Annotated in this window: 51 protein-coding genes, 1 tRNA gene, 1 rRNA gene and 1 pseudogene (1 of these 54 running past the window's edge); 36 read left to right on the forward strand and 18 right to left on the reverse strand. The window is 64.6% G+C overall.

The features are described from left to right. The first annotated feature begins 155 nt into the window (after window positions 1–155). A 5S ribosomal RNA gene (gene rrf / locus ABEA06_RS01275) occupies window positions 156–285 on the forward strand. Window positions 286–407: 122 nt separating this feature from the next. Here the strand turns inward: rrf and ABEA06_RS01280 are convergent. From ABEA06_RS01280 to ABEA06_RS01290, 3 genes are all read right to left on the reverse strand, one after another. Then, window positions 408–776, reverse strand: a complete 369-nt coding sequence (locus ABEA06_RS01280) for a response regulator transcription factor (protein ID WP_345310301.1) — start codon at window positions 774–776, stop codon at window positions 408–410. Between the two features lie 126 nt (window positions 777–902). Next, complete coding sequence (locus ABEA06_RS01285; protein ID WP_345310302.1) at window positions 903–1598, reverse strand: SRPBCC domain-containing protein; 696 nt, start codon at window positions 1596–1598, stop codon at window positions 903–905. 7 nt (window positions 1599–1605) lie between these two features. Further along, entirely contained in the window at window positions 1606–2820 is a 1215-nt protein-coding gene (locus tag ABEA06_RS01290; protein WP_303382885.1) for a dicarboxylate/amino acid:cation symporter, read from the reverse strand. 228 nt (window positions 2821–3048) lie between these two features. On the opposite strand from ABEA06_RS01290, the gene ABEA06_RS01295 reads away from it, so the two are divergent. From ABEA06_RS01295 to ABEA06_RS01355, 13 genes are all read left to right on the forward strand, one after another. Then, the gene (locus ABEA06_RS01295) at window positions 3049–4788 is read left to right on the forward strand and encodes a hypothetical protein (protein ID WP_345310303.1); all 1740 of its coding nucleotides are present in this window, start codon (window positions 3049–3051) and stop codon (window positions 4786–4788) included. After that, the gene (locus tag ABEA06_RS01300) at window positions 4778–5785 is read left to right on the forward strand and encodes an HAD-IIA family hydrolase (RefSeq protein ID WP_303382888.1); all 1008 of its coding nucleotides are present in this window, start codon (window positions 4778–4780) and stop codon (window positions 5783–5785) included. Before ABEA06_RS01295 ends, ABEA06_RS01300 begins: the two co-directional genes overlap by 11 nt. Beyond that, window positions 5782–6003 (forward strand): hypothetical protein, encoded by a 222-nt coding sequence (locus ABEA06_RS01305; protein ID WP_345310304.1) that lies wholly within the window; start codon window positions 5782–5784, stop codon window positions 6001–6003. The genes ABEA06_RS01300 and ABEA06_RS01305 overlap by 4 nt, the downstream gene beginning before the upstream one ends. After that, complete coding sequence (locus ABEA06_RS01310) at window positions 6000–6755, forward strand: TlyA family RNA methyltransferase (RefSeq protein ID WP_345310305.1); 756 nt, start codon at window positions 6000–6002, stop codon at window positions 6753–6755. Before ABEA06_RS01305 ends, ABEA06_RS01310 begins: the two co-directional genes overlap by 4 nt. An 87-nt stretch (window positions 6756–6842) precedes the next feature. Continuing rightward, the gene (locus ABEA06_RS01315) at window positions 6843–7928 is read left to right on the forward strand and encodes an NAD kinase (RefSeq protein WP_425559482.1); all 1086 of its coding nucleotides are present in this window, start codon (window positions 6843–6845) and stop codon (window positions 7926–7928) included. Beyond that, window positions 7925–9637 (forward strand): DNA repair protein RecN, encoded by a 1713-nt coding sequence (gene recN, locus ABEA06_RS01320; protein WP_303382892.1) that lies wholly within the window; start codon window positions 7925–7927, stop codon window positions 9635–9637. Before ABEA06_RS01315 ends, recN begins: the two co-directional genes overlap by 4 nt. 49 nt (window positions 9638–9686) lie before the next feature. Continuing rightward, the gene (locus ABEA06_RS01325) at window positions 9687–11381 is read left to right on the forward strand and encodes a CTP synthase (RefSeq protein WP_345310307.1); all 1695 of its coding nucleotides are present in this window, start codon (window positions 9687–9689) and stop codon (window positions 11379–11381) included. 40 nt (window positions 11382–11421) lie between these two features. After that, window positions 11422–12075, forward strand: coding sequence for an NUDIX domain-containing protein (locus ABEA06_RS01330; protein ID WP_303383458.1), 654 nt, complete (start codon window positions 11422–11424; stop codon window positions 12073–12075). Then, window positions 12048–13040 carry a site-specific tyrosine recombinase XerD gene (locus tag ABEA06_RS01335; protein WP_312397760.1) on the forward strand — a complete coding sequence of 331 codons (993 nt, stop codon included), beginning with the start codon at window positions 12048–12050 and terminating at the stop codon, window positions 13038–13040. The genes ABEA06_RS01330 and ABEA06_RS01335 overlap by 28 nt, the downstream gene beginning before the upstream one ends. Before the next feature lie 99 nt (window positions 13041–13139). Continuing rightward, window positions 13140–14123: a D-alanyl-D-alanine carboxypeptidase family protein gene (locus ABEA06_RS01340; protein ID WP_345310308.1), complete on the forward strand. Its 984-nt coding sequence runs from the start codon at window positions 13140–13142 to the stop codon at window positions 14121–14123. Window positions 14124–14218: 95 nt separating this feature from the next. Continuing rightward, a complete protein-coding gene (locus ABEA06_RS01345; protein WP_345310309.1) occupies window positions 14219–14737 on the forward strand; it encodes a DUF421 domain-containing protein in 519 nt (172 codons plus the stop codon). A 44-nt stretch (window positions 14738–14781) separates the two neighbouring features. Continuing rightward, window positions 14782–15462 (forward strand): hypothetical protein, encoded by a 681-nt coding sequence (locus tag ABEA06_RS01350; protein ID WP_345310310.1) that lies wholly within the window; start codon window positions 14782–14784, stop codon window positions 15460–15462. A gap of 94 nt (window positions 15463–15556) precedes the next feature. After that, window positions 15557–15970 (forward strand): hypothetical protein, encoded by a 414-nt coding sequence (locus tag ABEA06_RS01355; RefSeq protein WP_345310311.1) that lies wholly within the window; start codon window positions 15557–15559, stop codon window positions 15968–15970. A gap of 126 nt (window positions 15971–16096) precedes the next feature. Here the strand turns inward: ABEA06_RS01355 and ABEA06_RS01360 are convergent, their stop codons facing one another. The 4 genes from ABEA06_RS01360 to ABEA06_RS01375 form a co-directional block, all read right to left on the reverse strand. After that, window positions 16097–17236: a bifunctional 2-methylcitrate synthase/citrate synthase gene (locus tag ABEA06_RS01360; protein ID WP_345310312.1), complete on the reverse strand. Its 1140-nt coding sequence runs from the start codon at window positions 17234–17236 to the stop codon at window positions 16097–16099. A gap of 78 nt (window positions 17237–17314) precedes the next feature. Continuing rightward, on the reverse strand, window positions 17315–18226 hold the full coding sequence (gene prpB / locus ABEA06_RS01365) for a methylisocitrate lyase (protein WP_345310313.1): 912 nt from the start codon (window positions 18224–18226) through the stop codon (window positions 17315–17317). 3 nt (window positions 18227–18229) lie between these two features. After that, window positions 18230–19762, reverse strand: a complete 1533-nt coding sequence (locus ABEA06_RS01370) for an MmgE/PrpD family protein (RefSeq protein WP_345310314.1) — start codon at window positions 19760–19762, stop codon at window positions 18230–18232. Between the two features lie 59 nt (window positions 19763–19821). Further along, entirely contained in the window at window positions 19822–20487 is a 666-nt protein-coding gene (locus ABEA06_RS01375; RefSeq protein ID WP_345310315.1) for a GntR family transcriptional regulator, read from the reverse strand. Window positions 20488–20674: 187 nt separating this feature from the next. Between ABEA06_RS01375 and ABEA06_RS01380 the strand changes: the two genes are divergently transcribed. The 11 genes from ABEA06_RS01380 (at window position 20675) to ABEA06_RS01430 (ending at window position 32880) form a co-directional block, all read left to right on the forward strand. After that, window positions 20675–22597, forward strand: a complete 1923-nt coding sequence (locus ABEA06_RS01380) for an AMP-binding protein (RefSeq protein WP_345310316.1) — start codon at window positions 20675–20677, stop codon at window positions 22595–22597. 193 nt (window positions 22598–22790) lie between these two features. Next, entirely contained in the window at window positions 22791–23780 is a 990-nt protein-coding gene (locus ABEA06_RS01385; RefSeq protein ID WP_303383584.1) for a glycosyltransferase, read from the forward strand. Continuing rightward, entirely contained in the window at window positions 23780–25213 is a 1434-nt protein-coding gene (locus ABEA06_RS01390; RefSeq protein ID WP_345310317.1) for a hypothetical protein, read from the forward strand. The genes ABEA06_RS01385 and ABEA06_RS01390 overlap by 1 nt, the downstream gene beginning before the upstream one ends. A 38-nt stretch (window positions 25214–25251) precedes the next feature. Beyond that, window positions 25252–26145: a ParA family protein gene (locus tag ABEA06_RS01395; RefSeq protein WP_312395984.1), complete on the forward strand. Its 894-nt coding sequence runs from the start codon at window positions 25252–25254 to the stop codon at window positions 26143–26145. Between the two features lie 55 nt (window positions 26146–26200). Then, window positions 26201–27106, forward strand: coding sequence for a segregation and condensation protein A (locus tag ABEA06_RS01400; protein ID WP_345310318.1), 906 nt, complete (start codon window positions 26201–26203; stop codon window positions 27104–27106). 56 nt (window positions 27107–27162) lie between these two features. After that, a complete protein-coding gene (gene scpB / locus ABEA06_RS01405; RefSeq protein ID WP_303383271.1) occupies window positions 27163–27798 on the forward strand; it encodes an SMC-Scp complex subunit ScpB in 636 nt (211 codons plus the stop codon). Window positions 27799–27805: 7 nt separating this feature from the next. Beyond that, window positions 27806–28870: a pseudouridine synthase gene (locus ABEA06_RS01410; RefSeq protein WP_345310319.1), complete on the forward strand. Its 1065-nt coding sequence runs from the start codon at window positions 27806–27808 to the stop codon at window positions 28868–28870. Window positions 28871–28884: 14 nt separating this feature from the next. Then, window positions 28885–29985: a prephenate dehydrogenase gene (locus tag ABEA06_RS01415; RefSeq protein ID WP_345310320.1), complete on the forward strand. Its 1101-nt coding sequence runs from the start codon at window positions 28885–28887 to the stop codon at window positions 29983–29985. After that, window positions 29985–30725 (forward strand): (d)CMP kinase, encoded by a 741-nt coding sequence (gene cmk, locus ABEA06_RS01420; RefSeq protein ID WP_345310321.1) that lies wholly within the window; start codon window positions 29985–29987, stop codon window positions 30723–30725. Before ABEA06_RS01415 ends, cmk begins: the two co-directional genes overlap by 1 nt. 7 nt (window positions 30726–30732) lie before the next feature. Next, window positions 30733–32277, forward strand: a complete 1545-nt coding sequence (gene der / locus ABEA06_RS01425; protein ID WP_345310322.1) for a ribosome biogenesis GTPase Der — start codon at window positions 30733–30735, stop codon at window positions 32275–32277. Window positions 32278–32803: 526 nt separating this feature from the next. Beyond that, window positions 32804–32880, forward strand: a tRNA-Pro gene (locus ABEA06_RS01430). Window positions 32881–32993: 113 nt separating this feature from the next. On the opposite strand, the gene ABEA06_RS01435 is transcribed toward ABEA06_RS01430, so the two are convergent. After that, window positions 32994–35057 carry an excinuclease ABC subunit UvrA gene (locus tag ABEA06_RS01435; protein WP_425559483.1) on the reverse strand — a complete coding sequence of 688 codons (2064 nt, stop codon included), beginning with the start codon at window positions 35055–35057 and terminating at the stop codon, window positions 32994–32996. A 794-nt stretch (window positions 35058–35851) separates the two neighbouring features. On the opposite strand from ABEA06_RS01435, the gene ABEA06_RS01440 reads away from it, so the two are divergent. After that, the gene (locus ABEA06_RS01440) at window positions 35852–36328 is read left to right on the forward strand and encodes a P-loop NTPase family protein (protein ID WP_345310324.1); all 477 of its coding nucleotides are present in this window, start codon (window positions 35852–35854) and stop codon (window positions 36326–36328) included. Between the two features lie 267 nt (window positions 36329–36595). On the opposite strand, the pseudogene ABEA06_RS01445 reads toward ABEA06_RS01440, so the two are convergent. The 7 genes and pseudogenes from ABEA06_RS01445 to ABEA06_RS01475 form a co-directional block, all read right to left on the reverse strand. Next, window positions 36596–36760 (reverse strand): annotated as a pseudogene (locus ABEA06_RS01445) (ISL3 family transposase); the annotation flags it as partial. 157 nt (window positions 36761–36917) lie between these two features. Continuing rightward, complete coding sequence (locus ABEA06_RS01450; protein WP_345310325.1) at window positions 36918–37286, reverse strand: cation:proton antiporter; 369 nt, start codon at window positions 37284–37286, stop codon at window positions 36918–36920. Continuing rightward, a complete protein-coding gene (locus ABEA06_RS01455; RefSeq protein WP_345310326.1) occupies window positions 37286–37543 on the reverse strand; it encodes a monovalent cation/H+ antiporter complex subunit F in 258 nt (85 codons plus the stop codon). Before ABEA06_RS01455 ends, ABEA06_RS01450 begins: the two co-directional genes overlap by 1 nt. Continuing rightward, complete coding sequence (locus tag ABEA06_RS01460) at window positions 37540–37941, reverse strand: Na+/H+ antiporter subunit E (protein WP_345310327.1); 402 nt, start codon at window positions 37939–37941, stop codon at window positions 37540–37542. Before ABEA06_RS01460 ends, ABEA06_RS01455 begins: the two co-directional genes overlap by 4 nt. After that, window positions 37938–39653, reverse strand: coding sequence for a proton-conducting transporter transmembrane domain-containing protein (locus ABEA06_RS01465; RefSeq protein WP_345310328.1), 1716 nt, complete (start codon window positions 39651–39653; stop codon window positions 37938–37940). The genes ABEA06_RS01460 and ABEA06_RS01465 overlap by 4 nt, the downstream gene beginning before the upstream one ends. Further along, window positions 39650–39976, reverse strand: a complete 327-nt coding sequence (locus ABEA06_RS01470; RefSeq protein ID WP_016997851.1) for a cation:proton antiporter subunit C — start codon at window positions 39974–39976, stop codon at window positions 39650–39652. Before ABEA06_RS01470 ends, ABEA06_RS01465 begins: the two co-directional genes overlap by 4 nt. Beyond that, window positions 39973–42765, reverse strand: coding sequence for a DUF4040 family protein (locus tag ABEA06_RS01475; protein ID WP_345310329.1), 2793 nt, complete (start codon window positions 42763–42765; stop codon window positions 39973–39975). The genes ABEA06_RS01470 and ABEA06_RS01475 overlap by 4 nt, the downstream gene beginning before the upstream one ends. Window positions 42766–43101: 336 nt before the next feature. Here ABEA06_RS01475 and ABEA06_RS01480 point away from each other — a divergent pair, with 336 nt between their 5' ends. Together ABEA06_RS01480 and ABEA06_RS01485 are read left to right on the forward strand one after the other, a co-directional pair. Then, complete coding sequence (locus tag ABEA06_RS01480; protein ID WP_345310330.1) at window positions 43102–44133, forward strand: LLM class flavin-dependent oxidoreductase; 1032 nt, start codon at window positions 43102–43104, stop codon at window positions 44131–44133. Then, complete coding sequence (locus ABEA06_RS01485) at window positions 44130–45215, forward strand: FAD-dependent oxidoreductase (protein ID WP_345310331.1); 1086 nt, start codon at window positions 44130–44132, stop codon at window positions 45213–45215. The genes ABEA06_RS01480 and ABEA06_RS01485 overlap by 4 nt, the downstream gene beginning before the upstream one ends. A 55-nt stretch (window positions 45216–45270) precedes the next feature. Here the strand turns inward: ABEA06_RS01485 and ABEA06_RS01490 are convergent, their stop codons facing one another. Then, the gene (locus ABEA06_RS01490; protein ID WP_345310332.1) at window positions 45271–46683 is read right to left on the reverse strand and encodes an anion permease; all 1413 of its coding nucleotides are present in this window, start codon (window positions 46681–46683) and stop codon (window positions 45271–45273) included. A gap of 176 nt (window positions 46684–46859) precedes the next feature. Between ABEA06_RS01490 and ABEA06_RS01495 the strand changes: the two genes are divergently transcribed. From ABEA06_RS01495 to ABEA06_RS01520, 6 genes are all read left to right on the forward strand, one after another. Then, the gene (locus ABEA06_RS01495; RefSeq protein WP_345310333.1) at window positions 46860–47900 is read left to right on the forward strand and encodes a CobW family GTP-binding protein; all 1041 of its coding nucleotides are present in this window, start codon (window positions 46860–46862) and stop codon (window positions 47898–47900) included. Window positions 47901–48036: 136 nt separating this feature from the next. Continuing rightward, window positions 48037–48423, forward strand: coding sequence for a glycine cleavage system protein GcvH (gcvH, locus tag ABEA06_RS01500; RefSeq protein WP_345310334.1), 387 nt, complete (start codon window positions 48037–48039; stop codon window positions 48421–48423). 33 nt (window positions 48424–48456) lie between these two features. Further along, the gene (locus tag ABEA06_RS01505) at window positions 48457–48900 is read left to right on the forward strand and encodes an FHA domain-containing protein (RefSeq protein WP_303381791.1); all 444 of its coding nucleotides are present in this window, start codon (window positions 48457–48459) and stop codon (window positions 48898–48900) included. 8 nt (window positions 48901–48908) lie between these two features. Then, a complete protein-coding gene (gene ftsR / locus ABEA06_RS01510; protein ID WP_345310335.1) occupies window positions 48909–49673 on the forward strand; it encodes a transcriptional regulator FtsR in 765 nt (254 codons plus the stop codon). Then, on the forward strand, window positions 49674–50189 hold the full coding sequence (locus ABEA06_RS01515) for a bifunctional nuclease family protein (RefSeq protein WP_303381789.1): 516 nt from the start codon (window positions 49674–49676) through the stop codon (window positions 50187–50189). Between the two features lie 230 nt (window positions 50190–50419). Next, window positions 50420–50962: a MerR family transcriptional regulator gene (locus ABEA06_RS01520; RefSeq protein WP_303381794.1), complete on the forward strand. Its 543-nt coding sequence runs from the start codon at window positions 50420–50422 to the stop codon at window positions 50960–50962. A gap of 64 nt (window positions 50963–51026) precedes the next feature. Here ABEA06_RS01520 and ABEA06_RS01525 read toward each other — a convergent pair whose 3' ends face one another. Continuing rightward, on the reverse strand, window positions 51027–51818 hold the full coding sequence (locus tag ABEA06_RS01525) for a ParA family protein (protein ID WP_345310336.1): 792 nt from the start codon (window positions 51816–51818) through the stop codon (window positions 51027–51029). Window positions 51819–52039: 221 nt separating this feature from the next. Between ABEA06_RS01525 and ABEA06_RS01530 the strand changes: the two genes are divergently transcribed. Beyond that, window positions 52040–55489, forward strand: coding sequence for a pyruvate carboxylase (locus ABEA06_RS01530; RefSeq protein WP_345310337.1), 3450 nt, complete (start codon window positions 52040–52042; stop codon window positions 55487–55489). A 34-nt stretch (window positions 55490–55523) separates the two neighbouring features. Beyond that, entirely contained in the window at window positions 55524–56942 is a 1419-nt protein-coding gene (locus ABEA06_RS01535) for a mycothione reductase (RefSeq protein WP_345310338.1), read from the forward strand. Between the two features lie 133 nt (window positions 56943–57075). Here ABEA06_RS01535 and ABEA06_RS01540 read toward each other — a convergent pair whose 3' ends face one another. Further along, on the reverse strand, window positions 57076–57671 hold the 3' portion of the coding sequence (locus ABEA06_RS01540; protein ID WP_345310339.1) for an AMP-dependent synthetase/ligase. The gene runs 1213 nt beyond the window's last position; 596 of the gene's 1809 nt are visible here — the last part of the coding sequence; its start codon lies beyond the right edge, outside the window — the gene reads right to left on this strand; the stop codon is at window positions 57076–57078.

Below are 57671 nucleotides of genomic sequence, written 5' to 3' on the forward strand. Positions count from 1 at the left end.
CGTCCACTATGTGGTTGACAACCAATAACCCCACCCCCCCGCACTCATGTGTGGGGCCGGGGGTTTTGATAACAACATACTGGTCAACACACCAGACCAGAAAACAGGTTTCCCCCCACCCCACACACACGTTGGGGTACAGGGGTGGACAGGTTTTCGGTGGTTATAGCGTGGGGGAAACGCCCGGTCCCATCTCGAACCCGGAAGCTAAGACCCNGTACACAGTAAGGGGCACCAACCACGGTTGGCGCCCCTTACTGCATTTAACACCGGTTACCACGGTGGCATACACACGGGGGCTGACCCGGGAATCTCCGCCAGAGAAACCCGAGTCGGCCCTTTCCGCATTTAACGGGCGCTCTCTAGATACGGGCTATCAGCTTGTCCCGTTGCGCATGGGTCTCTCCTTAGATCCAGCCTTCTTTCCACGCCTTCTGGGCGGCCTCATGTCGGCCGCTGACGCCCAGCTTGGCGATGGCAGCGGAGACATAGTTCCTGACTGTGCCCGGGGCCAGGTGGAGCGCCTCAGCGGTTTGCGCAAGGGTGTCGTGTTCCGTGGTCGCACGGAGTACGTCGAGCTCCCGTCCGGTGAGCGGGCAGTCCGTGCCGATGAGTGCGCTGGCGGCAATTTCCGGGTCCACATAGCGTGCACCGCTGACCACAGCGAGGATGACTTCAGCCAGTTTCTCCGAAGGGGTCGATTTGGGTACGAAGCCCTTGACGCCGGCTGCCAGGGCACGCCGGAGGACTCCTGGGCGAGCGTGGCGAGTCACCATGACTATGTGGGTGTCGATTTCCCGGAGGATGTTTGAGGCCGTTTCCACACCATCGGTGGGTCTCCAAACCCAGCGAGGGCCTCACCCCGAGACGGGATGAGGCCCTCGCTTTTCTCACGTTGGTCGTCAGTTCCTGTCGTTGATTCCGGGCACCACAGCGCCGGTCGGCAAAGCCTTATCTGCATATCCGCGGTACACAGGTTCCCAGTCCAGGGGCGTGGTCATCGTGTCACCGGTGAGTACACTCTGCATGGCGTGTAGGCACACGTGCCACCCGGCGGCATTACGGGCCGCGGTGTTCTCCGCCTCAAGAAACTCTATGAACGTGAGTTTGCTGCCCTCCCCGCTCGGCTCGACGGAAATATCGATTTCGGAGTCTCCCCAGGTGAACGACCAATGGCGTTCCGGTTCCCAATTCGTCACCGTACCGGTGCTGGACTCCATGTGCGGGTCACCGGTGAATACGATGCCGCCGCCCTGATGCGCATTGAGTTGCACTCTGGAGGGGAACCAACGACTCATGGCGGGTGCTGTGGCCACGGTCGTCCACAGCTGGGACGGAGCCACCAGATACTCGCGTTCGAAAATAATCGTCGGGCGGTCGTCGATCACCTCGTAGGTACCGTCAAGATTTTGCGCTTCGCTGTTCATCACGGTTCGGACTCCTCGGGCTGGGGGCCTCGTGCTCGGCGCGGACGAGCGCGCCATGATGCACCCATTCAATCCGGCGGTGCGTCTTCCCACAACCACCGAGGGGATTAATGGACGACGGCGCCGCACGAGCATTGCCCGTGCGGCGCCGTCGTCGATCGGAGAGCTCACGGATCCCTCAGGCCGAAACGGGAGAGTCCTCCGGGGCCTTCAGGTCGTGACGGCGGTTCTTGAGGATGCGATCCATGATGGTCGCGATGGCGCCGTCACCGGTGACGTTGCACGCGGTGCCGAACGAGTCGATCGCGATGTACGTGGCGATCATGAGGCCCACGGCCGTCTCGTCGAACCCGAGCGCGGACTGCAGAATGCCCACCGCGGCCATGATGGCACCGCCGGGCACACCGGGAGCGGCCACCATGGTGATGCCCAGAAGGAAAATGAAGCCCACGTACTGCCACGAGTTGATGGGCGTGCCCGTGATCGTCATGATCGCCAACGAGAACAGGACGATTTTCATGGTTGAACCGGATAGATGGATCGTGGCACACAGGGGAATGGTGAACCCGGCCACGCGATCGTCCACACCGTTACGAGCCGCGCACTTGAGCGTCACCGGAATGGTCGCGGCGGAGGAGGACGTACCGAGTGCGGTGGCGTACGCCGGGAGCATGTTCTTGAGCAGCACGAACGGATTGCGTTTGGCAATGATTCCGGCCACCACGTACTGAATGATCAGGATGACCACGGTCATGATGAACGCCAGGACCACGATGCGGATGAACGTGGAAATGATGGTGGTGATCTGGCCGTTCATGGTGATGCTCATGAACATGCCAAAGATGTAAATGGGCAGCAGCGGGATAATGATTTTTTCCACGATCATCATGATGATGATGCGCAGCTCGTCGAACCCCTTGTGCAGCGAGTTGCCCTTGACCATGGTGATCCCGACACCCAGGCAGAAGGAGAGCACCAGGGCGGTCATCACGTCGAAGACCGGAGGCATGGTGATCTCGAAGAACCCGGACAGCGCATGATCTTCGGGGTTTTCCAGGGAACCGACTGAGCCCCGATCACCCAACAACCACGGGTAGCTGGCCTTGGCCACCAAAAACGTCAGGAGGCCGGCAAAGACAGTGGATCCGTAGGCGATTCCCGCGGTCACGGCCAGCCACTTGCCCGCGCCGCGCCCGAGGTCCGCAATGGCCGGGGTCACCAGCGCCACGATCAGTACGGGAATCAGGAATCCCAGGAACTGGCTGAAAATGCCATTGAAGGTGAGGAACAATCGCGCGACACCCTCTGGGAAGAACATCCCACAGACGATGCCCAGCACAATGGCCACCAGTACCCGCAGCAGCAGGTTTTTGGACAGAGAACGAAGACTCATGATTCAAAATCTCTCGGAACAAGGAGGGGCAATGGGTTATCGACACGTTCTCACGATTGTGACCGTCTCGAAGTAGCTGGCACCGTCCGTTACACAGGGCGGTGACCAAGCTGACCCACGGTCGAGGGGGCGCCGACCGCGTCCCCTTTGTAGAATGCAATGAAGACTACCGCGACACATCCTGTCGCTTCCACGCGTTTGGGCCGCAGGCCCCACAAGGAGATCCCTTTGACCGATTCCGAACAGTACGGTTCCCGCGACAATTCCGAGCGTTCCGGCGGAGACCGGCGCCGCGCCTCGGGTGGGTCCGGTGGCTGGAACAACCGCGGGGGTCGCTCCTGGCAGGACCGCGGCGACTCCCGGGATCGTCGAGACGATCGCCATGGAGGGGGCCGCAGCGAGCGCGCTGAAGGCGCTCGCGGAGGAGACCGTCGCGAGGATCGCGGTCGGGAGAACGGGGGCGGCGAAGACCGCCGCGAACCCCGCCGGTGGGATGACCGCCCGCGTAATGATCGCTCGGACGGCCGTTCCGGTGACCGCAAGGGCCCTAGCCGTCAGTTCGACCGCTTCCAGGACCGCAAGGACGGCCACCGTTCGGAGCGCCGCAGCGGTGACTGGGAACGCAAGCGTGAGACCGGCAACCGCAGCCGCACCTGGGACGACCGTGGTGGTTCGCAAGATCGCCGCGAGGACCGCCGCGAGGACCGCCGGGACGACCGCGGCGCAGACCGCCGTGATGATCGTCGCCCCGTCGATGGTCGCCGTGATGATCGAGGTGGAGACCGCAGAGACTACCGCCGGGACGACCGCCGCAACGATCGTGGCGGCCGTTCAGACGGCCGTCCAGACGGTCGTAAGGATTTCCGCCGGGATGACCGTTCCGGCGGGCGCCGCGATGACCGACGTCGTGACGATCGGCGGCGGGACAACTTTGGTGGCAATGATCGCCGCAGGGATGCGGACCGCGAAGAGCGGATGACCCGTCGGGACCTCAATGACCTGGACAAACCGCGGTTCATCGAACCTGATATTGACGAGGACGTCACGGGTCGCGAGATCGACAAGCCCACGCGTCGTCAGCTGGAGGCACTCGAACCGCGCAATGCGGAGCGAGTGGCTCAGCACCTGGTCATGGCCGCGCGCTATTTGGAGGTCGATCCGGAGTTCGCGCTCGAACACGCCAATGCCGCGGTGCGCAAGGCCGGCCGCATTGCCGCGGTCCGCGAAGCCACGGGAGTGGCGGCCTACGCCGCCGAGGACTACGCGCTGGCACTGAAGGAATTGCGCACCCATCGCCGCATTTCCGGTTCGGAAGAACATCTGCCGCTGATGGTGGATTGCCAGCGGGCGCTGGGCAAGGTCGATAAAGCCCTCGAAGAGGCCCAATCGGCCGCGGCGGAGAAACTGGACGCCACCGGCAAGGTGGAACTGGCCATGGTTGTATCCGGGATCCACGCGGATGTCGGTAACAACCAGGCCGCACTGGAAGCCCTGCAGATCCCGCAGCTCGACAAGAACCGCGGCTTCTCCTACAGCCCGCGCCTGTTCCGTGCGTACGCGCAGGCCCTGCGCGGCGTGGGTCGCGACAAGGAATCGTTGAGTTGGGAACGCCAAGCCATCGTGGCCGAGGCCGCGCTCGGACTGGGCCAGTTCTCCGAACCGGAGATCGTGGACCTCGGTGACGACATCGATCTCGACGCCGCCAGGGAAACCGTCCGTGAGGCCGGAGAACGCCACAGCGAGAACGCCGCCGATTCCGCCGACTCGTCCGAAACCTCTGAATCACCGGAGACCACCGATGCAGCGGACGTCGACGGCGCCGGGGTCACTGACAACACTGGGGACGTCGACGGCGCCGGGGTCACTGACAACACTGGGGACGTCGACGGCGCCGGGGTCACCGACAGCGCCGACGGTCCCGAGAACGCACCCGAGACCGGTGATGATTTCGAGAACCATGACCGATGAGCCGCTGATCCGGCGCTTCGACGCGCTGTTGTGTGATCTGGACGGCGTGGTCTACGCGGGCCCCGATGCCATTGACGGCGGACCCGAATCGCTGAACCGCGCTGTGGAGATGGGCGTACCGGTGATGTACGTGACGAACAATGCGTCACGCCCACCGGCCGCCGTGGCGGAGCATATCTCGCAGCTGGGTGCACCCACTCGGGCGAGTTCCGTGGCCAGCTCCGCACAGGCGGCCGCGAAGCTGCTGGCCGATCGACTGCCCGAAAACTCCAGGGTGCTGATCACCGGTGCGCAAGCGCTCGCGGACGAAATCAGCGCCGTGGGTCTGACCCCGGTGTGGTCGCAGGCTGAGGATCCCGCCGCGGTGGTGCAGGGGTTCAACCCGCAACTGGGCTGGGAACAACTGGCCGAGGCGGCGTACACGTTGGCCGATGAATCCGTGCTGTGGTGTGCGACCAACACGGACCGCACGATCCCCAAGGAACGCGGCATTGCGCCGGGCAACGGCACGCTCGTGGCAGCGGTGGCGGCGGCCACCGGACGGGAGCCCATCGTGGCGGGTAAGCCGCAGGCTCCGGTGTTCCACGAAGCTGCGGAGCGGGCCAGGAGCCGGCGGCCCGTGGTGGTCGGCGACCGGCTCGACACGGATATTCGGGGGGCCCACGCCGCGGGCATGGCCAGTATCGAGGTGTTCACGGGTGTCGACACGCCGGAGACCGTGTTGCGCGCGTGCGATCGGGAACGTCCCACATACCTGCTGGGTAACCTGCGGGAGCTGTTCGCGGTCTATCCCGAACCCCAGGTGACCCACGAGGATCATGATGTGACCGCCACCTGCCGTGACGCGACAGCCGTGGCACGGGAGAACGCGGTGACGGTGCGAGCCTCCGAGAACAGCCTGGACGGTTGGCGCGCGGCGTGTGCCGCGTGGTGGGCCCTGCACCCCGAGGCGGAAGCGCCGACCGATCCCGACGTGACATGGGTGAGCGAATCATGAGTGACCAGCGCACGAACGCGGTCTGGAACGAGCGAGAACCGGATGCCGTGCCCGTCACCGGATTGGACCCGGTGGACCGGGTCCTCGCCCTTGAAGCCGCGGTGAGCGAGCTGCCCGTGAACGAACGAGCGGCGGCCTACCGACAGCTCCACGCGGAACTGGAATCGGTTCTCAATCAGCACCCCGGTTCCCTGCCCGCGGGGCTCACGGGCCAGTGAACCGGCGGTTGGACCAAGCCCTGGTCGCGCGGGGGCTCGCACGATCCCGGACGCTCGCGGCGTCGTGGATCCGGGACGGGCGCGTTAGCGTCAACGGTTCCCCGTGCACCAAGCCGTCCCTGAAGGTGGGTGACGAGGACCAGCTGGAGGTGGCGGCGTCGGCGGCGGAGGAGTACGTCAGCCGGGCCGGGCACAAACTGGTGGGCGCCCTGAATACCTTCACCGAGATCGACCCGGCCGGACTGCGCTGCCTGGATGCCGGCGCATCCACCGGTGGATTCACGGACGTGTTGCTGCGCCGCGGTGCCCGCGAAGTGGTCGCGGTCGATGTGGGACACGATCAGCTGGTGCCCGAACTGCGCGGTGACGAGCGCGTGCGCGTGTTCGAAGGTCTCAACGTTCGATATCTGACCACGGACCAGATTGGCGGTCCCGCCGATCTGACCGTGTGCGACCTGTCGTTCATCTCGTTGACACTGGTCACGGATGCCCTCGGCCGGGCCACGAAGGACGGGGGAGACGTCTTGTTCATGGTCAAACCCCAATTCGAGGTGGGGATCCACAACATCTCCCGCACCGGTGTGGTGACCTCCGAACGGGAACGACGCCGCGCCGTGGACGGCGTGATTTCCGCCGCCGGCCGGGCCGGCCTGGAGGTCAAGGGGCGGGTGGAAAGTCCCCTGCCGGGTCAAGACGGTAACGTGGAGTTCTTCGTCTGGTGCCGTAAACGAGGCATCGTTCAGGGAGTCTGAATGCTCGCGTAGGCTTAGCAGAGTTCTTGGACCGCAGCCCGAACCACAGGAGGATGACCCGAGCACGTGAGCCGGAAAATCTTGGTCATGACACACACGGGCAGGCGTGACGCCAAAGACGCCGCTCGTCAGTCCTGTGCGCAATTGCATGAGGCCGGACTGATTCCTGTGCTGTCGCGCCGAGACCTGGAAGCGCTTCGGGCGGACGGCCAGACCATGGCACCCGTGGAGATCGTCGAAGAAGACGTGGCCCTGCGCGACATCGAACTGGTCATGGTCCTGGGTGGTGACGGCTCGATCCTGCGCGCCGCGGAAGTCGTCCGCGGCGTGGACACCCCGCTGTTGGGCGTCAATCTGGGGCACGTGGGGTTCTTGGCCGAATCGGAACGCTCCGGGCTCACGGAGACCGTGGAAGCAATTGTCGATGGGCGTTACACCGTGGAACGTCGTATGGCGTTGGACGTGACCGTGTGGGAGAACCAGAAGAGAGTTCTGCACACCTGGGCCCTCAACGAGGCCTCCGTCGAAAAGGGCAACCGCGAGAAGATGGTGGAAGTGGTCATCGAGGTGGACCGCCGTCCGCTGTCCACCTTCGGTTGTGACGGTGTGGTCATGGCGACCCCCACGGGTTCCACCGCGTACGCCTTCTCCGCCGGCGGGCCCGTGGTGTGGCCCGAGGTCGAGGCGCTGCTCTTGGTGCCGCTGTCGGCACACGCGCTGTTCTCACGCCCCTTGGTCATCTCACCGCGCTCCATGATGGCGGTGGAAGTGCTCACCCGCACCGATGCCCGCGGTGTGTTGTGGTGCGATGGCCGACGCACCGCCGACCTACCACCGGGTTGCCGCATTGAAGTGCGCCGCTCCGACAAGCCCGTGAATTTGGCGCGCATGCACGCGACCCCGTTCTCGGAACGACTGGTCAAGAAGTTCGAACTGCCCACTGCGGGCTGGCGCGGCCCGCTCCCCAGTCACCAACAGGAGGCCAAGACCAGCGCGCTTCCCATGGTTCAGCCCAAGCACAACGTGATTTCCGAAGCCAATGGTTTTCCCAAGTTGAGCGTGGGGCGCGAAATCCCGTACGACCCCAGGTCCCCCCAAGACGGCAATACGGCGGATCAGGTCCTCGACCCGTCCCCGGAGCAATCCTCGTCAGGTGAAACCCCGAGCCGATGATCGAAGAAATCCATATTCACGACCTGGGTGTCATCACGGATGCCGTGCTGCCCCTGGGACCCGGACTGTCCATCCTGTCGGGTGAGACCGGCGCCGGCAAGACCATGGTCGTCACCGCCCTCGGCATGCTTTTGGGCAACCGCGCGGATGCCGGTGCCGTGCGATCCGGAAGCGGTAAGGCACTGGCGGAGGCAACCGTCATGGTGCCCGCTACGCACGGGGCGGTAGACCTCGTGGAAGAGGCGGGCGGCGTCGTCGACGTCGAGACCGTGAACGGCCGGGATGAGGCGCAGATCCTGCTGTCCCGCACCGTCTCCGCCGAGGGCCGCAGTCGCGCGCACGTGGGGGGCCGGTCGGCTCCCGTGGGCACCCTGGGTGCCGTGGGGGAGACCCTCGTGGCCGTGCACGGACAGTCGGACCAGTTGCGACTGAAGTCCTCGGTGGCCCAGCGCAAGGCCCTGGACGAGTACGCGGGGGCGGCGCTCGCCAAGGAATTGACCGCCTACCGTGCGAAACTCGCTCGCTACAGGACCATTGTGGCGACCCTGCGTGAGATCAAGGAGAACATGCGCGAGCGGGCCCTGGAGGCTCAGAGCCTGACCACCGCGCTCGAGGAAATCGACGCGGTGGAGCCGATCTCCGGGGAAGACCTCCAGCTGGACGCCGAAAGCGAGAAGCTCACCAACCTCGAGGCCCTGCGGTCCGCCGCCTTGACCGCGCAGGCCGCGCTCAGCGGAACGGACACGGACGACGAACCCACCGCCAACGCCGTGGCGTTGCTGTCACTGGCGCAGCAAGCCCTGGACCACGAGTCCGATGCGGACGCGGACCTGGCCGAGCTGGCCACGCGCGTCCGGGAACTCACGGTGGTCGCCGCCGACGTCGCCGCGGACCTGTCCGGGTACGCGAGCGGTCTCGACGAGGACGGGCCGGCCCGTCTTGCGCAGGTGGAACAGCGCCGCAACGCACTGCGGAGCCTCACACGCAAGTACGGAACCACGATCGACGAAGTCATCGAATGGGCCGACACCGCGCGCGGCCGGCTCTCCGATCTGGTGGACGACCCGCAGCGCGACGAGGAACTGCGCAGCGAGGCTCACGCGCTGCACCAGGAACTGCTGGAGCGCTCGCAGACCATGCTGGGGATCCGCCGGAAGACGGCCGAGAAGCTTTCCCGGGCCGTGAGCAAGGAACTCACGGCCCTGGCCATGCCGAACGCCTCGCTGGTGGTCTCGGTGGAACCGATTGACCAGTTCACCGAGCACGGGCGCGATGAGATCGAATTCAGGCTGGCCCCCCACCCTGATGCCAAACCTCGCCCCCTGGGCAAGGGCGCCTCCGGTGGTGAGCTCTCCCGCATCATGCTGTCGCTGGAGGTGGTGCTCTCCGAGGTGGACCCGGTACCGACCTTTGTTTTCGACGAGGTGGACTCCGGCGTGGGCGGAAAGGCGGCCGTGGAGATCGGTCGGCGCCTCAAGATGCTGGCCAAGAATGTCCAGGTGCTCGTGGTGACCCACCTACCGCAGGTTGCGGCCTTCGCCGACCACCACGTGCTGGTGACCAAGTCTTCGGATTCCACGGTGTCGGACGTGAGAGTGCTCACGGACGAGGAACGCGTGGTGGAACTGGCGCGCATGCTCGCGGGCCACGAAAACTCTGAAGCCGCGCGGGAGCACGCCCGCGAGCTCCTACGGGATGCAACCGCATGACACAACTGCCCCTCAACTCAACGCAACTGGAATGGTATGCTGAAATTCCGTGGTGAACGCTCAGAACGCCGCCCGCGAGGCAGGCACGCAGAACAACGGCAAAGTGACCCGACAGATCTTCGTCATGGGTGGTGTAGCTTCCTCTCTCGGCAAGGGCCTGACGGCCTCGTCCCTGGGAATGTTGCTCCGCTCACGCGGACTGTCCGTGACCATGCAGAAGCTGGATCCGTACCTCAACGTGGATCCCGGGACCATGAACCCGTTCCAGCACGGTGAGGTCTTCGTCACGGAGGACGGCGCGGAAACCGACCTGGACATCGGTCACTATGAGCGCTTCCTCGACGAGAAATTGGATGCCTCCGCGAACGTGACCACCGGGCAGGTGTACTCCACGGTGATCGCCAAGGAACGCCGCGGCGAGTACCTGGGTGACACGGTTCAGGTCATCCCGCACATCACGGACGAGATCAAACGCCGGATGCGCCGCCGCGCCGAAGATGAGGACGCGCCGGACATCATCATCACCGAGATCGGTGGCACGGTGGGTGACATCGAGTCCCAGCCGTTCATCGAGGCCGCACGGCAGGTACGTCAGGACGTGGGCCGCAACAACGTGTTCTACCTGCACGTGTCCTTGATCCCGTTCATCGGCCCGTCCGGCGAGCTCAAGACCAAACCGACCCAGCACTCCGTGGCCACACTGCGTGGTCTGGGTATCCAGCCGGACGCGTTGGTCCTGCGCTGTGACCGAGATGTTCCGGACGGCATGCTCCGCAAGGTCGGTGGGGCCTGCGACGTGGACCTGGACGCCGTGATCTCGTGTGCCGATGCGCCCAGCATTTACGACATCCCCACGACACTGCACAATCAGGGCCTGGACACCTACATCCTTGACTACCTGCGGTTGTCCTACGAGGACGCCGATCTGACCCAGTGGTCGCACCTGCTCGAGGCCGTGCACCAGCCCGAACACCACGTGAACGTGGCGCTCGTGGGCAAGTACATCGATCTTCCGGACGCCTACCTCTCGGTGTCCGAGGCGCTGCGCGCCGGTGGCTTCGCCAATGACTCCCGCGTGCACATCAAATGGGTTGCCTCCGACCTGTGTGACACCCCCGAGGGCGCACAGCGCGAACTCGGCGACGTGGACGCGATCTGTGTTCCCGGTGGCTTTGGCATCCGCGGACTGGAAGGCAAGCTGGGTGCCCTCAAGTGGGCCCGTGAGAACCGGGTTCCCGTGCTGGGCCTGTGCCTGGGTCTGCAGTGCATGGTCATGGAATTCGCCCGCAACGTGGTGGGCCTGCCCAACGCGTCCTCGACCGAGTTCGATCCCGAGACCGACACCCCGGTGATCGCCACCATGGAGGAGCAGAAGCAGTTCGTGGAGGGCGCCGGCGATCTGGGCGGCACCATGCGCCTGGGCTCCTACCCGGCACAACTCGCCGAGGGTTCCGTGGTCGCCGAGACCTACGGCAGCCTGGAAGTTTCCGAGCGTCACCGCCACCGTTACGAGGTCAACAACGCCTACCGGGATGCGCTGACCCAGGGTGGCCTGCTGATGTCAGGAACGTCCCCGGACGGTCAGCTAGTGGAGTTCGTGGAACTGCCCCGTAGCGAGCACCCGTACTACGTGGCCACCCAGGCTCACCCGGAGTACGGCTCCCGTCCGACCCGCCCGCACCCGCTGTTCGACGGCCTCATCAAGGCGGCACTGTCCCGCCGCGAGGCACTGGGCAGCAAGTAACGGCATCGGACAGTACGTCACCGAGCAACCGGAGGTTCGCATGGAACTCTCGCGCGTGAGCCGAGCAGGGCTGAAAGACACGATGGATCCCCACACGGTGGTGGCATCGGACACCGTGTACGAGGGATTCATCTGGGACGTTCAGCGCGACGAGTTCCGCATGGGTGATGAAGACTCGACCCTGAAACGAGACTTCATCACCCACCCCGGGGCGGTGTCCATCGTTGCCCTGGATGAGCAGGACCGAGTTCTGCTCATCAACCAGTACCGCCATCCCGTGGGCATGCGCATGTGGGAAATCCCGGCCGGTCTGCTCGACGTGGACGGCGAACCGCCGCACACCGCCGCTCAGCGGGAATTGGCCGAGGAAGCGGACATGACCGCTGACGACTGGCACGTGCTCGTGGACTTCCACAACTCGCCCGGTTCATCCTCAGAGGCCAATCGCATTTTCCTGGCGCGTGGCCTGCACGAGGTTCCGGAGGCAGACCGTCACGAGCGCGACGGTGAAGAGGCGGAGATCATCGTTCGCTTTGCCGACCTCGACGACGCCGTGGCCGCCGCTCTCTCCGGCCAGATCAATTCGCCCGCCGCGGTCCTGGGCATTCTGGCCGCGCACGCCGCACGAGCACAGGACTGGACGTCATTGCGCCCGGTGGACAGCCCGTGGCCGGGTCACCCGAACTTCCGGTGACCGACTCGTCCGTTCCTCCGGATCTGGAACGCGCCGTTCACCGGTACCTCGATCACCTGACCGTGGAGCGGGGCTTGGCCGCGAATACGCTGGCGGCTTACCGCCGGGACCTCACCCGCTATGTGGAGTTCCTGACCGGTGCCACCGCCGTTTCCAAAGGTGGTTCGGTGTCCGTACCGTCCGAGATCTCGACCGAGCACGTCCGCGCCTTCGTGCGGTTGCTCCACGAGGGTTCACCGGAGCATCCCGCGCTGAGCACCCGGAGCACCGCCCGCGTCCTGGCGGCCGTCCGTGGAGCACATGCCTTCTGGGTCGCGGAGGGACTGTGCCCGGTGGACGTCGCCTCTCGCGTCAGTCCGCCGACGCCGCCGCAGCGCCTCCCCAAGGCCATCGCCCTGGACAGCGTGGAAAAGATTCTCTCGGCTCCGGACCCGGAGTCTCCGGCGGGGCTACGGGCGCGAGCTTTCCTGGAGCTGTTGTACGCGACGGGCGCGCGCATCTCTGAGGCGGTCGCATTGGACGTGGACGATCTGGCCGGGCTCCAGGACTCCGAGCTGTCTTTCGTGCGGCTACTCGGCAAGGGCAATAAACAACGCATGGTTCCGGTGGGTTCGTATGCGAAGAAGGCCCTGGATCAGTACCTGGTGCGCGGGCGACCGGAATTGTCCCGGCATGGGAAGGGAACACCCGCAGTATTTCTCAACGCCAGGGGTGGCCGGATTTCCCGCCAAACGGCGTGGACCATGGTCAAGGACGCCGCCGAACTCGCTCAACTGGGCGAGGACGTCACCCCGCACACCCTGCGGCACTCATTCGCGACCCACTTACTGGAGGGCGGGGCGGATCTACGAGTGGTCCAAGAACTCTTGGGCCACGCATCCCTGGCCACCACCCAGATCTACACCAAGGTCTCCGTGGAATCTCTACGCGAGGTCTACGCGACGGCGCACCCTCGAGCTCAATGATGTGTCCGGCCGAATGCGTCCGGTGTCACTTGGAGATTTGCACCGAAATTTAAACCTAATGTCGAGTTCCTGACGCCACGCCCGGACTACCCTGGGAGCATGCCGCGTAAACAGATGTCTCGAACGGTCCTCTTCTCCGCACCCCTGGCGTTGGTGTTCTCCATGCTGGGAACCGCTCCCGCCATGGCCGGGGCCGGTATCGACAACGAGTACCGTTCGCTGGGGGGCGCCAGCGGTTGGCTGGGCAAAGCCACGTCCTCCGAACGCTGCGGTCTTCGCGACGCCGGCTGCTACCGGCAGTACCAGGGCGGCACCATCCACTGGTCACCCAGCACAGGTGCCCGCGCGCAGCGCGGCGGCATCCTGCAGCGCTGGCGGGTCGAAGGATCCGAGCACGGCAATCTGGGATACCCCAAGGTGCGTGAAACCTGCAGCGGCAACTCGTGCGTGGTCCACTATCAGCGCGGCACCATCCGGTGGACCAAGGGCAAGGGCACCACGGTCAGTCGAGACATCGATCGTGCCACCAGCTCGTCCGTGATTGTGAACAAGAAGCGGCCCTTGAACCCTCGGGCCTACGCTCCCGGACCCCTGTGGAACGTGGGCGGTGGGGTGCAGCTGCGCAGTGACGCTGCCGCCGCCTATCAGCGGATGAGCCAGGCTGCGGCCAACCAGGGTGTAACCCTGGTGCCGGTCAGCGGTTACCGCTCCTACTCGATCCAGAACAGCCTGTACTGGAACTACGTGGCCATGTACGGACAGGCCACCGCGGACACTATTTCCGCGCGCCCCGGATACTCGGAGCACCAGACCGGTCTGGCCATTGACGTGGGGGCACCCGGGGGAGTGTGCGGACTGCAGGCCTGCTTCGGTAACACACCCCAGGGTCGCTGGGTTGCCGCTAACGGCCACAAATACGGCTTTGTGGTGAGGTATCCCAACGGATACACCGGAACCCACGGCTACGCCTACGAACCCTGGCACCTGCGCTACGTGGGAACGCCCACGTCCAACAGCGTGAAAAACAATGGTTACAGCACTCTGGAGAGCTACCTGGGTCTACCCCACGCGCCGCGTTACTGATTATTCGGCCGCCTCACGACTGCGGGTAGCGTGAACCTCCGTAGTCATGTCAGTCACTCGAACCTCGTTCGACAGCGGATCGGAGGAACAGACTCTTGTGGATCGATTCTTGGGATGCCATTGGCCGAGTGCTCCTGGTCGGAGCAGCCTCATACGGCACCCTCGTTCTCATTCTTAGAGCCACTGGGAAGCGCACACTCAGCCAACTCAACGCATTTGACTTCATAGTCACAGTAGCCCTGGGCTCGACCCTGGCCACCATTCTCCTGAGTTCTTCCGTTTCGTGGCTAGAAGGCCTGACGGCGCTGATCCTACTGGCCGGATTGCAGTTCGTTGTTGCCTGGAGTTCTTCGAGGTTGCCGTCGCTGCGAAACCTGTTGACGACTCAGCCCGCGTTGCTGCTGGCAGACGGGCAATTCCTCCCGGACTCCATGAAAGAACATCGGCTCGCGGAATCTGAAGTTCGGCAGGCCGTGCGCATGCAGGGGATTGGTGACCTGAACGATGTCAGGGCGGTAATTCTAGAAACGAACGGTACTTTCAGCGTGATCTCCTCAAGCCAGTACGGTAACGGGTCTGCGTTGGAAGACGTCCGCCACGCGGGGCGACGATGAGGAGCGTTCGAGCCGCCCCTGCGGAAGGAAGCCAGGCCGAGGAGATGGCCGCGGCAGAAGTTCTGGCGGCAAAACTTGACAGACCCATGGGCATTTTGGGCGTGATCTTCCTTTTCGTTGTACTCGGCCAGCTTCTCGTTCAGGATCCAGGCTGGACCAGGACCCTAAACGTTGTGGGGTGGGTATTCTGGGTGATCTTCGTGGCCGAGTTCCTGCTTCGCGCCTATATCGCAGAATTCCAAGCGGCGTTCTGGAAACGAAACTGGTGGCAGGTCATTTTCCTGCTCATTCCCTTCCTACGTTTCTTTCGGGCTTTGCAGACACTGCGATTGTTGCGCCTCACGCGCGTGGCTCGCGTGGGAGGGATCGTGTCCGCGAGTGTGCGGGGATCGCGTTCCGCAGGAAAGCTGCTATCCAACAGAATCGGTTGGGTCGCTGCTGTCACGGCAGTCGTGGTTCTGGCTTCCAGCCAGTTGTTGTATGCGGTGGGGTCTCACACTGATTATTCGAAGGCCCTGTATGAGGCAGCACTCACGACGATCACGGGCAGTGGATTGACCACGAGCGACGGCTTCTCCCAGATCTTGCACGTGCTGCTTGCCATGTATTCAGTGGCCGTATTTGCAACCCTTGCGGGTTCGCTGGGGGCCTATTTCCTGCGCGACCAGCCCGTGGGGCACTCGTCAGAGGACGCGGAATCCCGTCTAGCACCTGGTGGCAATTAGGGGACATGCGCGGTTATGCGTTGAGCCCGGCAAGAAGTAAGACTACTGTCGAAATGGAATTGTCACGCATGTTCGAGAGAACGAGGAGATCGTAATGATGCACAAGCGGCGCGCAGCAGCCGTCGGAATCGCGGGTTTGGTTCTTGCGAGTTCTCTCGCGGCGTGTACTCCTGAAACCGATGTCACCGAAGCGGATCAATCGAACATTCCCACCGAAGAGCTGGTGGGCGAGAGCATGACCATTACTCACGAGATCCAGCATGTTCTCCCGGACGGAGTGTTCACGGTGGGGGAGGAAGACACTATCGTGATGACCGACGAGTTGCCGGAAGAGCTCAATCCCGGTGACGAGATCGAGATTACCGGCACCGTGGAAAAAATGGACGTCTACCAGGCAGACGACCTTGATGCCCTGCGGACCGCCACGGACGAGGAAACCGCCACTTACCTCATTGACCGTGGGGAAGAACTGGTGCTCACAAGTGCGGCGCTGAAACCCGTGGATTAGCCGCCGGTGGCTAGCGGGCCAGTGAATTGACGACACCGACTAGGCCGCGACACAGAAACGTCCCCGGGACTCACGGTCATGGCGTGAATCCCGGGGACTTCTGTGTACCTGGGCGCGGGTGGGCGCTTAGTCCAGGTGACGCTCTTCCGGTCCGTCGTACTCGGACAGCGGTCGGATCAGCGAGTTGGCTGCGCGCTGTTCCATGATGTGTGCGGTCCAGCCGGTGATGCGGGCGCACACGAAGATGGGCGTGAACGTGGGAATGTCGAAGCCCATGAGCCAGTACGTGGGACCGGCGGGGTAGTCCAGGTTGGGCTTGATGGACTTGGCTTCGTCCATGGACTTGGCCAGACCGTTGTACAGACCCAGGATTTCCGGGCGATCGTAGTACTCGAGCATGCGGAACAGTGCGTCCTGCATGGTCGGTACGCGCGAGTCACCGTGCTTGTACACGCGGTGACCGAAGCCCATGACCTTCTTCTTCTCGGCCAGCGCCTTGTCCATCCATTCCTTGGAGCGCTTCTCGGCCTCTTCGGAGGACTCATCCTTGCGGATGCCCAGTTCCTCGAAGGTGTGCATGACGGCCTCGTTCGCGCCACCGTGCAACGGGCCCTTGAGGGCGCCGATGGCTCCGACCACGGCCGAGTGCAGGTCTGCCAGGGTCGAGGTGATCACGCGGCCGGTGAAGGTCGAGGCGTTGAAGGAGTGCTCGGAGTACAAAATGATGGACACGCGGAAAGCGTCCACGACCTCGGGGGCGGCTTCTTCGCCGAAAGCCATCCAGAGGAAGTTCTCCGAGTAGTCCAAATCATCGCGAGGTTCGATGAGCTCCTCGCCACGGCGGCGTCGCTGGTCGTAGCAGACCACGGCGGGCATCACGGCGAACAGTTCCTGCGCCTTGCGCAACTCGGCCTCGGGAGAGGAATCTTCGGCCTCCGGGTGCTGAGCTCCGATCACGGACGCCGCGGTGCGGCACACGTCCATGGGGTGGCAGTCGGTGGGTAGAACGTCGATGATCTTCTTCAGCTCCGGGGTCAGCGCACGGTTGGCGCGTTCGCGCTTCTTGAAGTCCGCGAGTTCGTCCTCGGTGGGCAGCTCGCCGGTCCACAGCAGCAGCGCGACCTGCTCGGGGGAGCACTTGGCGGCCAGTTCCTGGACGGGGTACCCCCGGTACAGCAGAGAGTTGGTCTCGGCGTTGACCTTGGAGACGGCGGTGGTGTCCGCGACGACGCCGGCAAGACCCTTGCGAATCTCGGTTTCGGTCATGGTGACCTCCTTGTTCGTGTGTGGTCGATCACTTGAAAGCCTACGACGCCGCTGGGCAGCGGCGTCGTAGGCGGATGATTAGTTACCGGGCGTGCCCGGAACCTCGAAGTTGAAAACTCCGGAGTCGAACTGGTTGTACCCGTTGTAGTCCACGAGTTCGTACAGCCGCTTGCGGGTGAGCATGTTCTCCACCTCGGCCTGCTGGGTGCCGTCCTCGCGGATGGCGGTCAGCAGCCGTTCGATGGCACCCAGTGCCTGACGCTGCAGGGACACCGGATAGATGATCATCGAGACGCCCGCGTCCTGCAGTTCCTGTTTGGAGAACAGGTCCGACTTACCGAACTCGGTCATGTTGGCCAGGATGGGAACGTCCAGGGCCTCGGCCATGCGCTCGAACTCGGACAGGTCGGCCATGGCCTCCGGGAAGATGACGTCCGCACCGGCGTCGGCGAGTGCCTTGGCACGGTCGATCGCGGCGTCCAAACCGTCCACACCGCGAATGTCGGTGCGGGCCATGATCACAAAGTTGTCGTCGCGGCGGGACTCCACGGCGGCCTTGATGCGCTTGGTAGCCGTGGCGGTGTCCACCACGTTTTTGCCGTCCAGGTGACCGCACCGCTTGGGATTGAACTGGTCCTCGATGTGGCAACCGGCCAGGCCAGCGTCCTCGAGTTCCTGAACGGTGCGGGCCACGTTCATGGGCTCACCGAAACCGGTGTCCGCATCGACCAGCGCGGGTAGGTCCGTTGAGCGGGCGATCTGGGCGGCGCGGGTGGCCACCTCGGTGAGGGTGGTCAGGCCGATATCGGGTAGGCCCAACTCGTTGGCCAGAACGCCACCGGAGATGTACACGCCCTCGAAGCCCTGTTCCTGGATGAGCTTGGTGGACAGCGGGGTGAACGCACCGGGGAACTGGGCGACCTGCGGGTCCGTCAGGGCCTTGCGGAACGCCACGCGCTTGTCGGCGGGGGTAACTTTTGAATACAGCATGATTTAGAAGATTCCCTTCTGAGCTTTCTCCAGCTCCACGGCCGCCACAATGTTCAGCTGACCCAGCTCACCGGCTCCGAGCTCGGGCAGGCGCTGCACGGCGTCCAGGAAGCGCTCGATCTCCTCCGGCGCCACGAGGCCCTCGGCCAGGGTGCGGAACTTGTTGATGTACTGTTCGCGGGCGAACGGGCGGGCACCCAACGGGTGGGCGTCGGCAACGGCGATTTGGTCCGTGATCACGGTGCCGTCGGTGAGGGTGATCTCCACGGAACCGCCAAAGGCCTTCTCGGAGATGTCCAGGGAGTGGTAGCGGCGGGTCCACTCGGGGTCCTCTTCGGTGGTGACCTTGTTCCACAGGGCCACGGTGTCCTCTCGGCCAGCGCGCTCCGGGGCGTAGGAATCCACGTGATGCCATGCACCGTCCTGCAGCGCCACCGTGAAGATATAGGGAATCGAGTGGTCCAGGGTCTCGCGGGAAGCCGTGGGATCGTACTTCTGGGGATCGTTGGCGCCGGAGCCGATCACGTAGTGGGTGTGGTGCGATGTCTTGATCAGGATGGACTGCACGTTGTTGGGGTCCGCGACCTCGGGGTGGTCGTTGTGCAGCTTGCGTGCCAGGTCGATCCAGGCCTGGGCCTGGTACTCGGCGGAGTGTTCCTTGGTGTAGGTGTCCAGGATGGCGCGCTTGGCTTCGCCCTGTTCCGGCAGCGGAACCTCGTAGGAGGCATCGGGGCCCGAGAGCAGCCACGCGATCACGCCGTCTTCGCCTTCGTAAATGGGCGTGGGGGAGGTCTGTCCGCGCATCGCGCGGTCCACGGCCTCGATCGCCATCTTGCCGGCGAACGCCGGAGCGTGTGCCTTCCAGGTGGAGATCTCGCCCTTGCGTGATTGGCGGGTCGCGGTGGTGGTGTGCAGACCCTGACCGATGGCCTGGAAAATGATCTCGATGTCCAGACCCAGCAGCGTGCCGATACCGGCGGCCGCGGACGGGCCGATGTGGGCGATGTGGTCGATCTTGTGCTCGTGCAGGCAAATGCCCTTCACGAGGTCCACCTGGACCTCGTAACCGGTGGCGATACCGCGAATCAGATCCTTGCCGTTGCTGCCCACGTGCTGGGCCACGGCCAGGATCGGGGGAATATTGTCGCCGGGGTGGGAGTATTCGGCGGCCAGGAAGGTGTCGTGATAGTCCAACTCACGCACTGCCACGCCGTTGGCCCAGGCGGCCCATTCCGGGGACACCGCGGCGTTGTTGTCGGGAGCTCCGTACAAGAGGGCACCGTTGCCCGTGAAACCGGAACCTTCGGTGACCTTGTGCCCCAGCGCCTGCGTGCGAGCCGAAACGATGGGGGCCCGGTTCAAGGAGGCAATGGCAACCGACGCATTGTCGATAATCCGGTTGATGACCATGTCGACCACGTCGGGATCGACCTCGACCGGGTCGGTGGCCACCTTGGCCAGTTTGTAGGCCAGTTGCTCCTCACGGGGCAGATTTTCCTTGGACGAGTACGTACGTACGGTGTGCTTGACGGTCACGGGGAGCCTTCCTCAGATCCGTTGGGCGCGGACCGGTTGGTGCCGCGCGGGTGGTGTGGTCACGATGCGGCGGGCCGCACCGGTGCCAATTCTTTGGTGTTCAACGCGTGCTGTAGGGCGTTGCTCAGGTGCACGCGGGTTGTGGCAATGGCCAGGGCCGGATCGCCGTCCGCAATGGCCTGGGCAATGCGCTGATGCTCGTCCGCGGCGGATGCCAGGCGTTGCGGATCCGACTTGGAGAGCTTGCGGACTCGGGCCAGGTGCAGCCGGACGCCCGCTTGGGCCTGGCGCAGGAACGGGTTCGCGGCGGCCTCGTCAATGGCGGCGTCCATGCGCTGAACCAGTTCGTAATAGGAGACGTGGTCCGGATCGTCGTCGCTGGTGAGGCCGTCCACGGCGCGACGCAGGTCAGCGGCGAGCGCGCGAAAGACCTCGGGGTTGCCGCGGCGGGCGGCCAACTCCGCGGCTCGGCAGTCGAGGCTGTCGCGGAATTCGTAGAGAGAGCGCACATCCTCGGCGGAAATGGTCGCCACGACGACGCCGCGCCCGTTGTGGGGTTCGGTCAGGCCGTCCGCGGTGAGCCGGGACAGCGCTTCCCGCACCGGCGTGCGGGAGATGCCGAGCCGCTCGGACAACTCGACTTCGCCGAGTACCTGCCCCGGTGACAAGCGCCATTCCACGATGTCTGCGCGCAATGCCTGGTAAGCGCGTTCCCCAGCTCGCATGACACCTCCTTCTCAGTCGCAGCAATCAGTTCGAGTGTATACACAGATGGCGGATCAGGGCGAGACTTTCCGGAGATATTCCCGAAAAAGCCAAGTTATGTATACAAAGCTGTTGAAACGTGTGACTCATAACACTAGCCTGGAGGCCTAGCCATCCAGCGAGTCCCACAATGATGTCGGAGTGATCATGTCCCAGGCTACGTACGCATCCGTTTACGAGAACAGTGTCAGCAACCCGGAGCAGTTCTGGCTCGACGCTGCTCAGGCCGTCGAGTGGATTACGCCTCCCAGTAAGGCCCTCGATGACTCCAAGGCGCCCATCTACCGTTGGTTCCCCGACGCGGAGTTGAACACGTGTGCCAACGCACTGGACCGCCACGTGGCAGCCGGACACGGAGACCGCACCGCCCTCATTTACGACTCGGCCGTGCTGGACATCCAGGAACAGATTTCCTACGGCGAGCTCCTGGAGCGCGTGAAGTTGTTTGCCGGCGCGCTCGCGGACCAGGGCGTGCGGAAGGGGGACCGTGTTCTGCTGTACATGCCCATGATTGCGGAGTCCGTGGTCGGGATGCTCGCGTGTGCTCGTTTGGGCGCGGTTCACTCGGTCGTGTTCGGCGGGTTCGCTCCCCGGGAGCTCGCCAGCCGCATTGACGATTCCCGGCCGACCGTGATCGTGACGACCTCGGGTGGCGTTGAACCCAAGCGCCGGATCGAGTACATCCCGTCCGTCGAGGAGGCCCTGGAGGTCAGTGACCACGCGCCGTCGGCGGTCCTGGTCCACGAACGAGAGGGTTTCGAGAACACCGTGGCCCACGCTCGCGAGCGCGCTGACGGCGTGGCGAACGCCCCCGCATGGCTGTCCTGGACCGAGGCCCTGGAAAAGGCTGAACCCGCGGACGCCGTGACCGTGGCGGCCACCGATCCGCTCTACATCCTCTACACCTCCGGAACCACGGGTAAGCCCAAGGGCGTGGTGCGCGACAACGGCGGGCACGCTGTGGCGCTGACGTGGTCCATGAAGAACATTTACGACGTGGGTGAGGGCGAGGTCATGTGGACCGCCTCGGACGTCGGCTGGGTCGTGGGCCACTCCTACATCGTGTATGCGCCGCTGCTGGTGGGTGCCACCACGGTTCTCTACGAAGGGAAGCCCGTGGGCACCCCGGATGCCGGTGCCTTTTGGAAGCGGATCGACAATCACGGTGTGAAGGCGCTGTTTACCGCGCCCACCGCCCTGCGCGCGATTCGTAAGGCGGACCCCGAGGGTGACTTGGTCAAGGACTACGACATGTCCTCGCTGCAGGCGCTGTTCGTGGCCGGCGAGCGCCTCGACCCGGAGACCTATCACTGGGCGGCCAAGGTGCTGGACGTTCCCGTGATCGACCACTGGTGGCAGACCGAAACCGGATGGGCGATTTGCGCCAACCCGTTCGGCATCGAAAAGTTGCCGATCGTGGCAGGCTCACCCACCGTTGCGGTACCCGGTTACGCTGTGGAGATTTTGGATCCGCTGGGCGGTCCCGTTGCGCAGGGGGAGGAAGGCAACATTGCGGTCAAGCTGCCCTTGCCTCCCGGCACGTTGGCGACCCTGTGGGGTGACGACGATCGCTATATTTCCTCCTACCTCGAGGCCTTCCCGGGGTATTACGCCACCGGGGACTCCGGGTTCATTGACGAGAACGGGTACGTGTACGTGATGGGCCGTACCGATGACGTGATCAATGTGTCCGGGCACCGCCTGTCCACGGGCCAAATGGAACAGGTCGTGGCCACCCACCCGGATGTCGCGGAGTGCGCGGTGATCGGCGTCAACGACCCGCTCAAGGGTCAGCGCCCCTCCGGTTACGTGGTGCTCAAGACCGGTTCCGAGATCAGCAGTGACGAGCTGGCCAAGGACCTGGTCAAGCTCGTGCGCTCGGGGATCGGGCCGGTGGCGGATTTCAAGGATGTGGCCGTGGTGGACGCACTGCCCAAGACCCGGTCGGGCAAGATCTTGCGTAAGACCATGCGTCAAATGGCCGACGGGGAAAAGTACTCGGTGCCCTCCACCATTGAGGACGACTCGGTGTTGGAAGCGCTGCATTCGATCCTGGCACCCAAGTCCTGAGGCGTGGGCCTGATTGCCGGCGTCGCTTCGCAACCCGTCATGTCCCCTCCGGTCACCGACCGGAGGGGACAATGTGTGTTAGACATACTGTGATCCGCTAAGGCTGCTGTGGATCGCACCGATCAACCGTTCCCCGGGCACTGTTTTCGCGGGCAGTTGAGCGGCACCCCACCCCCCCGCACGTAAGGCCACCATGTCCGCCACACCCCATGTCGTAGCAATTGTTCCGTGCCACAACGAAGAAGGCGCCATTGCCAAGGTCGTTTCCGATCTCCACGCGACGCTCCCCGGTATCGACGTCTACGTGTATGACAACTGCTCCACGGATCGCACGGCACAGGTGGCCGAGCGTGCCGGAGCCCATGTGCGCCACGAGACGGAGAAGGGCAAGGGCAACGTGGTTCGTCGGGCCTTCGCCGATCTCGACGCGGACGTCTATCTCCTGATCGACGGGGACGACACGTACGACGTGGCCGACGCTCCCGGCATGATCGACACCCTCCTGGCCGGGCCCTACGACCACGTGCTGGGAGTGCGCAAGCAAGTGTCGGAGACGGCCTACCGGTCCGGTCACGCGTCGGGGAACAAGTTTTTCAATTCCATGGTCAGCTTCGCCTTCCGGCGCGAGGTGTCCGACATGCTCAGCGGCTACCGTGTGTTTTCCCGGCGCTTCGTCAAATCCTTCCCGGCACTGTCGCGTGAGTTCGAGATCGAGACGGAACTGACGATCCACGCCGTGAATGAGCGGGTACCTCAGACCGAGGTCCAGGTGGGCTTCCGTGATCGCGCCGAGGGTACCGAGAGCAAGTTGCGCACCTACCACGACGGTTTCCGGATTCTGCGCATCTTCTCCCAGCTGCTGTTCCATGAGCGCCCGTTCCTGATCACGAGTATTTTCTCCGGGATCCTCGCGGCCCTGGGGCTCGTGTTCGGACTGCCCGTTGTGGTCGAGTACTTCCAGACGGGCATGGTGCCGCGTTTTCCCACGGCGTTCCTGGCCTCCGCGCTGTTCATCCTGGCAGGGGTGTTCCTCCTCATGGGTGTGCTGCTCAACGGTCAGGTGAAAATGCGCAGGGAGGCCTCGCGGTTGTTCTACCTCCGGTTACCGGCGCCGCCGTTCGGCGCGAAATCCCCGCGCAGTTCACGGCTCACGGACCACACGACCACCGAGGATGTTGCCTGATGGACGTCTCCCGTTACATGAGCCGAGAAATGCTCCGGCGTCATCTCAACCGAGAAACCCTTCACCGCGTCAAGGACGACTGGCGGTGGCGGCCGTTCCTCAAGGGCCTGGGAGTCCTGGTCGCCCTGCAATTCGTGCTGTTCGGACTGCTCATCGTGGGGCAGGCCGTTCCGGACAAACCGATCGTGGACAACCTCGTGTCCTCGATCGAGAAGAACACCTACGGCCCGAGTGGAATCCCTGATCGGATGGGTACCCAGTCGGACACGTTCACCGAATGCGTGGTGGTGGGAACCGGACTCGGAGCGCCCCCGGACGAGTCCGCCCTGAGCCGGGCCGCGCGCATGCCGCGCATCGACAACTGCGCCGGCGGCAAGCAGGACATCGCGGAACTGGCGCAGGGCAAGGTGTTCGAGGACAGCAACTATTACAAGTACTGGGCCGGCTACACCATCATCACGCGTCCCTTACTGGCCACGGTCGGTCTCGAAGGCCTGCGCATCGTCTCCGGCACCCTGATGATCGCGGGGCTGTTCGCCGCCCTGGTGCTGGTCCGGTCGAAAACATCCACCGCGGTGACCATTGCGCTGTTCCTCCCGTTCGTCATGGGGACCAATATGCTCTCTACCCCCTCCACGTCGTTCAGCCAGTCCATTGCCATCACGTTCATTTTTCTCTCGGTGATTCTCACCGCGGTGGGATTCACGAGGTCCACGTACCTGGGCCTGTTGGGCGCGGGAGTGGGGGCGGCAATGTTCTGCTACGTGGACCTGCTGACCACACCGGCCATCCCGTGGGCCATGTCCGCCTTCGTATTGACTGCGGCGGTCTGGTACCGCGAACGTGACCTCAGGAGCGCGGCGACCTGGGGTGTGCTGGCCGCTGTGGTGTGGCCTGCCACCTTCGGTCTCACCTGGGTGTTCCGCTGGATCTTCGGGGCGCTGTTCTTGGGAATCGGCGAGACGATCGCCATGGTTCGACAAAATGTCGGGTTCCGGACCGGCGGGAGTTTCGGGGGCGTCTCGGACGCGTTCGGTGCGGGCGTCGCCAGCAACGTGTCGTTCTGGTGGAACAACGTTCCCACCGCCCAGTTCGTCTTCTACGGATGTCTGATTGCCGCGGCCATCGGCCTTGTCCTGGCCGTGCACCGCGGGGGAGTGGGCCGCCTCAAGATCGCGGGCGTGCTCGCGCTGCCCCTGTTGATCCCGCCGTTGTGGTACATCGTGGTCAGCAATCACTCTCAGATTCACGAGTTCTTCGTCAATCGCGGGGTGCCCGCCGCGCTGGCCGTGTTCACGGCAGCGTGCTGGGCCGCAGCGGTCCGAACAGCGCCTCCCGTGGGAGAACGCATACCCATCGAGGTGCCCGAGACCACGACAGGGTCCACGTCGGTTGGTTCGCTCCCGCATGACGGCGGTAGTGTAGGGCGTTGAGACCTGACCAGTGACTTGAGGAAAGCAGGCCGTAGCACGTGAGCAAAGCCAGTGATGAGAGGTTACCCGAGCTCGATGACCAGTCATCGGGTGCCGTAGGCCCCACCGGCCGTCCCGTGCGCACCTTCCCGGATCCGCCCGAACTCACGGAGCACGGTCCCGCCCGCATCATCGCCATGGTGAACCAGAAGGGTGGCGTGGGTAAAACCACCTCCACCATCAACCTGGGTGCCGCGCTCGCGGAAACCGGCCGCAAGGTGCTCCTGGTGGACTTCGACCCGCAGGGCGCACTGTCCGCCGGTTTCGGATCCAACCCGCACGAGCTGGACCTGACCATCTACAACGTGATGATGGACCGCTCGGTGGACGTGTGGGACGTGGTGCAGGAAACCCACGTGCCCAACGTGGACCTGCTGCCGGCCAACATCGATCTCTCCGCCGCCGAGGTACAGCTGGTGACCGAGGTGGCCCGCGAACAGGTACTGTCCTCCGCGCTGCGCAAGGTCGAGGAATACTACGACGTGATCCTCATCGACTGCCAGCCGTCCCTGGGGCTGCTGACCGTCAACGCATTGACCGCCTCGCACGGGGTGATCATCCCGCTGATTTGCGAATTCTTTGCGCTGCGTGCCGTGGCCCTGCTGGTGGACTCCATTGAGAAGGTTCAGGATCGCTTGAACCCCAAGCTGCAGATCGACGGCGTCCTGGCCACGATGTTCGACTCGCGCACCTTGCACTCGCGCGAGGTCATTGCGCGCATCGTGGATGCCTTCGGGGACAAGGTCTTCGACACGGTCATCAAACGAACCGTGAAGTTCCCGGACGCGACCGTTGCCGCCGAGCCGATCCTCAACTTCGCCACGAACCACCCGGGTGCCGAGGCCTACCGTCAGCTCGCACGCGAGTTGATCAGCCGCGGCGGTGCGCCGTGATCTCCGCAGCCCGCCCCGCTCCGGGCCCGACGTCGCACGGGGCCACCTCACGAGCATGAGCGTTGTCGCCGAGCGTCCCGCGGACTCGGACCCCGGTTTCACGGTGGCCCTGGAAAACTTCCAGGGCCCCTTCGACGTGTTGCTCTCCCTGATCGCCAAGCACGAAATGGACATCACCCACGTGGCGCTGTCCGTGGTCACGGATGAGTTCATCCGCTACGTGAAGGCATTGCAGGAAGAGGGCTCGGTCAAGGCCCTGGACGAGGCCAGCGAGTTCCTGGTGGTCGCGGCGACCCTGCTCGACCTCAAGGCCGCGCGCCTGTTGCCGCGCGGGGAGGTGGAGGACGACTACGACGTCGAACTTCTCGAAGCCCGCGACCTCCTGTTCGCGCGATTGCTGCAGTACAAGGCGTTCAAGGAAGTGGCCGGGCAACTCAACCGGCGCCTGGCCGCGGAGTCGGTGCGGATCCCGCGGCAGGTGGACCTGGACCCCGCGGTGACCGCTGCCCTGCCGCCGCTGACGTGGACGCTCACACCCGACCAGTTCGCCCAGCTCGCCGTTGCCGCGCTGGACCCTGAACGGCACGTTCCCGACGAGGTCAACGTGGAGCACCTGCACGGTGCCGCGGTGCGCGTGGCGGACGAGGCCGAGACCCTGGCCGGCATCCTCAGAGACGGTGAGGACCACAGTTTTGCCGCGCTCATCGCGGACGCGGAATCCACCCTGGTGGTCGTGGTGCGGTTCCTGGCGCTCCTGGAAATGTTCCGTGATCGTGTGGTGCGGATCCGTCAGGACGAGGTGCTCGGGCCGCTGCTCGTGCGCTGGGTCGGTCCGGACGACTGGACCTCGGAAGGACTCAACAGCGAGTACACGGGTGCGGAGACGGAGCTCGAGGACCCCGCACCGAGCGAGAACGGCCCCGGGGAACAGCCCCCGGCAACGGCGGCGCCAAAAACCTGAAACAATGAGACACGTCATGGATCGGTGTGAACCGTACCGAAGGAGATGATGTCAGCGTGGTAGACGAACCACACGCGCAACCCCCGACCGATATCCACGCGGCTCTCGAGGCCGTCCTCATGGTGGCCGCAGCGCCCGTCCGGGAAGAAGAACTCGCGCGCTCCCTCAACGTGCCCGTGCACGCGGCGCGCAGCGGCCTGGAATACCTGAAAGCCGAATACGACGGCGTGATCGGTCCCACCCCCGCGGCCCCACCGGAATCACCGCACCTCGGATATGATGGAGGGTCGGCCCCCAGAATGCGCGGTTTCGAACTGCGCCACGTGGCCGGCGGCTGGCGCATTTACTCACGCAGTGAGTACGCCCAGCTCGTGACCGACTTCGTGGTGGAAGGCAGCAGCTCGCGCCTGTCGCAAGCAGCCCTGGAAACCTTGGCCGTGGTGGCCTACCTACAACCCGTGTCCCGCTCCCGGATCTCAGCGATCCGCGGCGTCAACGTGGACGGCGTGGTGCGCACCCTGGTGCAACGGGGCCTGCTCACGGCACACGAACGTGAGGAATCCACGGGTTCCGTGCTCTACTCCACCACCCCCTTGTTCTTGGAAAAGCTGGGACTCGGTTCACTGGATGAACTGCCAGACATTGCCCCACTGCTTCCCGGAACCGACCAACTTGAAGACTTAGAGGACTGATCTCAGCATGGCTCAATCACGTAACAACTCCTCCCGCGGCGGAGCACCCCGCGGCGGCGGCAAGCCCGGCGGCGGCGCTCGCGGTCCGCAGGGTCGCGGCAAGGGATCCAAGGCCGGCCCCAAGGGCGGTTTCAGGTCCGGGCCGAAAACCGGGCCGCAAACCGGACCCAAGTCCGGACCGGGTAAGCCCAAGGCCTCGGCGGGGCAGAAGGGCCCGCAGAAGCCCCGCGCCTTCGGCGGTGTGGACAAGTACGAGCGCCGCGCCTCGGCGATCAAGGAGCACGGCCCGCACCGGCGGCGTCGTCCCAAGAACCCGCCCGTGGACCGTCTGGAAGCCCACGACGAGAACGGCGTGCGCCTGCAGAAGCTCATGGCCCAGGCCGGTGTGGCCTCGCGCCGCGTGTGCGAAGAAATGATCCTGGACGGCCGCGTGGAGGTGGACGGCCAGATCGTCAACGAGCTGGGCGTGCGCGTGGATCCCGCGCTGCAAAGTGTTCACGTGGACGGCATGCGGATCCAGACCGACGAGAAGCTCGTCTACTACGCGTTCAACAAGCCGGCCGGCGTGGTCTCCACCATGGAGGATCCGGACGGCCGCCGCTGCGTGAGTGACTTCCTGGATATCCGCAAGCACGAACGCGTCTTCCACGTGGGCCGTCTGGACGTGGAGACCGAGGGTCTGCTGCTGCTCACCAACGACGGCGAACTCACCAACCGCCTGACCCACCCCTCCTACGAGGTGCCCAAGACCTATTTGGCGCAGGTGCACGGACCCGTGGAGAGGGGCGTGGGCAAGCAGATGCGCGAAGGCATCAAGCTCGAGGACGGCATCGCCAAGGTGGATTCGTTCAAGCTCGTGGACTCCAAACCCGGCCACGTGCTGATCGAGGTCGTACTGCACACGGGCCGTAACCGCATTGTCCGCCGCATGTTCGATGCCGTGGGTCACCCGGTGGAGCGGCTCGCTCGCACCCAGGTGGGCCCGATCGCCATTGGTGATCAGCGCCAGGGCGTGGTGCGCAAACTGTCCCACACCGAGGTGGGCACCCTGCTCGCATCGGTGGGGATGTAACGGTGGTTCCCGCTATGGCCTCCAGCTCCGGACCGGTCCTGGTGATCGGTGCGGGGCTTCTGGGTGCGAGCATCGGGCTGGGACTGCAGCACCTGGGCGTGCGCGTCTACGTGCGCGACTCCTCGCCCACCACGGAGGCCGTGGCCCAGGACATCGGCGCCGGCCAGTCCGTGCGCGCCGTTCACGCGGCGGGTCAGACACTGGCCGATCCCGCGTTGGTGGTCGTGGCCGCGCCGCCGGACGTGGTCTCCGAACTCGTGGTCGAGGCGCTGTCGGATTTCCCGAACGCCGTGGTCATCGACATTGCCTCGGTCAAGTCCGCGATTCTCGACGACGTCGCCGCGGCCGGGGCGGATCTGTCCCGCTACGTGGGCACACATCCCATGGCCGGACGCGAGAAGTCCGGTCCCGTGGCGGCCCGCGGTGAGCTGTTCACCTCCATGCCGTGGGTGATCTGCCCTACCGAAACGACCAGCGCTCGGGCCCTCACCACGGCCAAGAACCTGGCCGTGGACCTGGGTGCAACCGTGACCGTGCTGGACGCGGCCGAACACGACGAGACCGTGGCATTGATTTCCCACCTGCCGCAGGTGATGTCCTCGCTGCTGGCCTCCCGGTTGCAGGACACCCCGCTGCATCACCTGTCCCTGTCGGGTCAGGGCCTGCGGGACACCACCCGCATTGCGGGTTCCGATCCGGCCCTGTGGGTGCAGATCCTGTCGGCCAACGCCCGGCCCATTGTGGAATCCCTCTACGAGGTGCGCACCGACCTGGACCGCTTGATCGCCACGCTGGAGAACCCCACGGCCGGCGGTGCTCGCCTGGACATTGCCCAGCTCATGGCCGAGGGAAACTCGGGCCAGGCCCGGATCCCGGGTAAGCACGGTGGTGCTCCCAAGGCCTTCGCCACGCTCACCGTGGCCGTGGACGACACCCCGGGCACCATTGCTCGGTTGCTCACTGAAATCGGGGAGGCCGGGATCAACCTGGAAGACATGCGGCTCGAGCACTCCCCGGGACAACCGGTGGGGCTGGCCGTGGTCTCGGTGGATCCCAATCGCCGCGATGAACTCGTGGACGCGTTGAACGAACGCAACTGGAAGGTGGTGCAGTAATGGACGCACGCGATGAGAACGCCCGATTGGTGGTCGCCATCGACGGGCCCTCCGGTTCCGGAAAGTCCTCCGTGTCCAAGGAAGTGGCTCGCCGTTTCAACCTGGCCTACCTGGACACCGGTGCCATGTACCGCGCCGTGACCTGGTGGTGCCTGCACACGAACGTGGACCTGACCGATGCGGATGCCATTGTCCAGGCCACCCGCACCGTTCCCCTGGACATGGGCACCGACCCCAACGGTGAGCGCATCACCGTGGCCGGTCAGGACGTCCGCTCCGCAATCCGCGGGGATGAGGTGACCGACAACGTCTCCGCCATTGCCACGACCGTTCCCGCCCGTGAGGTGCTGGTGGCCCTGCAGCGCCAGATCATTGCCGATTCCGGTGAGCGCATGGTGGCCGAGGGCCGTGACATCACCACCGTGGTGGCCCCGGATGCCACCGTGCGGATCCTGTTGACCGCCTCGGAGGAAGCGCGCATGGCGCGCCGGGGCAAGCAACTGGGCGAGGCGGCGTCGTCGAACCTGAAAGACCAAGTGGTGGGCCGTGACGCCAAGGACTCCACCGTGGTGAACTTCACCGAAGCGCAGGACGGGGTGCACCTGCTGGACTCGTCCGAGCTGAGCATGGAGCAGACCGTGCAGGGCGTGATCGATCTGGTGATCCGCACCACCCAAACCATGACAGAACGGGCCGCCGGCCCCGATCAATCCCCGGGCGCCCACGCCCAGAGTAAGTGAGGTAGCCATGACCGGTTCCGAAGAGAACAAGGTTGACCCGTACGAGCAGTCCGTGCTCGGCGGGGGCCAGGACGATATTTCCGAGCGGCTGGCCGCAATCGACGACGACGAGGCCGAGCGCCGCGCCGAGGCCCTGCGCGCGGGGCTGTCCGACTACGAGTTGGACGAGGAAGACGCCGCGCTGCTGGACGAGTGGGGCGGCTTTGACGAGGACCGCGAAACGCGTCTGCCGGATCCCGTGGTGGCCGTGGTCGGTCGACCCAACGTGGGTAAGTCCACGCTGGTCAACCGCGTGATCGGCCGCCGCGAAGCCGTGGTGGAGGACACCCCGGGCGTGACCCGTGACCGCGTGTCCTACAAGGCCGAGTGGTCCGGCAAGAACTTCACCCTGGTGGACACCGGCGGCTGGGAGCACGACGCCAAGGGCATTCACGCCCGTGTGGCCGAGCAGGCCGAGGTGGCCGTGCTGAACGCGGACGCCGTGCTGCTGGTCCTGGACGTGACCGTGGGCGTGACCGCGACCGACGAGGCCGTGGTGTCCATGCTGCGCCGCATTAAGAAGCCCATCATCCTGGTGGCCAACAAGGCCGATTCACCGCAGCTGCAGATCGAGGCGTCCAACCTGTGGGCGCTGGGCATGGGGGAGCCGTTCCCGGTGTCTTCGCTGCACGGCATGGGCACCGGTGACGCGCTGGACGCCCTCATCAAGGCCCTGCCGGAATATTCCGAGGTGGCCGAGCCCGAGGTCGAGGGCGGACCCCGCCGCGTGGCCCTGCTGGGCCGCCCGAACGTGGGCAAGTCCTCGCTGCTGAACAAGATGGCCGGCTCCGAACGCGTGGTCGTGGATGAAATGGCCGGGACCACCCGTGATCCCGTGGATGAGATCGTGATGCTGGGGGAGGAGCCCTGGCGTTTCATCGACACCGCCGGTATTCGCCGCCGCGTGCACCTGCAGCAGGGAGCTGACTTCTATGCGTCTCTGCGCACCCAGTCCGCGCTGGAGCGCGCCGAGGTGGCCGTGGTGCTGCTGGCCGTGGACGAGATGCTTTCCGAGCAGGACGTGCGCATTCTGCAGATGACCGTGGACTCCGGCCGCGCCGTGGTGCTCGCGTTCAACAAGTGGGACCTGCTGGACGACGAACGCCGGTTCTACCTGGAACGCGAGATCGAACGCGACCTGGCCCACGTGGCATGGGCCCCGCGCGTGAACATCTCCGCCAAGACCGGCTGGCACAAGGACAAGCTGGTACCCGCGCTGCACACCGCACTGGACTCGTGGGACAAGCGCATTCCCACCGGGCGCCTCAACGCGTTCCTGGGCGAGCTCGTGGCCGCCCACCCGCACCCGGTGCGCGGCGGCAAGCAGCCCCGCATCCTGTTCGGCACGCAGGTTTCCTCACGCCCGCCCAAGTTCGTGCTGTTCACCACCGGCTTCCTGGATCCCGGCTACCGCCGCTTCATCCAGCGCCGGCTGCGCGAGACCTTCGGTTTCGAGGGCACACCCATCGACGTGACCATGCGCGTGCGGGAGAAGCGGCAGCGGAAGAAGTAACTCGTCCAGTTGGTTTGCCGGCGGCTTGCCTGCCGACCTTCTTGACCGACGACGACGCCGGGTCGTCCCGTTTCGTGCGGGGCGACCCGGTGTTGTTGTTGCTGCTGTCCGAATGGTGTTGTTCGTGGGGGAGCGGGGTGCACGCTGGTCGACGGTATGACCGTGGCCGCCCCCGGGCTGCAGTCGTATCGACGGTATGACCGTGGCCATTTCGGGAGGTGCAGTTTCATCGACGTTCCGACCACTCTCCGCGGACCCTCGCAATCTGATGGACATTGCGACCAGGAATCCTCACAATCCGGGTCGCAACGTCGATTAGATTCCCTTCTCGGTGGGGATGCGGGTCTTACCGTCGATGAGAATGCAGTGGCCGAGCTCCCGCCGTGCATACGGGCGCGCAGGGTGGATCCCGTGGGCAACACGGAGGCGGGTTCTTGGTGCCGGGCCTGTCGATGTGAATTTCGATCGACGGTGGGGTAATGTATCTCTGGTGTTCGGGACTGGTTCCCAGTACCGAACATGGTCGCGGGCTGTGGCGCAGCTTGGTAGCGCACTTGACTGGGGGTCAAGGGGTCGCAGGTTCAAATCCTGTCAGCCCGACCAGCGTTTTCTCTTGTGAGAAACAGTGAGGCCTCGGAATCGAAGACGATTCCGGGGCCTTTTCGCTACCCGTCTAACTTCAGTGCCGGTTCGTAGTCGCCAGCGGCGAGTGAGCCCTACTCACAGTCTGCAGTTTCCTCAGCACGCCGCGCGAGGTATACCCCGGTCCGGCTGGCCTTCCGCGTCGCCAGCTCGGCCGGAGTCCCCGCAGCCACCACGGACCCACCGTCAGATCCCGCCCCCGGTCCCATGTCGACAATCCAATCGACGACACTGAGGGTCCGTAGATCATGGTCGGCGATGACCACGGTGTTCCCTGAGTCCACCAGCAACTGGAGCTGCGCGACCAGCAGATCGGCATCCGCGGGATGGAGTCCGGTCGTCGGTTCATCCAGGATGTAGAGGCTGTGACCGCGCGATGCGCGGTGCAGCTCCGAAACGAGTTTGATGCGCTGAGCCTCACCACCGGAAAGGGTCGGCGCGCTCTGGCCCAAACTGACATAGCCCAGGCCGATGTTCTGCAGCAGCGTCAGGATCGCAGAAGCCTTGGGCACGTCGTCAAGGAAGTCGGCTGCCTCGTCCACCGTCATGGCGAGCACTTCCGCGATGGTGCGGTTGCGGTAGGTGACCTCCAGAGTTTCGGGGTTGTACCGCTTGCCGTGGCAGTCGGGGCACGGCGCCGTTTCCGTGGGCATGAACAGCAACTCGATGCTGACCTCGCCGTCACCCAGGCAGGTGGGGCACCGACCCTCGGGCTGGTTGAAAGAGAAGCGGCCGGCCCCGAAGCCACGTTGTTTGGCCCCGGGCTGCGCGGCGAAGAGCTTGCGAACGCCGTCGAACAGCCCGGTGTAGGTGGCCAGGGTCGAGCGGGAGGTCCGCCCGATCGGACGCTGGTCAACTAGAATGACGCGGTCGACGCCGTTCAAGCCGGAAGTGGACGCGGTCTCCAGGCGATCGCTGCCCAGGTCCCAGACGGGAGCGCCGTGGACGAGTTCTTCAGCGACCTCGACGGGGTCAGGGTTGCGCTCCTCATCCGCCTGGGCGTCACCCGCGTCGAGCTGGGCGCGTACCGCATTGGCGAGAGCCGTGAGAACGGTGGTCTTGCCCGATCCGGAGACCCCGCTGATCGCCGTGAACGCGTGCAGCGGCACCTTGATGTCCACGTCGGAGAGGTTGTGCCCAGTGACACCTTGCAGTTCGATCCAGTCCCCAAGTTGACGCGGGGCGTTCGCGCCCGGCGGCTGCGGGGCATTCGGGCCGAGATAGCGGGCCGTGACGGATTCCTCGACCGAGTCCAGACCGTCCGACGGGCCGTTGTAGAGCACGCGCCCGCCGTAGCGGCCCGCACCCGGGCCGAGGTCCACGATCCAGTCCGCAGTGCGGATGATCTGCGCGTTGTGCTCCACGACGAAGACCGTGTTGCCGTCGTCCTTGAGCCGCTGCAGCGCACCGAGGAGCAGTTCGAGGTCGGAGGGGTGGAGTCCGGCCGAAGGTTCATCCAGCACGTAGAGGACGCCGAAGAGTCCGCTGCGCAACTGTGTCGCCAGGTGCAGCCGCTTGAGTTCTCCGCTCGACAGGGTCGAGGTGGGCCGCGCGGTCTCGAGGTAGCCGAGCCCAATATCGATCATGGTCTTGATGTGGTCCTGAAGGACATCAATGAGCGCGAGGGCGGCCTGCCGGCGTTCAACGGAGAGCTCGTCGGTCGCCGGGTGGGTGCGAGCGTCGTCGAGGAACGAAGCGAGGTCGGCAAGGGGGAGGCGAGCGGCGTCGGCGATGTCCACACCGGCGATGGTGACCGCGAGTGCTTCCGGATTGAGGCGCTTGCCGTGGCAAACGGGACACAGCTGGTCCGTCATGAAGGAGGCGGCCGTCGCCCGCATTCGGGCCGACGGCGAATCTGCAAAGGTGTGCTCAACCCACCGTTTGGGGCTCATGTACGTGCCGTTGTAGCGATCATCGACGCGAACGGTGGGTTGCTCGTCCGTGGTGAGGACCCACTCGCGCGTGTCGGTGGGCAGTGACTCGAACGGCGCGTCGATATCGATGCCGAGCACCCGGAGGATGCGCCGGTTGTTCTTGCCACCGAACGCGCCTGGCCACGCGACAATGGCGCCGTCGTCAATGCTGAGCGAGGGGTCTCCGACGAGTTTGTCGATGTCGACCAGGAGGAGCCGTCCCATCCCCGAACACGTGCGGCAGGCACCCACGGCGGTATTGGGGGAGAAGCTGTCCGAATCCAGGGGAGCGGCATCGCGGGGAAAGGTGCCCGCGAGATCGGCCGGGCGGTAGCCCTCCGGGTAGGTGCCCGACCGCGAGAAGAGCATGCGCAGGACGTTGGAGATCCGGGACACGGTGCCGACCGACGAGCGAGTGCTCCCGGCATGTTGCTGGCGCAGGGCCACCGCCGGTGGGAGCCCGCTGATGAGCCGGACGTGCGGAGCCGAACCTTGATCGATGAGCCGGCGCGCGTAGGGGGAGACCGACTCGAGGTAGCGCTGGCGGGAGTGCGAATAGATCGTGCCGAACGCGAGCGAGGATTTCCCCGACCCGGAGATTCCGGTGAAGGCGACCACGGTGTCGCGGGGGATGTCGACGTCGAGCGCTCGCAGGTTGTGTTCGCGGGCTCCGCGGACGGCGATGTGCCCGGTAACGACGTCGCTCGAGTTCAACGGTCCTCCTAGGTTTCAGATCTCCGGCCTGGTACCCGGACGAAAGCGGCACTCACGTGCCACGTCTAAACTACGGGTTATGGGATAAACATCCGAAATGCTGCGTGACGGCGCCCTGTCCGCGCGCGCCGTCGTCGTCCCGCACGCCTGACAACGAATCCAGGAAAGCCCGCGGTCCTCTTGGCCCGCGGGCTTTCCCTGTCCCCGGACCAACTACGACGCCGCCTTGCCACCCCTGCGGATGGTGGCAGCTCATGTGCGGATTCCGTAGGGTGGGGACAAACAATAGAAAGGTGGCTTAGCTCATGACGACCAAGATCATTGAGACCTACTTACAGGATCACCACGCGGGTTCCGCGGCTGGACTGGACGCGTTCCGGCGGGTTGCTGACGGCCACGGTGACCGCGAGGTCAGGTCGAAAGTTGGGCGGATTGCCTACGACGTGGCCGAGGATCAGCGCTCACTCGAGACCATCATGTCGGCCTTCGATGTCAAGCCCAGCCAGCTCAAAGATATCCCCGCACGGGCAGCCGAGAAGATCACCCGGCTCAAGCTGAATGAGCGAGTGACCCAGCGGTCGCCGCTGTCGGACGTCGAGGAGCTCGAGGCACTCACGGCCGCTGTTCACGCCAAATCACTGGGCTGGCGCATGCTCCTTGAGGTTGACGATGACCGCCTGGATAAGTCCAAGCTCGAGGAATTGCTCAATCGTGCTCGGGAGCAGGAGAACGAGCTGGAAGAGCTGCGGCTGAAGCAGGCGCCGAAGCTCAATCAGTCCTGATCCGCAACACCTTCGGCGGGCAGTGCGGAGAAATCGAAGTACTAGGTTCCCGCGGCGCAGGCCGAGAACACAAACGAAAAGTCCGGGGAGGCCACATGTGGCGGCCCCGGACTTTTCGTTCCGTGCCGCTGGAACCAAGGTGCTGAAAGTGATCCTGACGGCCTAGCTGTAAGAGGGCGTGACGTTGTTGGCACGGGCTGGGGTGCGTGAGGCCGGGGGCTGGTGAGCCAGCTGCCGCCTCCCAATGTTGCGCGGTGGCCCCTCTCATCCGCACCGACGGCACAGCCGATCGTCCTCGACAATGCGGTACGCGAGCACAACGGGACCCGGTTCAAGGCGTTGCCCGGTCGCTTCGAGACCAAGTTCATCAAATCGGCAGAACGAGGTCAGGTCAATGCAGGTGAATCCCGGATCAGGGGTAGCTTCAGGCACGTCGAGTTCTCCCAGATGAGGCGTGCAGACGCCTTCATCCTCGAGAGGCATTGACCCCTATCCGGATACGGACCGGTCGACACCCTGATAAACATCCATCACACCATCATCTGGGAAGAGCCTGTAAACATTCACCGGCCGGCACGTTCGTACAACATCAATTGTGTTCCGAAAATTTATCCTCTTCCGCATCCGTCTTCGGTGTTGCCTCCGCCAGTTCGTCGAACTCGAAGTGCTCCAGGGGAGTGCGGGTGATGTACGTGGCGCGGGCGATCGCCATGGTGCCCACCGCGGAAGACGCCAGGTGCACGACCACGATCAGGACCACCTTCACCACGTTCGGGATCGACGGTTGCAGCGCCAGCGCACCGGCCACGATCAGCACGATGCCCACACCTCCCGCCGTACCCACCGCCGAGACGCGCATGTACGCGTCCGGGAACCGCAGCACACCGAGTGCCGCGGTCGCGAACACGAGTGCGCCGATCACGATGGTGATGTTTCCAATGATTGTCAGCAGATCCATCAGCGCTTCCCCCTTGTCAGTGCCCGGGCCAGGGACAGCGCGCTCAGGAAGCCCACGAGCGCGGCGATCAGAACGATGTCGAACGTGTACTCATTGGCCATTCGTACGCCGAACAACGCGATGAGTCCCACGAAGCCGAACAGCAACAGGTCACCGGCAACGGCTCGGTCGGCTTGGGTCGGGCCCCGGAGAATGCGGTAGGCCGATCCCAGGCACGCTACACCGATGATCAGAATTCCTAGATCCACCCCGATCATGAGGGCGCTCCTTCCCTGCGAATCCCACGCAGCATCCGGGTTTCCATGTCACGCAGTTCCTCACGAGTGGCGTCCGCGCTGCCCGAGTACAGGCTGTGCACGTAGATCGTCAGCGGTCCGGTCTTGGCAGGAGATGATCCGGACACATCTGCCTGCGACACCCTCGAATCCGAGTTCAGCCCCAGCGTGAGCGTGCCCGGGGTCAAGGTGATGAGAGCAGCGAGCAGCGTGATCTCGTAATCATTGCGGCACTGACTGTCGAACGCAGTGATACCCGGTGTGGAGTCCTGCCCGGGCGTGAGGTTGTCCTTCAGCACCGCAGCGCTCGAGGTCACCATTTCCTTGGCGAACCACAGGAAGAATCCGATGCATCTGAATGGCCACGTCAACCAACTCATGAACCCATCACCGCCTGTACGTATGCCGTGGTGTCAAGTAATCCTTCGGCCGCGGTTGCGGACAGTCCCAGCAGTAACTCAGCGCCCAGGCCCAGCCCCAGCGTGGTCGCCGCGGTGAACACGGCGGGCCCGGCCAGCGCCATGCCGATTCGCGGCCGCTCGGCCACGGCCGTCGCCGACGACGCCCTGGTTTCCGGATCCGCCCGAGTTGCCGACGCCGTGGGAGCCTCCTTGGTGGCCACCCCACCCGAAGATTGGGCGACCGATGCGGGCTCCGCCACGGATTGCTTCCTGCCCGAGGTCGATGCCGCAGCCGTGCCGGAAGGCGAGGCCTCCGGAAGGTCCCCGTCGGCGGGGGAAGCCGCGGGAGCGTCGTCGTCGGCGTTGGATGTAGAGGTTTTCTCCGAGGACTTGGAACCGCCCCAGAACACGCCGTTCCAGATTTTGAGCATCGAGAGCAAGGTGACCAGGCTGACCAGGAGCATGACCACGACCGCTGCAATCTGCCCCGCCTCGACCGACGCGAGGATTAGCGTGAACTTGGCGACGAAGCCCGAGAACGGCGGCAGCCCGGCGAGCGAGAGGGCAGCGATGAAGAACGCGACGGCAATGACCGGCTCGCGTTTGGCTATCCCGGACAGTTTGCCGATCTCACCCGTGCCGTAACGGACCTCGACCGCGCCGGTGGACAGGAACAGCGAGGCCTTCACAATCATGTGGTGGAGCAGGTAGAAGATGCCCGCGGTGAGTCCGGCGAACGTGAACAGTGCGACGCCCAGCAGGATGTACCCGATCTGGCTGATCATGTGGAACGCCAGGATGGAACGCGTGGTTTTCTCGCCGACTGCGCCCAACACGCCGATGACCATGGTCAGGCAGAACAGCGTCACCCCGATCCAGAGCCAGCGGGAATCGCCGTCGAAGACCACGGCGTAGATGCGGTAGATGCCGTAAATCGCGACTTTGGTGTGAAGGCCGGAGAACAGCGCCGTGATGGCGGGGGAGGTCGCGGGGTAGGCGGCGGCGAGCCAACCGTGCACGGGAACCACGGACGCCTTGATCCCCAGGGCGAACAGGCAGACCGCGCCGGAAATGGCCACGGTGGGATCGGTTGTCGCGAGACCGGCCAGCTCACCCATGTTCACGGTGCCTGCGGTGCCGTAGATGAAGCCAACGCCGATCAGGAACACGGTGGAGGTCAGCAAGTTGAGCGTCACGTACAGACGCGCGCCGGCCACTTGCTGCAGCGTGCCCTTGTGGCGGGCCGCCAGGACGAACAACCCATAGGAAGGCAGCAGCATGACCTCGATGAACACGAACAGGTTGAACAGATCGGCAGTCAAGAGCGCGCCGTTCACACCCGCGGTGAGCACGAGCACGAGCGGGGCGAAGTACACGTTGGCCGCACGCCCGGACGCAATCGCGAACCAGGAACACACAATGGTGAGCAATCCGGTCACGACGAGCATGAGCGCGGTGAACATATCGGCGACGAACGGGATGGCAATGCCGAACGGCCACGAGCTGATGCCATGGGCGATGGCGCCACCGGAACGGAACTCGAGGATCAGCAGTACGGCGGCACCCACCGCGGTGATCATGGTGCCCAGCAGACCCAGGGCGTGGATCACCCGGCGGTCGCCCACGATGACCAGCAATGCGGCCATCATCAGCGGAACCGCGACGAACAGGGGGAGAAGGGCGGCGCTCACTCTTGCACCTCCTGGGCGGTCGCGGCCGTGTCATCGTCATCGTTGCCCGTCACCGCGAGTACCAACATGACGATTGTGATGGAGAAGGCGATCACGATCGCGGTCAGCACGAACGCCTGGGGCAGCGGATCGGCAATGGTTGAGAGGTCCTCGGGGGAGCCGTACGGCAGGTCACGGCGGGAGGTTCCGCCAGCAGCCATGAGCACGATATTGCCCGCGTGACCCAGCAGGATGAACCCCAGGATCACGCGCAGCATTTCGCGCTTCATCATCAAATACACGGCCCCGAAGACGAGCAGGCCGGCGGTAATGGCAACGGTCATCGTGCGTTCACCTCGTCCGAATTTTTCGGGGTTGTTGGCGTGGTTGCGGGAGTGCTCGCTTGCGGGCGACCCAGTAGGTTGAAGGACGCGAGGATAACGCCAATCACGGCAAGATACACGCCCACGTCGAAGACCAGCGCGGTGGTGGTCTGGTACCCGAAGATCTCGGGGTGCAACGGTCGCAGGAACGAGCCGTCCAGGTAACCCAGGAACCCGGTTCCCACACCCACGGCCACGCCCACTCCGATAAGCAGTAGGTACGGCATCTGTACGCGGGCCGAACGGTCAGAAGGAGCCGCCAGGTAGGCCAGGGCAAAGCCCGCGCCACCCACCAGCGCGGCAATGAAGCCACCGCCGGGTTCGTAGTGACCCCGCAGCAACAGGATCAGGGAACCTGCTACGACGATCGGAGCCAGCAGTTTGGCCGTGGTGCGCACGAACACGGTGTTGTCCCGCGCGTCAATCAGCGGGGAATGGTCCTGAATGTTCGCCGAACGTTCCGGGCTGGGCTTGCGCGCTCGCAGCAGCACAGCAATTGTGATGCCGGCAACGCCCAGCACCGTGAGCTCGCCCAACGTATCCAGGGCGCGGAAGTCCACCAGGATGGTGTTGACCAGGTTGGTTCCGCCGGTCTCGTTGTACCCCTCGGTCAGGTAGTACTCGGAGGCCGGGGACATGTCCCGCCTCCCGGTCAGCCCCCACACGCCCACGGTGGTGGCCAGGCCGGCACCGCCGGCAATCAGCAACGGGATCACGTGTTTGCGCGGGGGAGTCTTCTCGAACGCGGTGGGCAGTCGGCGCAGCAGCAGCACCATGACGCACACGGTCAGGATTTCCACGAGCAGCTGGGTGATGGCCACGTCGGTGGCGCCCAGCTGCAAGAACCACACGGTCATGCCGAAGCCCACCACACCGGTCACCACAATCGCGGCAATCAGCGTCTTAGCCTGCATCATGGCCACCACACCGCAGGCGATGAGCACCACGAGTACCCAGTCGAGCGGGTCGCCGGGTTCGCCCACCACGGCGGGCAAATCCTCGATGGTGAGCACGGCAATCGCCGCGATCGCGATCAACGCCACGGCGGGGATGCTCAGGTGCCTGCGCGGGGCGATACTTCCTGTCCAACCGCCGACGACGCCGCCGAAACGGATCGTCTGTTCCCTCGCGGTGTCCACGACGTCCAGCCCAGAGATTGGGAAGTCGTAGGGTTCCATCGCGCGGTGCACCCGGTGGCGGGCGAGCACGAGAACGGTTCCGATGGCGATGACGGTCAGCGATACGAACAGTTCGGGGACCAAGCCGTGCCACAGGGCGAAGTGTGCTTCCACTTCTTCTCCCGCGGACGCCGTTGCACCCACGGTGACGAGTTTGTCCAGCAGGAACGGCGTCAGGCCCAGGACCAGCCCGGCAATCGCACCCAATGCCGGGGCACCCCAGAACGCGGGGGAGGCTTCGCGGACCACGTCCTCGGATTCCTCGGAGTTCTTGTCCGCACGGCCACCGAACGCGCCCAGCACGAGTCGTGCCGAGTAGGCGAACGTGAAGATGGAGGCTACGGCGGCGGCAGCGGTCACGACCCATGGGACCCACGCGGGACCCGGTGCGTCGAGGAACGCCTTGAGCATTGTTTCCTTGCTGACGAACCCGAGCAACAACGGAACACCAGCCATGGAGGCTGCGGCGAGCCCCATGGCCGTGGCCGTCACGGGCATTCGCAGCTTCATGTGAGCGAGCTCGCGCATGTCCCGGGTGTGGGCGCTGTGGTCGATCACCCCGACGAACATGAACAAGGCGGACTTGAACAGGGCGTGGGCAATCGTGTGGATGACCGCGGCCTTCAGCGCCTCCGGGGTACCGATGCCGATCATCGTGACCAACAGGCCCAGCTGACTCATGGTCGAGTAGGCGAGCAGTTCCTTGAGGTCATACCGGCGCAGGGCCGCGATTGCGCCGAAGAGCGCGGTGATCAGGCCCGCGGTCACCAGCATGACGTTCCACACGGAGACATCCGCGAACACGGGGGAGAAGCGCAACAGCAGGTAGATACCGGCCTTCACCATGGCCGCGGCGTGCAGATAAGCGGAGACCGGGGTAATGGCAACCATCGAGTCCGGCAACCACGCCTGGAACGGGAACTGCGCGGACTTGGTGAACGCGGCCAAGGCAGTCAGCACGGCCACCGCGGTGGTCAGTGCTCCGTTGGAGGACCACACGGGGTCGACCAGGATTTCGCTCAACCGGGTGGTTCCCGTCGCAATGATCATCACGGTCACCGCGGCCAACAGCAGCAGACCACCGGCCACCGTGACCAGCAGGGTGCGGATTGCTGGTTCGCGGGCCCCCGCTCCGGACCGGGCGATCAGGAAGAAGGAACAGAGCGTGGTGGCTTCCCACGCGACGTAGAGCACGATCAGATCATCGGCGAGCACCAGAGCCAGCATGGCCGCGGCGAAGCCCGTCATGAGTAAGTAGAACGTGCCGTGCTTGCCGCCGGGCTCCAGATAGCGGGTCGAATAGACCATGATCAGCGCGCCGATGACCAGCACCAGCAGCGTGAATACCAAGGCCAGGCCGTCCATGCGGAGACCCAAGCCGACGTCCACCGTGCGCATCCACGGGACCCATTGCTGGACCACCGGGGAACCGGAGCGAGCGGCGTCGGCGAATGCGGATGTGGCCAGCGCAGCCGCGCCCAACAGCGGGATCGCGAGAACCCAGCCCGCATTGCGACCCAGAAACTTAGTGATCAGGGGCGAAGCGAGGCAGGTGAGGAGCGCAATAAACAAACACGTGAGTAGCAAGAAAACACCTTGGTCCGGGCATCAGAACATGGGCGGGCCAGAAGGTCAATGTCGCCCTCGCAATGCGCCGGGCGAGTTCAGGCCAGTGGTGACGTGAGTGCGTGAGAAGGCGGCGCGCCGGCCTGATTAGCGCCCCACGATGAAACTTGCCCATTAGTCCCCAGGGAAATGGGGAGCACCCAGAAGATCGGCTCGAAGGCCGCGGGGATGAAGGGGTGCTGAGAAGACATCTTGGCAATCGTAACAGTCGTACGGGTAAGACCGACGGGGTGGGTCAGTCTCTGGCCGGAATACTTGACGTGTCCACATTGTTCCCCTGGCATGGCCATTGAACTTGGAATTGACACGTTCGGGGACGTGACCTGGGACGCCCAGGAGAACCCGCTGTCGCACGCGCAGGTGGTGCGCAACGTGGTGGAGGAGGGAGTGCTCGCCGACCAGGTGGGGTTGAACTTCATCGGACTGGGGGAGCACCATCGCGATGACTTCGCCGTGTCGTCCCCCGAAATGGTGTTGACAGCCATTGCCGCACGGACCGAGAACATTCAACTTGGCTCCGCCGTGACCGTGCTCAGCTCCGATGACCCCGTGCGCGTGTACGAGCGCTTCGCGACATTGGACGCGCTCTCCAACGGCCGGGCAGAAGTCATTCTGGGTCGCGGTTCCTTCACCGAGTCCTTCCCGCTGTTCGGCTACGCGCTGGAGGACTACGAGGAACTCTTCGAGGAGAAGCTCGCCCTGTTCGCCAAGCTGCGCACGGAGCAGCCGCTCAGCTGGGCGGGTAAGCACACCCAGAACCTGGACAACGTGACTCTTTACCCGCCGGTGGAGCATGGTCCGTTGAAGTCGTGGATCGCCGTGGGTGGCAGCCCCCAGTCCGTGGTGCGCGCGGCCCACTACGACATCCCGCTCATGCTCGCGATCATCGGTGGCCCGGTGGATGGTTTCGCCCCGTTCGCCGACCTGTACCGCCGCGCGCTCGCCGAGTTCGGGCACACCGAGACCAACCCCGTGGGCTTCCACTCCTACGGTTACGTCGCGGAGACCGATGAGCAGGCCATGTCGGAATTCTTCAAGCCGTACGTCATCTCCACGCGGCGCATCGGTGCCGAGCGGGGTTGGCCGGCACCCACTCGCGATTCCTTCGAGAACGAGGTCAAGCACGGTTCCATGGCCGTGGGCTCCTCGGAGACCGTGGCCCGCAAGATCGCCGCGGGCATCAAGTCCCTGGGCGCGTCCCGGTTCGACCTCAAGGTCAGCACGGGTCCGTTGTCCCACGAGAAGATCATGACGAGCATCGAGCTTTACGGCACCAAGGTTGCCCCGCTCGTGAAGGACATGCTGTCCGAATGAGTGCCTTGGATGTGGTGGTCGTTGGTGCCGGGGAGGCGGGTCTGTCCGCCGCCTATCACCTGGTCAAGGCCGGCTTGCGCCCGCACGAGGACTTCGTGGTGCTTGATGCCAATCCCGGCCCCGGCGGCGCCTGGCGGCACCGATGGCCCTCCCTCACGTTCGGTACCGCCCACGGGATCCACGACCTGCCCGGTCTCCCGTTGGGCACGCCGGACCCCGCCGAGCCGGCGTCCTCCGTGGTTACCCGGTATTACGGGGAGTACGAGGCGCGGTTTTCACTACCGGTCATTCGCCCGGCGCGAGTTATTTCCGTGGTGTCCGAAAGCGACGCCGACGACGCCGCTCTGCTCGTTCACACCGACGCCGGCACCTTTCGCACGCGGTACCTGATCAACGCGACCGGCACGTGGGACAAGCCGTTCTGGCCGTGGTACCCGGGGCGTTCCGAGTTCCGTGGGCGACAGTTGCACACGCGAGATTTCTGGTCCGCGTCCGAGTTCGCCGGTCAACACGTGGTGGTGGTCGGTGGCGGTACCTCCGCCGTGCAGTTCCTGTTGCAGCTCAACCAGGCCGGTGCGACGACCACGTGGGTGACGCGACGCGAACCCGTGTTCGAACCGAGGTCCTTCGACTCGGAATGGGGCCGAGATGTGGAACGACGCGTGCGCGAACGCACCGGTGCGGGGCTGCCGCCCGAGAGCGTGGTGTCCGTGACCGGCCTGCCGTTGACCCCGCAGTATCAGCGGGGGATCGACCAGGGGATTCTGGTCTCCGCCGGGCCGATGACCTCTTTGACTCCGGACGGGGTGCTGCTGGCAACCGGCGAGGAAGTGCACGCGGATGCGGTGCTGTGGGCCACCGGCTTCCGCGCCTCGATCGACCATTTGGGGCCGTTGCAGTTACGTGAGCGCGGCGGCGGAATCCGCACGGAAGGCGTACGGGTGGACGCGGACCCTCGCGTGTTCCTGGTCGGCTACGGCTCATCGGCCTCCACGCTGGGAGCCACGCGCGCGGGCAGAACGGCAGCGCGCGGCGTCGTCAGAACCCTTAAGGCCGCGGGGCACCGCGAACTCGTGCATTGAGGGACATTTCCGGGAGGGGACATCCCTGCCACGAACCGTGTACCAGTGGACGGATTTAGTTCCACATACCGAGCAGCGCCATCCAGGCGCCACCCACCACGGTCCAGATGAGAATCAAGATGATGGACATGATGAACGCGACGCGCACCCATTCGTTGACCTTGACATAACCGGAACCGTAAATGACGCCGGCGGGGCCGGACGAGTAGTGCATCAGGGTGCCGAACAGGTTGCCGATGAAGCCGAATGCCAGGGCCGCAAACAGTGGGGGAGTTCCGGCCGCGACTGCTGCGGCGAGGAATACGGCGTACAAGGCGACGATCTGTGCGGTGTTGGACGCGAACAGGTAGTGCACGTAGAAGTACACGAGCGCGAGAATGCCGAATGCGAGACCCCACGGCATGCCGCCGACCATTCCGGAGACCACGGAGCCGATCCAGTCGATCACGCCCAGATCGTTGAGGTGGCCGGCCATGCCCACGAGCACGGCGAAAAAGATCAAGGTGTTCCACGCGGAGCCGTTGGCGGCCATGTCCTTCCAGGTCAGGACCCGGGTGACGAGCATGATGGCGATGCCCACGAACGCTGCGGTGGTGGCGTCGATTCCGATGCTCGAGCCGAAGATCCAGAGGACAAGAAGCAGCACGAACGTGAAGATCATGGTGATTTCACCGCGGGTGATCTTGCCCATGGTGGTCAGTTCGCGCCGAGCCATTGCGGGAGCCTCGGGGGTCTTCTTGACCGTGGGGCCGTAGATTTTGCTCATGGCCCACGGAACGATCGCCAGGCTCAAGAGACCGGGCACGATGGCGGCCAACGCCCAATTACCCCACGTGACCTCGACGCCCATCTCCACGGCCGCGTGCTGTGCCACGGGGTTACCGGCCATGGCGGTGACGAACATCGCGGACGTGACCACGTTGACGTGCGAGGCGGTGAATGTCAGATAGGAGCCGAGCCTCCGCCGTGATTCATCTGTCTCCGGTGTCGAGTTCTGGACCTCGGCGATCGAGCGAATGATCGGGTACACCACGCCGCCGGCGCGTGCGGTATTGGACGGAGTAGCCGGAGCCAGGATCAGGTCGGTGGCGGCCATGCCGTAGGCGATGCCCAGGGGGGACCTGCCGAGCTTGGACACGAAGATGAGGGCCACGCGTCGTCCCAGACCGGTGAGGAGAAAGCCGTCTGCAATGAAGAACGCCGCAACAATGAGGAGCACCGTGGAGTTCGCAAATCCGGCGAGCGCTTCACCCTCCGGAACGCTCATGGTTCCGGTCACCATGGCCACCGCCAGCCCTATGAGGGTCAGTGACGGCGTGGGCAGCGGCTGCAGGATCAGGCCGATGATGGTGGCCACGAAGATCCCGAGCATGTGCATACCGCGTGGATCGACCCCTTCGGGCGGGGGGATGAAGAAGATGACCGCACCGACCACCAGCATGACGCCGAATTTCCAGAGCAGGGACACGGTGTCCGTTGAACGACCTGTTGGGCGGGTGGCTTGTGCTGTTCCCACGGTGGGCTCCGAAGCATCGAATTGGTCAGGTACCTTGATCCTACGCTTGGTCTGACCACATCATGATGCATGTCGTCCCACGGGCTACACTGGCGACCCCCACCGTCTCACCAGGAGGTCTCGCCCCGTTGCCCCGCACCGCGCGCATCCCCGTTCTCATCCTCACCGGATACCTGGGCGCAGGAAAAACCACGGTCCTCAACAGGTTCCTCGCCGCAAGTGGGGCGCCGATCGGAGTGATTATCAACGACTTCGGGGACGTGAACGTTGACGCCGCCCTGGTTGCGGGTCAGGTGGACGAGCCCGTGTCGGTGGCCGGTGGCTGCCTGTGCTGCATTTCCGATCCCGCACAGCTGGACCAAGCGTTCAAGAAACTCACACGTCCCGACCTGCGCCTGGACGCCATCGTCATTGAGGGCTCCGGCGTGGCCGAACCGCCCGCGCTCTTGCGCCTCGTGATGGACTCGCGGGTGCCGCAGGTTCGGTTCGGGGGCCTGATCGAGGTCGTCGACGCCGCTCACGTCCCGCAGGCGGAGGCCGCCGGGTGGGATCTGGAGCAACACGTGCGGGCGGCCGCCGTCGTCCTGTTGACCAAGACGGATGTGGTGACGGACCCCGGGTCCAGGAAAGCCCTGGAGGCGAGAATTCACCGGGCCAACCCCCACGCCATGATCATTGAGGCTCCGCACGGCGTATTCGACCCCGCGTTATTCGTGGACGCCGGCGAATCCGAAGAGTTCGACTTCGGACAGTTGGCGTTGTGGAACCCCGGGGAAACACCGGGGGAGTCCCACTCGGAACACGGTCATCCCCACCACCACGTGCACCACCAGTCGGTAACCGTGGAACACGACGGCGCGGTTGACCCCGTGGCGCTTTCCGAGTTCGCACTGGATCCGCCGGAGTCCGTGTATCGGGTCAAAGCGCTCGTCGACGTCTCGACCAGCTCGGGTCCGCAACGCTTCGCGGTCCATTCGGTAGCGGGGTACGTCACGGTGGAAGCGATGACCCGAGGTCAGGAGGAGCCCCTCGCGTCGTCGCTCGTGGCCATCGGCCTGGAGCTGGATCGGGCGGATCTTCACGCACGGCTTGCCTCGGTCTGCCTCCCGACGACGGCGCCGCCGGCCTCCGCGGCGCAGTTGCGTCGCCTCACCAGATTTCGCACGTGAGACGACGAGGGCTCAGCCCATGACCAACTGAAATGTGAAAGTGAGCGGTCCGGGCGGGCGTCATCTCCGGCCGTTGTCGCAAGTGGGTGCGAGGCACGCGGACAAGTTACACCCTCTGTGCCCTAAACTGAGCGACATGAGTAACATTCCCGCGGAACTGGCGTATACCTCAGAACATGAATGGGTCAAAGACCTCCAGGACGACAACACCTACCGGGTGGGCATCACGGATCACGCCCAAGACGAACTGGGTGAAGTGGTCTTCGTGGACCTGCCTCAGGTGGGGGATCAAGTTTCCGCCGGCTCCGTTGTGGGCGAGATCGAATCCACCAAGTCCGTCAGTGACCTCTTCGTTCCGATTTCCGGTGAAATCACTGAGGTCAACCCCGAGCTCGAGGACAACCCCGGCGCTGTGAACGCCTCCCCCTACGAGGACGGCTGGCTCTTCACAATCCGCGCCGATTCTCCGGAGGCGACCAAGGACCTCTTGGACGCTGACCAGTATCAGCATCAGCTGGACTGACCCGCAGACTCCACACTCAGGAGAAAGATACCTATGTCAAAGCAGGACAGCTCCGTACCCAACTCGGGGCCGGAAACCACATCCATTCAGATTGTCGCGGATGTTCTCTCCACCGCCGCTCGGCACAAGATGTCCGAGAGTGAGCAAAATGCGGTCGCCGCATTACCCCCTGGTTCCGCGTTGCTTCTGGAAACCAACGGCGGACTCACGGGTTCACGTTTCCTGCTGGACCGTGACGAAGTCATTGCCGGCCGTCACCCCGCGTGCTCCATTTTCCTGGACGACGTCACGGTGTCCCGAAGGCACGCGGGCTTCCTTCGTCGGTCGAACTCCTACGAGCTGGTGGACCAGTCCTCGCTCAACGGCACCTACGTCAACGGTGACCGCGTGGACTCCAAGCACTTGGAAAATGGGGACGAAGTCCAGATCGGTAAGTTCCGGTTCACCTTTTACCATTCCGTTCAAAAGGACTCCTGACACTACTCATGCCTGAATCCGGACACTCGCAGACCTCGCTGGTGGGTATCGGGGTGCTTCTACGACAACTGCAGCCCGAGTTCCCCGGCCTGTCCGCCTCCAAGATCCGTTTCTTGGAGGACCAGGGGCTGGTGCGCCCGCATCGCACAGCCTCGGGGTACCGCAAGTACTCGAAAGAAGACATCGACAGGTTGGCCACGGTGTTGCGCCTTCAACAGGAGCGTTACCTTCCGTTGAAGGTCATTCGCGACCGTCTGGATCGTGGGGAAGACCCGGGAGCGGAGGCCGAACCGCAAGAGCCGCGCGAGAGTGAGCGAGCGACGTCGACGGCGCCCGGTCAAGAACCGCAGGATCCGCACCAGGCAATGGCCCATCCCGTCCGTCAATCCGGGCGGCGTTACACCCTGCGTGAGGTGGCCGCCCGCACCGGTGCCGAGACCACCCTGCTGCGGGATCTGATGAACAACGGCTGGCTCGTGGAACGCGCGGGGTACTTCGACGACTACGCGCTCACGGTCGCGGCCACGGCCAAGCGGCTGAGCGCCTACGGTATCGAACCGCGTCACCTACGGGCTCTGCGCGGTGCTTCGGAGCGCATGATCGGACTCGTGGAGGGAACCATTGCCCCGCTCATCAGCCGCCGAGACCCTGTGTCCCGCGAGAAAGCCCCACAGCGGGCCCGGGAAATCGCGTCTCTGTGTCTGACCATGACTACAGCCCTGCTGAACTCCCAACTCAAAGACACTCTCCGTCCCTTCGAACAGGAGCGCTAGGTGGCTTCCCCGGACGTACCCATGGAAGTGGCCGGAGTCCGCATGGACGTACCCACCGGGCAGCCGGTGGTGGTGCTGCGCGAAGTCAACGGCGCTCGACATCTGCCGATCTGGGTGGGCACCAACGAGGCGACCTCGATCGTCTTCGCCATGCAGGGCATTAAGCCGCCCCGCCCCCTCACGCATGACCTGCTGATCTCCGTGGTGGACGCACTGGGCCACAACATCTCTCGGGTGGTCATCCACACGGTGGAGGACACCGTGTTCCACGCCGCCATCGAGTTCGACCACGGAATCGTGGTGGATGCCAGGGCCTCGGATGCGCTCGCGGTGGCCGTGCGAACCAAATCCCGGATCGTGTGCGCCCAATCCGTGCTGGAAGATTCCGGTCTTGTGTTGAGCGCGGATGGTGAGCTGCGCGAGCAGCCGGCCCCGGACCAGGCGGAAGCCGACGTCCAGGTGCGTGAGTTCCGTGACTTTCTGGATCACGTGGACCCTGACGATTTCCAGACCTGACAGGGAGTTCGGCGGGTGAGCTGACGTCGCGACACGTTGGGACCCCGTACAAATGTCTTTGACCCACCGCACCCCGAGGTCTACCGTCTAATCATTACCGAGAACTGTCTTCCGGTAACTCAGCCATGAACCACCCCAGCCGATCCCGAGGAGGATATGTGAGCCACGGAGACCTTCCGCTGGATGTAGCAGATCCGCTCCAGTCTTCTCTCGCGGGCGGCACACAGGGGATGCTGTTCGATGAGGATCTGGTCAGTTTCGACGAGACCGTCGGGTTCCGCGGACCCACGGCCTGCAAAGCTGCCGGCATCACCTACCGTCAACTCGACTATTGGGCGCGCACCAGTCTGGTCGAGCCCACGGTGCGCGGCGCCAAGGGCTCCGGTTCGCAACGCTTGTACTCCTTCCGCGACATCCTGGTTCTCAAGGTCGTGAAGCGACTATTGGACACGGGTGTCTCGCTGCAGCAGATTCGTTCCGCCGTGGGCGCCCTGCGGCTGCGTGGGATCGAGGATCTCACGCAGCTCACGTTGATGTCCGACGGCGCCAGCGTGTACGAATGCACGTCACCCCACGAGGTCATCGACCTGGTCCAGGGGGGACAGGGGGTCTTCGGCATTGCCGTGGGCCGGGTCTGGCGCGAAATAGAGGGCGCGTTGGCGTCCATGCCCGCGGAGCACACGGCGGTGGCCACCGCCGACGCCGCCGAGGATTTTCCCGAGGACGAGCTCTCCGCCCGTCGGGCGCGCCGTCGCAAGAAAAACGCCGGCTGACGCGTCCCGCTAACTCGACGCCGTCCCCAGCGAAACGGCCTCCGATTCCGTCATGAGGCGGTGACTACCTCAGGAGCCCGGCGAGGATGGTGCTGAAGCGCTCGGCCAGAACCGCGGCTTGTTCCCCGGGCCATCTGTGCACGGGCCAAGCAGCACCTTGAACCTGTTGCATGACGGGAGCATCCGGGAGAATCGGGTGCACCACGAGGTCACCGAACAACTCATGAAGTTCATTGATGCGGTGCGCGTGTTCTGAGAAGTCTTTTCGAGCCCGGTTCACGATCACACCCGCGGCGGGTACGGCCCAGAGTTTGGAACCCTCGAACTGGGCCAGCGCGGTCATCGTCCGCTTGGTGCCGGCCACGGAGAAGAGCGAGGGCTCGGCAACGGAGAGCACCTTGTGGGAGGCCGCCCACGCCATGCGGGTCAGTGCGGTAAGGCTGGGCGGGCAGTCAATGAGTACCAGCTCGTACGTGTCAACCCCCTGAAGCACTGTTTCCAGACGCTTGAGATCCTTGACCTTGAAGCCGGAACGGTCCAAATGCGAGGACACCGCGGAACCCGGTGCCACGTCCAGGACGGGCCGGGGGGAGGATTCGGGGGTGATGGGGTGCGCGGTCCACGACGCGGCAACTGTGATCTTGGACACGGCGCCTTTCTTCGGTTTGCGCAGAATGGAACCGATGTCGCGGGAGCCGTGAGCGCGGACGCCGAGAGCGGTGGAGGCATCGGCGTGGGGGTCGAGATCGATCACGAGAGTGGGGATGCCCGCAGCCAAGGCGGCCGAGGCCAGACCGAGAGTTACCGATGATTTACCCACGCCGCCCTTGAGGCTGCTGATGCTGACGATCTGCACTGTGTCCTCTCCCCGTTCAGTGTCCCGGCCACCGGGACACAACCCTGTCCATGCTAATGGCTGGACTGATAGCGATTTCGTCACGAAAGAACAGAATCCGGTACACAGTGTGGTCAGTCCACACGTATGATGTAGGTCTCACGTATGCTGAGACAGCTAGTTCGCTATCTAACGCAGCGCCCTTCGAGGCCCACTGGTCCGGGGGTGCGGAACGGCAGTACATGTTCTCCAAAATCCTGGTGGCCAACCGCGGCGAAATCGCTATCCGAGCATTTCGTGCCGCGTACGAACTCGGCGCGAAAACCGTGGCCGTGTTCCCGCACGAAGACCGTAATTCCATCCACCGTCAGAAATCTGACGAGGCGTACCCCATTGGCCAGGAAGGTCACCCGGTGCGCGCGTACCTGGACGTGGACGAGGTTGTTCGTGTCGCCAAAGAATCCGGCGCCGATGCCATTTACCCCGGCTACGGCTTCCTGTCCGAGAACCCCGAACTTGCCCGCGCCGCCGATGCCGCGGGCATTAAGTTTGTCGGGCCCAAGGCAGAGATCCTGGAACTGGCGGGCAACAAGGTAGCGGCCCTGCGTGCCGCGAAGCGCGCGGGCATCCCCACATTGCAGTCAACCGAACCCTCCTCGGACAAGGACCAGCTGATCGAGGAGGCCGAGATGATCGGCTACCCGCTGTTCGTGAAGGCCGTGGCCGGCGGCGGCGGGCGCGGCATGCGCCGGGTGGAGGCTTCCAAGGACCTGCCCGGTGCACTCGACGCCGCCATGCGGGAAGCGGACACCGCGTTCGGTGACCCCACCGTGTTCATCGAGCAGGCAGTACTGCGCCCACGGCACATCGAGGTGCAAATTCTCGCGGACAACGAGGGCAACGTGGTGCACCTGTTCGAGCGTGACTGCTCACTGCAGCGCCGCCACCAGAAGGTCATCGAGATCGCCCCGGCGCCCAACCTGGACGATGACATCCGTCAGGCCCTGCACCGCGACGCCGTCAAGTTCGCCAAGGAACTCGGGTACGTCAACGCCGGCACCGTGGAATTCCTGGTGGACACCGCCGGCGAGCGCGCCGGTGAGCACGTGTTCATCGAAATGAACCCGCGCATCCAGGTGGAGCACACCGTGACCGAGGAAATCACGGACATCGATCTGGTTCAGGCGCAGCTGCGCATTGCCGCCGGTGAGACCCTCGAAGATCTCGGGATCAGCCAGGACACCCTGCGCGTGCGCGGCGCCGCTCTGCAGTGCCGCATCACCACCGAGGACCCCGCCAACGACTTCCGCCCGGATGTCGGCAAGGTCTCGGCCTACCGCTCCGCCGGCGGTGCGGGCGTCCGCCTGGACGGTGGCACGCTTTACGCCGGAGCCGAGATCTCCCCGCACTTCGACTCGATGCTGGTCAAGCTCACGTGCCGCGGAGGCGACTACACGACCGCGGTTCACCGAGCGCGCCGTTCCCTGGCGGAGTTCCGGATCCGCGGTATCGCCACCAATATCCAGTTCCTGCAGGCCGTCCTGGACGACCCGGACTTCATTGCCGGAGACGTGGCCACCGACTTCATCGAGAACCACCCGGAGCTGCTGCGCGGCAAGACCTCCGCGGACCGTGCGACCCGCGCCCTGACCTACCTGGCCGAGGTCACGGTCAACAAGCCCAACGGCGACCGCGTGGACGGTATCGACCCCCGTACCAAGCTGCCCCATTACCCGGGCGACAAGTCCGACGAGCCCTACCGCAGCCCCTTCGACGGCCCCTCGACCCACGAGCCGCCGGCCGGCTGGCGCCAGGTGCTCCAGGAGAAGGGCCCGGAAGGGTTCGCCCGGGAACTGCGCGCGTACGAACCTCTGGCGGTCACGTCCACCACCTTCCGTGACGCCCACCAGTCGCTGCTGGCCACCCGGGTGCGCACCCGTGATCTGCTCGCGGCGGCGCCGGCCTACGCGCACACCCTGCCGGGCCTGCTGTCGATCGAGGCCTGGGGCGGTGCGACCTACGACGTCGCTCTGCGCTTCCTGGGCGAGGACCCCTGGGACCGCTTGCGCCGCCTGCGCGAGGCGCTGCCGAACATCCCCATCCAGATGCTGTTGCGCGGTCGCAACACCGTGGGTTACACGCCGTATCCCACCGAGGTGACCAACGCGTTCGTCGCAGAGGCCGCAGAAACCGGCGTGGACATCTTCCGTATTTTTGATGCCCTCAACGATGTGGACCAGATGCGCCCGGCGATCGAGGCCGTTCGCGCCACCGGGACCGCCGTGGCCGAGGTGGCCCTGTGCTACACCGGTAACCTGCTGGATCCCCGGGAAGAGGTCTACACCCTCGAGTACTACCTGGATCTCGCTCAGAAGTGTGTGGATGCCGGCGCCCACGTCCTGGCCATCAAGGACATGGCCGGGCTGTTGCGTCCGGAAGCCGCCCGCAAATTGGTCACGGCGCTGCGCGAGCGTTTCGACCTCCCGCTGCACCTGCACACCCACGACACCGCGGGGGGCCAGTTGGCCACCCTCATGGCCGCCTCGGAAGCCGGCGTGGACGCCGTGGACGTTGCGTCCGCATCAATGGCGGGCACCACGTCGCAGGTCTCCGCGTCCGCGCTGGTCGCCGCGCTCGAGAACACCGAACGTGACACCAACCTGGGTCTGGATGCCGTGAGCGATCTGGAACCCTACTGGGAAGTGGTGCGCGGGATCTACAAGCCCTTCGAATCGGGGCTGAACAGCCCCACGGGTCGCGTGTACCGTCATGAGATCCCGGGCGGGCAGCTCTCGAACCTGCGCCAGCAAGCCATTGCGCTGGGCCTGGGCGAGAAGTTCGAGGCCATCGAGGACATGTACTTCGCCGCGGACAAGATGCTCGGCCACCTGGTCAAGGTGACCCCGTCCTCCAAGGTGGTGGGTGACCTCGCGCTGCAGCTGGTCGGTATGGATGTGGACCCGACGGAGTTCGAGGAGAACCCCAACACGTTCGACATCCCGGACTCCGTGATCAACTTCCTGGCCGGTGAGCTCGGTACCCCGCCGGCGGGGTGGCCCGAGCCGTTCCGTTCCAAGGCTCTCGAGGGTCGCAACGTGACCCTCGGGGACAAGGAACTCAGCAATGAGGATCAGGAGGGGCTCAACCAGCCCGGCGAGACGCGCCGTGCCACGCTGAACCGTTTGCTGTTCGCCGGGCCCACCAAGGAGTTCGAGGCATCACAGACCAAGTACGGTGACCTGTCCGTGCTGCACACCCGTGACTTCCTCTACGGTCTGCGCCAGGACTTCGAACACGTGATCTCCCTGGGCAAGGGCGTGCGACTGCTGGTGACCCTGCAGGCCATTTCCGAACCGGATGACAAGGGCATGCGCACCGTGATGGTCACCCTGAACGGACAACTGCGTTTGTTGGAGATCCGGGACAACTCCGTGAAGACGGACTCCGTGGAGCTGGAGAAGGCCGATTCCGCCAACCCGGGTCACGTGGCGGCGCCGTTTGCCGGTGCCGTCACGGTCACGGTGGCCGAAGGCGACACCGTGGAGCCCGGTCAGGCCGTGGCCACGATCGAGGCCATGAAAATGGAGGCCTCCATCACCACGCCCACCGGCGGGACGGTCTCGCGGATCGCCCTGCGGGACGTTGCGCAGGTCAGCGGCGGTGATCTGGTGTTGGTGATCGAGACCGATTGATCGCCGATTTGCCAAGCTCCCTAGGATGGGATCCATGCGCGAATTCGATCTCATCATTGTGGGCTCCGGCTCCGGCAACTCCATCCTCACGGAGGAGTATCAGGACCTGAACGTGGCCATCGTGGAACCGGGTACTTTCGGTGGAACGTGCCTCAACGTGGGGTGCATCCCCACCAAGATGTACGTGTACCCGGCCACGGTGGCCCGCGAAGCCGAGGACGCGTCCCGCCTCGGGGTCAGGGCGAGCGTGGACTCGGTGGACTGGCAGGCCATGCGGGATCGGATCTTCACCAGAATTGACGCCATAGCCAATGGGGGTCTGACCTACCGCCAATCCCTGGAGAACGTGAGCGTGATCCAGGAGTACGTCCACTTCGTGGAGCCCAAGGTTCTGGAGACCGAGTCGGGGGAGCGAATTACCGCTCCACATATCGTACTGGCCAACGGCTCACGCGTTCAGCTTCCGGAGATTCCCGGCATCGACCTTCCCGGGGTGCACACCTCGGACACCGTGATGCGCCTGGACGAGCTGCCCGAATCAATCATTGTGGTGGGTGGCGGTTACATAGCCGCCGAGTTCTGTCACGTGTTCAACGGTCTGGGGTCCAAGGTCACCCAGCTCAACCGTTCCGAGCGGCTGCTGCGTCATCACGATGACACCATCGCCGAGCGGTTCAAGCGCGAAGCGGCCCTGCAATGGGACCTGCAAGTGAACCGCTCGATCACCGGGATCGAGCAAGCGGCGGACGGGAAACTCACGGTGAGCGCCGCGGCGTCGGACGAATCCCAGCAGAGCTGGGAGGGGACGGCGGACGTGGTCCTGATGGCCACCGGGCGCGTGCCCAACGCGGACACCCTCAATCCCGAGGCGGCACACCTGGATGTGTCCGATTCCGGTCTGCTGGCCGTGGACGACTACCAGCGGGTGCTCAGCAATGGCCAGCCCGTCGAGGGACTATGGGCCCTGGGAGACGTGTGCTCGCCGTACCAGCTCAAACACGTGGCCAATGCGGAAGCCCGCACGGTCGCGCACAACGTGGTGCACCCGGAATCGCTGCGCGCAACTGACCACCGCTACGTGCCCTCGGCCGTGTTCACGGACCCACAGATCGCGACCGTGGGCATGACGGAACAGCAGGCACGCATCTGGGCCGGGGAGAACAATACGGAAATCACCGTGAAGGAACAGAGATTCGGTGATGTCGCCTACGGCTGGGCCATGGAGGATTCGGTGGGGATCTGCAAGCTCATTGCGGACAAGAGCACCGGATTGCTGCTGGGCGCGCACTTGATCGGTAAGGATTCATCCAACCTGATTCAGCCGCTGATCCAGGCCATGTCCTTCGGGCAGACCGCTCAGCAAATGGCTCGCGGTCAGTACTGGATCCACCCGGCACTGGCCGAAGTGATCGAGAACGCGCTGCTCGGACTGGATCTCCCCGAACAGGACTGAGATGCACACGCGGAACTGAACACCGCGCCGAGATGGGGCACCAACACTCAGGACCCCAACGCACAGCGGGAGGCCCGGCCGGTCACTGATCGGCCGGGCCTCCGGCTACATCCCGAGATGGGTGCGCCCTCACCTACTTGGTGTAGAGAGCATCGATCTGCTGGGCGTAATCCTCGATGACCTTGGCGCGCTTGAGCTTCATGGACGGCGTCAGGTAACCGTCCTCAATCGTGAAATCGTGGTCCAGGATCTCGAACTTGCGGATGCTTTCCGCGCGGGAGACCTTGGCGTTGGCGTGGTCCACGATTTTCTGGACGTGCTCGATGACCGCCGGCTCCTTGGCGGCCTGCGCCGGTGTCAGTGACGAGTCCAGACCCAGGGTCGGCAGGACCCTGGGCAGGGTGTCCGGATCCAGGGTGATGAGCGCGGAGATGAAGGATCGGTTGTCACCGAGCACAATGATCTGCCCCACGGTGGCCGAGGCCCTGATTGGATCTTCCAGCAGGTTGGGCACCACGTTCTTACCCGCGGCGGTCACAATGATTTCCTTCTTGCGTCCGGTCACGGTCAGCAGTCCCTCGTCATCGAGGACGCCCAGATCGCCGGTCGCAAACCAGCCGTCGTGGAAGCTTTCCGCGGTCTTGCCCGGCATGCCGTGGTAAGCGCGGAACACGTTGTTGCCACGCACCAGGATCTCCCCGTCCTGGGCAATCGCGATCTCGTGGCCCG

It is taken from the genome of Kocuria gwangalliensis (assembly GCF_039544365.1).
Classification (GTDB): domain Bacteria; phylum Actinomycetota; class Actinomycetes; order Actinomycetales; family Micrococcaceae; genus Kocuria; species Kocuria gwangalliensis.

Bases quoted from the DNA above. Each gene is read 5' to 3' on its own strand.
- ABEA06_RS01280 (WP_345310301.1), bottom strand. From the start codon at position 776: ATGGTGACTCGCCACGCTCGCCCAGGAGTCCTCCGGCGTGCCCTGGCA.
- ABEA06_RS01290 (WP_303382885.1), bottom strand. From the start codon at position 2,820: ATGAGTCTTCGTTCTCTGTCCAAAAACCTGCTGCTGCGGGTACTGGTG.
- ABEA06_RS01300 (WP_303382888.1), top strand. From the start codon at position 4,778: ATGACCGATGAGCCGCTGATCCGGCGCTTCGACGCGCTGTTGTGTGAT.
- ABEA06_RS01305 (WP_345310304.1), top strand. From the start codon at position 5,782: ATGAGTGACCAGCGCACGAACGCGGTCTGGAACGAGCGAGAACCGGAT.
- ABEA06_RS01315 (WP_425559482.1), top strand. From the start codon at position 6,843: ATGACACACACGGGCAGGCGTGACGCCAAAGACGCCGCTCGTCAGTCC.
- recN (WP_303382892.1), top strand. From the start codon at position 7,925: ATGATCGAAGAAATCCATATTCACGACCTGGGTGTCATCACGGATGCC.
- ABEA06_RS01330 (WP_303383458.1), top strand. From the start codon at position 11,422: ATGGAACTCTCGCGCGTGAGCCGAGCAGGGCTGAAAGACACGATGGAT.
- ABEA06_RS01340 (WP_345310308.1), top strand. From the start codon at position 13,140: ATGCCGCGTAAACAGATGTCTCGAACGGTCCTCTTCTCCGCACCCCTG.
- ABEA06_RS01350 (WP_345310310.1), top strand. From the start codon at position 14,782: ATGGCCGCGGCAGAAGTTCTGGCGGCAAAACTTGACAGACCCATGGGC.
- ABEA06_RS01355 (WP_345310311.1), top strand. From the start codon at position 15,557: ATGATGCACAAGCGGCGCGCAGCAGCCGTCGGAATCGCGGGTTTGGTT.
- ABEA06_RS01360 (WP_345310312.1), bottom strand. From the start codon at position 17,236: ATGACCGAAACCGAGATTCGCAAGGGTCTTGCCGGCGTCGTCGCGGAC.
- prpB (WP_345310313.1), bottom strand. From the start codon at position 18,226: ATGCTGTATTCAAAAGTTACCCCCGCCGACAAGCGCGTGGCGTTCCGC.
- ABEA06_RS01375 (WP_345310315.1), bottom strand. From the start codon at position 20,487: ATGCGAGCTGGGGAACGCGCTTACCAGGCATTGCGCGCAGACATCGTG.
- ABEA06_RS01380 (WP_345310316.1), top strand. From the start codon at position 20,675: ATGTCCCAGGCTACGTACGCATCCGTTTACGAGAACAGTGTCAGCAAC.
- ABEA06_RS01385 (WP_303383584.1), top strand. From the start codon at position 22,791: ATGTCCGCCACACCCCATGTCGTAGCAATTGTTCCGTGCCACAACGAA.
- ABEA06_RS01390 (WP_345310317.1), top strand. From the start codon at position 23,780: ATGGACGTCTCCCGTTACATGAGCCGAGAAATGCTCCGGCGTCATCTC.
- ABEA06_RS01400 (WP_345310318.1), top strand. From the start codon at position 26,201: ATGAGCGTTGTCGCCGAGCGTCCCGCGGACTCGGACCCCGGTTTCACG.
- ABEA06_RS01410 (WP_345310319.1), top strand. From the start codon at position 27,806: ATGGCTCAATCACGTAACAACTCCTCCCGCGGCGGAGCACCCCGCGGC.
- ABEA06_RS01415 (WP_345310320.1), top strand. From the start codon at position 28,885: ATGGCCTCCAGCTCCGGACCGGTCCTGGTGATCGGTGCGGGGCTTCTG.
- cmk (WP_345310321.1), top strand. From the start codon at position 29,985: ATGGACGCACGCGATGAGAACGCCCGATTGGTGGTCGCCATCGACGGG.
- der (WP_345310322.1), top strand. From the start codon at position 30,733: ATGACCGGTTCCGAAGAGAACAAGGTTGACCCGTACGAGCAGTCCGTG.
- ABEA06_RS01435 (WP_425559483.1), bottom strand. From the start codon at position 35,057: ATGGGACGGCTCCTCCTGGTCGACATCGACAAACTCGTCGGAGACCCC.
- ABEA06_RS01440 (WP_345310324.1), top strand. From the start codon at position 35,852: ATGACGACCAAGATCATTGAGACCTACTTACAGGATCACCACGCGGGT.
- ABEA06_RS01450 (WP_345310325.1), bottom strand. From the start codon at position 37,286: ATGGATCTGCTGACAATCATTGGAAACATCACCATCGTGATCGGCGCA.
- ABEA06_RS01455 (WP_345310326.1), bottom strand. From the start codon at position 37,543: ATGATCGGGGTGGATCTAGGAATTCTGATCATCGGTGTAGCGTGCCTG.
- ABEA06_RS01460 (WP_345310327.1), bottom strand. From the start codon at position 37,941: ATGAGTTGGTTGACGTGGCCATTCAGATGCATCGGATTCTTCCTGTGG.
- ABEA06_RS01470 (WP_016997851.1), bottom strand. From the start codon at position 39,976: ATGACCGTTGCCATTACCGCCGGCCTGCTCGTCTTCGGGGCCGTGTAT.
- ABEA06_RS01480 (WP_345310330.1), top strand. From the start codon at position 43,102: ATGGCCATTGAACTTGGAATTGACACGTTCGGGGACGTGACCTGGGAC.
- ABEA06_RS01485 (WP_345310331.1), top strand. From the start codon at position 44,130: ATGAGTGCCTTGGATGTGGTGGTCGTTGGTGCCGGGGAGGCGGGTCTG.
- gcvH (WP_345310334.1), top strand. From the start codon at position 48,037: ATGAGTAACATTCCCGCGGAACTGGCGTATACCTCAGAACATGAATGG.
- ABEA06_RS01505 (WP_303381791.1), top strand. From the start codon at position 48,457: ATGTCAAAGCAGGACAGCTCCGTACCCAACTCGGGGCCGGAAACCACA.
- ftsR (WP_345310335.1), top strand. From the start codon at position 48,909: ATGCCTGAATCCGGACACTCGCAGACCTCGCTGGTGGGTATCGGGGTG.
- ABEA06_RS01520 (WP_303381794.1), top strand. From the start codon at position 50,420: ATGCTGTTCGATGAGGATCTGGTCAGTTTCGACGAGACCGTCGGGTTC.
- ABEA06_RS01530 (WP_345310337.1), top strand. From the start codon at position 52,040: ATGTTCTCCAAAATCCTGGTGGCCAACCGCGGCGAAATCGCTATCCGA.
- ABEA06_RS01535 (WP_345310338.1), top strand. From the start codon at position 55,524: ATGCGCGAATTCGATCTCATCATTGTGGGCTCCGGCTCCGGCAACTCC.